General features: G+C 61.2%; 52 protein-coding genes (1 of these 52 running past the window's edge). 21 read left to right on the forward strand and 31 right to left on the reverse strand.

The window, feature by feature from the left end; genetic code table 11:
* Positions 1-377: 377 nt before the first annotated feature.
* The 3 genes from ACYQ1Z_RS01610 to pdhA are packed head-to-tail and all read right to left on the reverse strand — an operon-like array spanning position 378 to position 4,217.
* On the reverse strand, positions 378-1,874 hold the full coding sequence (locus ACYQ1Z_RS01610; protein ID WP_459790616.1) for a dihydrolipoamide acetyltransferase family protein: 1,497 nt from the start codon (positions 1,872-1,874) through the stop codon (positions 378-380).
* 4 nt (positions 1,875-1,878) lie between these two features.
* Positions 1,879-2,991 (reverse strand): alpha-ketoacid dehydrogenase subunit beta, encoded by a 1,113-nt coding sequence (locus ACYQ1Z_RS01615; RefSeq protein WP_459790617.1) that lies wholly within the window; start codon positions 2,989-2,991, stop codon positions 1,879-1,881.
* Positions 2,988-4,217 (reverse strand): pyruvate dehydrogenase (acetyl-transferring) E1 component subunit alpha, encoded by a 1,230-nt coding sequence (gene pdhA, locus ACYQ1Z_RS01620; RefSeq protein ID WP_459790618.1) that lies wholly within the window; start codon positions 4,215-4,217, stop codon positions 2,988-2,990. The genes ACYQ1Z_RS01615 and pdhA overlap by 4 nt, the downstream gene beginning before the upstream one ends.
* Positions 4,218-4,548: 331 nt before the next feature.
* On the opposite strand from pdhA, the gene ACYQ1Z_RS01625 reads away from it, so the two are divergent.
* From ACYQ1Z_RS01625 to ACYQ1Z_RS01635, 3 genes are all read left to right on the forward strand, one after another.
* Positions 4,549-4,770: a hypothetical protein gene (locus ACYQ1Z_RS01625; RefSeq protein ID WP_459790619.1), complete on the forward strand. Its 222-nt coding sequence runs from the start codon at positions 4,549-4,551 to the stop codon at positions 4,768-4,770.
* An 81-nt stretch (positions 4,771-4,851) separates the two neighbouring features.
* The gene (locus tag ACYQ1Z_RS01630) at positions 4,852-5,316 is read left to right on the forward strand and encodes an Lrp/AsnC family transcriptional regulator (RefSeq protein WP_459790620.1); all 465 of its coding nucleotides are present in this window, start codon (positions 4,852-4,854) and stop codon (positions 5,314-5,316) included.
* Positions 5,317-5,372: 56 nt separating this feature from the next.
* Complete coding sequence (locus ACYQ1Z_RS01635) at positions 5,373-5,582, forward strand: hypothetical protein (RefSeq protein ID WP_459790621.1); 210 nt, start codon at positions 5,373-5,375, stop codon at positions 5,580-5,582.
* Between the two features lie 1,129 nt (positions 5,583-6,711).
* Here ACYQ1Z_RS01635 and ACYQ1Z_RS01640 read toward each other — a convergent pair.
* Together ACYQ1Z_RS01640 and ACYQ1Z_RS01645 are read right to left on the reverse strand one after the other, a co-directional pair.
* Positions 6,712-8,886: an acyltransferase family protein gene (locus ACYQ1Z_RS01640; protein ID WP_459790622.1), complete on the reverse strand. Its 2,175-nt coding sequence runs from the start codon at positions 8,884-8,886 to the stop codon at positions 6,712-6,714.
* Between the two features lie 111 nt (positions 8,887-8,997).
* Positions 8,998-10,194, reverse strand: coding sequence for an acyltransferase family protein (locus ACYQ1Z_RS01645; RefSeq protein WP_459790623.1), 1,197 nt, complete (start codon positions 10,192-10,194; stop codon positions 8,998-9,000).
* A 120-nt stretch (positions 10,195-10,314) separates the two neighbouring features.
* On the opposite strand from ACYQ1Z_RS01645, the gene ACYQ1Z_RS01650 reads away from it, so the two are divergent.
* Positions 10,315-10,740: an Lrp/AsnC family transcriptional regulator gene (locus tag ACYQ1Z_RS01650; RefSeq protein WP_459790624.1), complete on the forward strand. Its 426-nt coding sequence runs from the start codon at positions 10,315-10,317 to the stop codon at positions 10,738-10,740.
* A gap of 53 nt (positions 10,741-10,793) precedes the next feature.
* Here ACYQ1Z_RS01650 and ACYQ1Z_RS01655 read toward each other — a convergent pair whose 3' ends face one another.
* Together ACYQ1Z_RS01655 and ACYQ1Z_RS01660 are read right to left on the reverse strand one after the other, a co-directional pair.
* Entirely contained in the window at positions 10,794-12,017 is a 1,224-nt protein-coding gene (locus ACYQ1Z_RS01655) for a MinD/ParA family ATP-binding protein (RefSeq protein WP_459790625.1), read from the reverse strand.
* Positions 12,018-12,340: 323 nt separating this feature from the next.
* Positions 12,341-12,487: a hypothetical protein gene (locus ACYQ1Z_RS01660; protein ID WP_459790626.1), complete on the reverse strand. Its 147-nt coding sequence runs from the start codon at positions 12,485-12,487 to the stop codon at positions 12,341-12,343.
* Positions 12,488-13,837: 1,350 nt separating this feature from the next.
* Here ACYQ1Z_RS01660 and ACYQ1Z_RS01665 point away from each other — a divergent pair.
* Complete coding sequence (locus ACYQ1Z_RS01665) at positions 13,838-15,142, forward strand: hypothetical protein (protein ID WP_459790627.1); 1,305 nt, start codon at positions 13,838-13,840, stop codon at positions 15,140-15,142.
* 377 nt (positions 15,143-15,519) lie between these two features.
* Here ACYQ1Z_RS01665 and ACYQ1Z_RS01670 read toward each other — a convergent pair whose 3' ends face one another.
* A complete protein-coding gene (locus tag ACYQ1Z_RS01670) occupies positions 15,520-16,740 on the reverse strand; it encodes an acyltransferase family protein (RefSeq protein WP_459790628.1) in 1,221 nt (406 codons plus the stop codon).
* 411 nt (positions 16,741-17,151) lie between these two features.
* On the opposite strand from ACYQ1Z_RS01670, the gene ACYQ1Z_RS01675 reads away from it, so the two are divergent.
* The 3 genes from ACYQ1Z_RS01675 to ACYQ1Z_RS01685 all read left to right on the forward strand — a co-directional run bounded on the left by ACYQ1Z_RS01675 (position 17,152) and on the right by ACYQ1Z_RS01685 (position 20,989).
* Positions 17,152-18,642 (forward strand): tyrosine-protein kinase domain-containing protein, encoded by a 1,491-nt coding sequence (locus tag ACYQ1Z_RS01675; RefSeq protein ID WP_459790629.1) that lies wholly within the window; start codon positions 17,152-17,154, stop codon positions 18,640-18,642.
* Positions 18,643-18,834: 192 nt separating this feature from the next.
* Positions 18,835-20,112 (forward strand): oligosaccharide flippase family protein, encoded by a 1,278-nt coding sequence (locus tag ACYQ1Z_RS01680; RefSeq protein ID WP_459790630.1) that lies wholly within the window; start codon positions 18,835-18,837, stop codon positions 20,110-20,112.
* Positions 20,113-20,284: 172 nt separating this feature from the next.
* Positions 20,285-20,989, forward strand: coding sequence for a hypothetical protein (locus tag ACYQ1Z_RS01685; RefSeq protein ID WP_459790631.1), 705 nt, complete (start codon positions 20,285-20,287; stop codon positions 20,987-20,989).
* A 76-nt stretch (positions 20,990-21,065) separates the two neighbouring features.
* On the opposite strand, the gene ACYQ1Z_RS01690 is transcribed toward ACYQ1Z_RS01685, so the two are convergent.
* From ACYQ1Z_RS01690 to ACYQ1Z_RS01705, 4 genes are all read right to left on the reverse strand, one after another.
* Complete coding sequence (locus tag ACYQ1Z_RS01690) at positions 21,066-21,905, reverse strand: glycosyltransferase (RefSeq protein WP_459790632.1); 840 nt, start codon at positions 21,903-21,905, stop codon at positions 21,066-21,068.
* A gap of 116 nt (positions 21,906-22,021) precedes the next feature.
* Positions 22,022-23,905, reverse strand: a complete 1,884-nt coding sequence (locus ACYQ1Z_RS01695) for a glycosyltransferase (protein WP_459790633.1) — start codon at positions 23,903-23,905, stop codon at positions 22,022-22,024.
* 24 nt (positions 23,906-23,929) lie between these two features.
* A complete protein-coding gene (locus ACYQ1Z_RS01700; protein ID WP_459790634.1) occupies positions 23,930-25,033 on the reverse strand; it encodes a glycosyltransferase family 4 protein in 1,104 nt (367 codons plus the stop codon).
* A 53-nt stretch (positions 25,034-25,086) separates the two neighbouring features.
* Complete coding sequence (locus tag ACYQ1Z_RS01705) at positions 25,087-26,232, reverse strand: glycosyltransferase (RefSeq protein ID WP_459790635.1); 1,146 nt, start codon at positions 26,230-26,232, stop codon at positions 25,087-25,089.
* Positions 26,233-26,559: 327 nt separating this feature from the next.
* Here ACYQ1Z_RS01705 and ACYQ1Z_RS01710 point away from each other — a divergent pair, with 327 nt between their 5' ends.
* From ACYQ1Z_RS01710 to ACYQ1Z_RS01730, 5 genes are all read left to right on the forward strand, one after another.
* Positions 26,560-27,987, forward strand: a complete 1,428-nt coding sequence (locus ACYQ1Z_RS01710) for a sugar transferase (protein WP_459790637.1) — start codon at positions 26,560-26,562, stop codon at positions 27,985-27,987.
* 44 nt (positions 27,988-28,031) lie between these two features.
* Positions 28,032-29,345: a UDP-glucose dehydrogenase family protein gene (locus tag ACYQ1Z_RS01715; RefSeq protein WP_459790639.1), complete on the forward strand. Its 1,314-nt coding sequence runs from the start codon at positions 28,032-28,034 to the stop codon at positions 29,343-29,345.
* On the forward strand, positions 29,305-31,218 hold the full coding sequence (locus ACYQ1Z_RS01720) for a DUF4012 domain-containing protein (protein ID WP_459790641.1): 1,914 nt from the start codon (positions 29,305-29,307) through the stop codon (positions 31,216-31,218). Before ACYQ1Z_RS01715 ends, ACYQ1Z_RS01720 begins: the two co-directional genes overlap by 41 nt.
* Positions 31,219-31,396: 178 nt before the next feature.
* Positions 31,397-32,023 carry an LPXTG cell wall anchor domain-containing protein gene (locus ACYQ1Z_RS01725; RefSeq protein WP_459790642.1) on the forward strand — a complete coding sequence of 209 codons (627 nt, stop codon included), beginning with the start codon at positions 31,397-31,399 and terminating at the stop codon, positions 32,021-32,023.
* 332 nt (positions 32,024-32,355) lie between these two features.
* Positions 32,356-32,766: a VanZ family protein gene (locus tag ACYQ1Z_RS01730; RefSeq protein WP_459790715.1), complete on the forward strand. Its 411-nt coding sequence runs from the start codon at positions 32,356-32,358 to the stop codon at positions 32,764-32,766.
* A 14-nt stretch (positions 32,767-32,780) separates the two neighbouring features.
* Here ACYQ1Z_RS01730 and rfbB read toward each other — a convergent pair whose 3' ends face one another.
* Complete coding sequence (gene rfbB / locus ACYQ1Z_RS01735) at positions 32,781-33,779, reverse strand: dTDP-glucose 4,6-dehydratase (protein ID WP_459790643.1); 999 nt, start codon at positions 33,777-33,779, stop codon at positions 32,781-32,783.
* A 64-nt stretch (positions 33,780-33,843) separates the two neighbouring features.
* Between rfbB and rfbA the strand changes: the two genes are divergently transcribed.
* Positions 33,844-34,749: a glucose-1-phosphate thymidylyltransferase RfbA gene (gene rfbA, locus ACYQ1Z_RS01740; protein ID WP_459790644.1), complete on the forward strand. Its 906-nt coding sequence runs from the start codon at positions 33,844-33,846 to the stop codon at positions 34,747-34,749.
* 69 nt (positions 34,750-34,818) lie between these two features.
* Here the strand turns inward: rfbA and galU are convergent, their stop codons facing one another.
* The 7 genes from galU to ACYQ1Z_RS01775 all read right to left on the reverse strand — a co-directional run bounded on the left by galU (position 34,819) and on the right by ACYQ1Z_RS01775 (position 41,337).
* Positions 34,819-35,709 carry a UTP--glucose-1-phosphate uridylyltransferase GalU gene (galU, locus tag ACYQ1Z_RS01745; protein ID WP_459790646.1) on the reverse strand — a complete coding sequence of 297 codons (891 nt, stop codon included), beginning with the start codon at positions 35,707-35,709 and terminating at the stop codon, positions 34,819-34,821.
* A gap of 57 nt (positions 35,710-35,766) precedes the next feature.
* On the reverse strand, positions 35,767-36,669 hold the full coding sequence (locus ACYQ1Z_RS01750; RefSeq protein ID WP_459790647.1) for a nucleotidyltransferase family protein: 903 nt from the start codon (positions 36,667-36,669) through the stop codon (positions 35,767-35,769).
* A 10-nt stretch (positions 36,670-36,679) separates the two neighbouring features.
* A complete protein-coding gene (locus ACYQ1Z_RS01755; RefSeq protein ID WP_459790648.1) occupies positions 36,680-38,263 on the reverse strand; it encodes a tyrosine-protein kinase domain-containing protein in 1,584 nt (527 codons plus the stop codon).
* A 22-nt stretch (positions 38,264-38,285) separates the two neighbouring features.
* The gene (locus tag ACYQ1Z_RS01760) at positions 38,286-39,458 is read right to left on the reverse strand and encodes a PqqD family protein (RefSeq protein ID WP_459790649.1); all 1,173 of its coding nucleotides are present in this window, start codon (positions 39,456-39,458) and stop codon (positions 38,286-38,288) included.
* 55 nt (positions 39,459-39,513) lie between these two features.
* Positions 39,514-39,795: a PqqD family protein gene (locus ACYQ1Z_RS01765; RefSeq protein ID WP_459790651.1), complete on the reverse strand. Its 282-nt coding sequence runs from the start codon at positions 39,793-39,795 to the stop codon at positions 39,514-39,516.
* A complete protein-coding gene (locus ACYQ1Z_RS01770) occupies positions 39,795-40,388 on the reverse strand; it encodes a hypothetical protein (protein WP_459790652.1) in 594 nt (197 codons plus the stop codon). The genes ACYQ1Z_RS01765 and ACYQ1Z_RS01770 overlap by 1 nt, the downstream gene beginning before the upstream one ends.
* Before the next feature lie 685 nt (positions 40,389-41,073).
* Positions 41,074-41,337, reverse strand: coding sequence for a hypothetical protein (locus ACYQ1Z_RS01775; RefSeq protein ID WP_459790653.1), 264 nt, complete (start codon positions 41,335-41,337; stop codon positions 41,074-41,076).
* A 361-nt stretch (positions 41,338-41,698) separates the two neighbouring features.
* Here ACYQ1Z_RS01775 and ACYQ1Z_RS01780 point away from each other — a divergent pair, with 361 nt between their 5' ends.
* Positions 41,699-41,923: a hypothetical protein gene (locus ACYQ1Z_RS01780; protein ID WP_459790655.1), complete on the forward strand. Its 225-nt coding sequence runs from the start codon at positions 41,699-41,701 to the stop codon at positions 41,921-41,923.
* Positions 41,924-41,954: 31 nt separating this feature from the next.
* Here ACYQ1Z_RS01780 and ACYQ1Z_RS01785 read toward each other — a convergent pair whose 3' ends face one another.
* The 7 genes from ACYQ1Z_RS01785 to paaA form a co-directional block, all read right to left on the reverse strand.
* Complete coding sequence (locus tag ACYQ1Z_RS01785; RefSeq protein WP_459790656.1) at positions 41,955-42,584, reverse strand: TetR/AcrR family transcriptional regulator; 630 nt, start codon at positions 42,582-42,584, stop codon at positions 41,955-41,957.
* A 69-nt stretch (positions 42,585-42,653) separates the two neighbouring features.
* Positions 42,654-43,442 (reverse strand): enoyl-CoA hydratase/isomerase family protein, encoded by a 789-nt coding sequence (locus tag ACYQ1Z_RS01790; protein WP_459790657.1) that lies wholly within the window; start codon positions 43,440-43,442, stop codon positions 42,654-42,656.
* A 24-nt stretch (positions 43,443-43,466) separates the two neighbouring features.
* A complete protein-coding gene (gene paaE, locus ACYQ1Z_RS01795; protein ID WP_459790659.1) occupies positions 43,467-44,693 on the reverse strand; it encodes a 1,2-phenylacetyl-CoA epoxidase subunit PaaE in 1,227 nt (408 codons plus the stop codon).
* A 9-nt stretch (positions 44,694-44,702) separates the two neighbouring features.
* Positions 44,703-45,239 carry a 1,2-phenylacetyl-CoA epoxidase subunit PaaD gene (paaD, locus tag ACYQ1Z_RS01800; protein ID WP_459790717.1) on the reverse strand — a complete coding sequence of 179 codons (537 nt, stop codon included), beginning with the start codon at positions 45,237-45,239 and terminating at the stop codon, positions 44,703-44,705.
* A 5-nt stretch (positions 45,240-45,244) separates the two neighbouring features.
* On the reverse strand, positions 45,245-46,171 hold the full coding sequence (paaC, locus tag ACYQ1Z_RS01805) for a 1,2-phenylacetyl-CoA epoxidase subunit PaaC (protein WP_459790661.1): 927 nt from the start codon (positions 46,169-46,171) through the stop codon (positions 45,245-45,247).
* A complete protein-coding gene (gene paaB / locus ACYQ1Z_RS01810; RefSeq protein WP_459790663.1) occupies positions 46,168-46,548 on the reverse strand; it encodes a 1,2-phenylacetyl-CoA epoxidase subunit PaaB in 381 nt (126 codons plus the stop codon). The genes paaC and paaB overlap by 4 nt, the downstream gene beginning before the upstream one ends.
* Positions 46,545-47,558, reverse strand: a complete 1,014-nt coding sequence (gene paaA / locus ACYQ1Z_RS01815; protein WP_459790665.1) for a 1,2-phenylacetyl-CoA epoxidase subunit PaaA — start codon at positions 47,556-47,558, stop codon at positions 46,545-46,547. Before paaA ends, paaB begins: the two co-directional genes overlap by 4 nt.
* Positions 47,559-48,191: 633 nt before the next feature.
* On the opposite strand from paaA, the gene ACYQ1Z_RS01820 reads away from it, so the two are divergent.
* Genes ACYQ1Z_RS01820 through ACYQ1Z_RS01835 form a run of 4 tightly spaced genes read left to right on the forward strand, consistent with a single transcriptional unit; the run spans position 48,192 to position 51,145 of the window.
* Entirely contained in the window at positions 48,192-48,923 is a 732-nt protein-coding gene (locus tag ACYQ1Z_RS01820) for an ATP-binding cassette domain-containing protein (RefSeq protein ID WP_459790667.1), read from the forward strand.
* Positions 48,910-50,331, forward strand: a complete 1,422-nt coding sequence (locus ACYQ1Z_RS01825) for a hypothetical protein (protein ID WP_459790669.1) — start codon at positions 48,910-48,912, stop codon at positions 50,329-50,331. The genes ACYQ1Z_RS01820 and ACYQ1Z_RS01825 overlap by 14 nt, the downstream gene beginning before the upstream one ends.
* 13 nt (positions 50,332-50,344) lie before the next feature.
* Positions 50,345-50,671: a hypothetical protein gene (locus ACYQ1Z_RS01830; protein ID WP_459790671.1), complete on the forward strand. Its 327-nt coding sequence runs from the start codon at positions 50,345-50,347 to the stop codon at positions 50,669-50,671.
* 3 nt (positions 50,672-50,674) lie between these two features.
* Positions 50,675-51,145, forward strand: a complete 471-nt coding sequence (locus tag ACYQ1Z_RS01835; RefSeq protein ID WP_459790672.1) for a hypothetical protein — start codon at positions 50,675-50,677, stop codon at positions 51,143-51,145.
* A 24-nt stretch (positions 51,146-51,169) separates the two neighbouring features.
* Here ACYQ1Z_RS01835 and ACYQ1Z_RS01840 read toward each other — a convergent pair whose 3' ends face one another.
* Positions 51,170-51,739, reverse strand: a complete 570-nt coding sequence (locus ACYQ1Z_RS01840; RefSeq protein WP_459790674.1) for a DoxX family protein — start codon at positions 51,737-51,739, stop codon at positions 51,170-51,172.
* Positions 51,740-52,052: 313 nt separating this feature from the next.
* Here ACYQ1Z_RS01840 and ACYQ1Z_RS01845 point away from each other — a divergent pair, with 313 nt between their 5' ends.
* Positions 52,053-53,039, forward strand: a complete 987-nt coding sequence (locus ACYQ1Z_RS01845) for a hypothetical protein (protein ID WP_459790676.1) — start codon at positions 52,053-52,055, stop codon at positions 53,037-53,039.
* 39 nt (positions 53,040-53,078) lie between these two features.
* Here ACYQ1Z_RS01845 and ACYQ1Z_RS01850 read toward each other — a convergent pair whose 3' ends face one another.
* The 3 genes from ACYQ1Z_RS01850 to ACYQ1Z_RS01860 form a co-directional block, all read right to left on the reverse strand.
* Positions 53,079-53,207, reverse strand: a complete 129-nt coding sequence (locus ACYQ1Z_RS01850; RefSeq protein ID WP_459790678.1) for a hypothetical protein — start codon at positions 53,205-53,207, stop codon at positions 53,079-53,081.
* 56 nt (positions 53,208-53,263) lie between these two features.
* Positions 53,264-54,856, reverse strand: a complete 1,593-nt coding sequence (locus ACYQ1Z_RS01855) for a serine/threonine-protein kinase (RefSeq protein WP_459790679.1) — start codon at positions 54,854-54,856, stop codon at positions 53,264-53,266.
* Between the two features lie 284 nt (positions 54,857-55,140).
* Positions 55,141-55,518, reverse strand: a complete 378-nt coding sequence (locus tag ACYQ1Z_RS01860) for an ArsR/SmtB family transcription factor (protein ID WP_459790681.1) — start codon at positions 55,516-55,518, stop codon at positions 55,141-55,143.
* A gap of 602 nt (positions 55,519-56,120) precedes the next feature.
* Here ACYQ1Z_RS01860 and ACYQ1Z_RS01865 point away from each other — a divergent pair.
* Positions 56,121-56,602: the 5' portion of a GAF and ANTAR domain-containing protein gene (locus tag ACYQ1Z_RS01865; RefSeq protein ID WP_459790682.1), read on the forward strand. 253 nt of this gene lie beyond the right edge of the window; only the first 482 of its 735 coding nucleotides appear in the window; the start codon lies at positions 56,121-56,123; its stop codon lies beyond the right edge, outside the window.

The following is a 56,602-nucleotide window of genomic DNA, read 5'->3' on the forward strand; positions in this document are numbered from 1 at the left end:
CCCCCCCCCCCCCCCCCCCCCCCCCCCTCCCCCCCCCCCCCCCCCCCCCCCCCCCCCCCCCCCCCCCCCCCCCCCCCCCCCCCCCCCTCCCCCCCCCCCACTACTTGTGTCTGGGGAGAGCCCGGGAGGATTACGACGGCGGCACGCGGCCGCCGTCGTACGCCGTCGCCCGGGCGCCGTCCCCGGCTTCGAGTGCCGGCTTCGAGTGCAAGAGCGTCCGACGCAGACCGGCATCACCTGATGGAGCGTCTGAAGAGAGGGCGCATCAAGTGATGGGGCGTTGGAATCGGTGGTTGAGCCTGTCGAAAACGGACTTCGGTGGTTGAGACTGTCGAAACCCGCGGAGGTTTCGACAGGCTCAACCACCGGTTAACCGGTTAGAGGTCGGCGAGGAGGGTGGTGGGGCTTTCGATGGCGTCCGCTACGAAGCGGAGGAAGCCGGCCGCGGTGCCGCCGTCGCAGACGCGGTGGTCGAACGTAAGGGTCAGCTCGGTGACCTTGCGGACCGCGAGCTCGCCGTTCACCACCCAGGGTTTGTCGATGATCCGGCCGACGCCGAGGATGGCCACCTCCGGGTGGTTGATGATCGCCGCCGACCCATCCACACCGAACACCCCGTAGTTGTTGAGCGTGAAGGTGCCGCTGCCCAGGTCCGTCGGGGTCGCCTTGCCTTCGCGTGCGACGTCGGTCAGCCGGCGGATCTCCGCGTCCAGTTCACGGGCGCTCAGCTTCTCCGCACCACGGACTGACGGAACCACGAGCCCGCGGTCGGTCTGCGCGGCGATGCCGAGGTTGATGCCGTCGAATCCTACGATTTCCTGGGACCCGTCTTCTGCGGTTTCGATCCGGGTGTTGAGCTCCGGGTACTTTTTTAGCCCAGCTGTGACAAAACGTGCGATGAACGCGAGCAGGCCGGGGACCTGGGCAGTGCCGGACTTGAGTCCTTCGCGCAGTTCCATCAGGGCAGTGGCGTCGACGTCCACCCAGACCGTCGCTTCCGGAATCTCGGAACGGCTGCGGGACATGTTGGCGGCCACGGCCTTGCGGACGCCGCGGACCGGGGTGCGGGTAGCGATGCCGAGACCGGTGCGGGCGTCGCGACCCTGGGTTTCGGCAGGCTTGGTTTCGGCAGGCTTGGTTTCGGCAGGCTCAGCTACTACCGGACGCGAAACCTCGGGCTCAGCCACCGGTGTATGAATTGCAGCCTCAACGTCGCGGCGCATGATCAGGCCGCTTTCGCCCGAGCCGTGAAGTTCGCCCAGGTCGACGCCGTGTTCCTTGGCCATCCGCCGGACCAGCGGCGAAATCACCGCGCCGAGCTTGCCGGGGACACGGGTACGCAGGAGTGCGAGCTCGTCCTCCTTGGACAATTCGGCGGTCCTGGTTTCGCCAGGCTCAGCCACCGCGACCGAGGACTTCCGGGCGCGGGTCCGCCGCGCCTGACCATGTCCCCCCGGCGTGCCATAACCGATCAGGACATTTCCGGAGCCGGCTTTCTCTTCCTCCCGGTAGGACTGGGCCACATGGGTCTCCGCTGGCTCGTCAGCCGGCTCGCCCAACTCGGTTTCGACAGGCTCAACCACCGGCTCGGCAGGGGCGGGGGCGGCATCATCCGCGGCGACACCAGTAGAAAACGGCCTCACCGAGATCAGCGGCTTTCCGACGTCGATCGTCTCGCCCGGCTTCCCGTGCAGCTCCGCCACAACCCCGGCATAAGGGGACGGCACCTCCACGGCGGACTTGGCCGTCTCCACCTCGGCGATCGGCTGGTCCACGGCAATAGTGTCACCAACGGCAACGTGCCAGGACACCAACTCGGCCTCGGTCAGCCCCTCCCCCAGGTCGGGCAACAAAAACACGCGGGTCTCGCTCATAAAATCAGTCCTCCCACTGAAGGTCGTCGACGGCGTCGAGGATGCGGTCCACGCCGGGCAGGTAGTACTTTTCAAGCTTGGGTGCGGGGTACGGCACGTCGAACCCGGTCACGCGGCGGATGGGTGCGGCCAGGTGGTGGAAGCAGCGCTCCTGCACCCGGGCCACGATCTCGGAGGACACGGACGCGAACCCGTGCGCCTCGGCGATCACCACCGCCCGCCCGGTCTTCCGCACCGATTCACACACGGTGTCATCGTCGAACGGCACGATGGTCCGCACATCAATGACCTCCAGCGAGCGCCCCTCCAGGGCAGCCGCCTCGGCGGCAGCCAAAGCCGTGGGAACGGACGGACCGTAGGCAATCAGTGTCGCGTCCGTGCCGGGACGCGCGACGGCGGCACGGCCCTCGGTGCCGAGTCCCGGCGTCGTGCTTTCCTCATAGGAAGCGCGCAGGGAGGCGAGGTCCAGGACGTCCTTGGACCAGTACAGCTTCTTGGGTTCCATAAAGACGACGGGGTCATCGGAGTCGATGGCCTCGCGGAGCATCCGGTACCCGTCGGCGACGGTGGCGGGGGTGTAGACCTTCAGGCCGGCGGTGTGGGCGTAGTAGGACTCGGAGGAGTCGCAGTGGTGCTCCACTCCCCCGATGCCGCCGCCGTACGGCACCCTGATCACCAGCGGCAGCTTGACGGCGCCGCGGGTCCGGTTGTGCATCTTGGCCACGTGGCTGATGATCTGCTCGAAGGCCGGATAGGCGAACGCGTCGAACTGCATCTCGATCACCGGGCGCATCCCGTTGATCGCCATGCCCACGGCCATGCCGACAATCCCGGACTCGGCCAGGGGTGTGTCGAAGCAGCGCTGCTCGCCGAACGTGGCGGTGAGCCCGTCGGTGATGCGGAAGACCCCGCCCAGGGTGCCGACGTCCTCGCCGAACACCAGGACAGTGGGGTCGGCGGACATCGCGTCAACCAGGGCGGTGTTCAGCGCCTTGGCGAGGGTGACCGGCTGGGGGCCGGCGGCCTCGGCGGTGGCGGCGGCGGACGCGGCGGCCCGGGCGGTGGCGGCGGAGACGTTGCCGTGGGCCTCGGACGAGGTGGTGATGGTGGGGCTCACTTGCCGGCCTCCTCGGTAGATGCTGCTGCGTCGCGGGCGAGTTCGTCGGCGAGCATGGCGGACTGTTCCTTCAACTGCGGCGTCTGCCGGTCAAACACAAACCGGAAGAGGTCCTGCGGGTCCACGGGCACGTCCTCGCTGAGGCCCTCGCGCAGCTGCGCGGCAACCGTCTCGGCGTGGTCGCGGATCCGCGCCTCGCCGTCGTCGTCCAAGAGCCCGCGCCCGGTGAGGTAGGTGCGCATCCGGGTGACCGGGTCCTTGGCCCGCCACTCGGCAACCTCGGCGCTTTCGCGGTAGCGGGTGTCGTCGTCGGCGTTGGTGTGGGCCTGCATCCGGTAGGTGTGCGCCTCCACCAGGAGGGGGCCGGAGCCTTCGCGGGCGAGTTTGACGGCGCGGTCCAGGACGGCGAGGAGGGCGACGACGTCGTTCCCGTCCACGCGTTCGCCCGCCATGCCGTAGCCCACGGCCTTGTGCGCGAGCGACGGCGCCACGGACTGGTGTGCCAGCGGCACCGAGATGGCGTACTTGTTGTTCTGGACGAAGAAGATGACGGGCAGGTGGAAGACGGCGGCGAAGTTGAGGGCCTCGTGGAAGTCGCCTTCGCTGGTGGCGCCGTCGCCGCACATGGCCAGCACCACGGTGTCCTCGCCGCGGAGCTTGGCGGCGTGGGCGACGCCGACGGCGTGCAGCAGCTGGGTGGTCAGCGGGGTGCACTGGATGCCGACCTTGTGCTTGAGGGGGTCGTAGCCGCCGTGCCAGTCGCCGCGGAAGATGGTCATCACCTGGACGGGGTCCACGCCACGGGCCATGACGGCGACGGCGTCGCGGTAGGTGGGGAACATCCAGTCACCGTCGGACAGGCACAGGGCGGCGGCTACCTGGCAGGCTTCCTGGCCGTGGCTGGAGGGGTAGACGGCCATGCGGCCCTGCCGGACGAGAGCGGAGTTCTGGTCGTTGACACGGCGTCCGACGACGAGCTGCTCGTACGCTGCCAGCAGTTCCTCGTCGCCGGGGACGGGGTATTCGTGGCCGGGTTCGGTGCCCTGCTCGTCTTTTGGTTTCAGGGTGCCGTCCGGGGCGACCATCTGGATCTGGTGCCGGGCGGGGAGCATGTAGTCCTCCACCGTGATGCCGAACTTCTTGACGGCTTCGGCGAGGGCGTCCTCGTGGGCTTCCTGGCCCGGCGTGGTGGTGCGGGGCGCGGTGTGGTCTGCGGAGATCGTCATTGTCCGTCCTTCTGTTGCCACTATTCCTTCCAAGTATTGACCCGGGGCCGGTTTCGTATCCAGCATCTATGGGAATCGTGGAGAAGCTGATCGTTTTTGGCGCTCGGGGAAGACAAATTGCCATTGTGACCCAGCTTACTGGCGGCGGCTGTGGACAAAACGGAATGGTTGCCGGCGGAGTCCGCTGCCAAAAGGGTCTTGACCTGCCCCATGGCAGGGACCACACTCTCTTGAGCGCGATTTCGGGGGGCAGCGGGACAGCGCGGCCGCCTTCGCCTCTGCGGGGCCAACCACCATTGAATAGGGACTGACAAGCTGGGGGTGCAGCGTCATGGACATTGACAAGTTGTGGGAGCGGATCGAGCCGGAAACGCGGCAATGGCTCGTTGATAATCCGGGGTGCAGGATCCTTCCCCGGACGGTCGCAGCGGAAATCACGAAGGCCACGGGCACGGACATCGGGCAGGACCGGCACGGCGAGAGCATCCTTGCCCCGAGTGATTGTGAGTTCATCCGCGCCAAAGCGGACCTCTACCATTCGCAGCGGCGGTAAGAGGAAAAGTCCGGGATCTGCCTACACTGGAGACGAATTGGCAGTGATCTCCAGATTTACCGGACAGGGGCAGTGGGCAGAATGGCAGCCAGAGATGCCGGGTCAGCACCCGTTCCCTTGGACGACATCGACCGGAGGATCATCGCGGAGCTGACCCGGGACGGCCGCATGTCCGTCACCCAGGTGGCGGAGAACGTGCACATTTCCAGGGCCCACGCCTATACGCGGATCGCAAGACTGACGTCCGAGGGCGTGCTGTCCCGGTTCACGGCCGTTGTGGATCCGATCAAGGCGGGCCTGAAGTCCTCCGCCTACGTGACGCTGAAGCTGAAGCAGGACTCCTGGCGGGAACTGCGCGACCAGCTGGGCGCCATCCCCGAGGTGCACCACATCGCCCTGGTGGGCGGGGACTTCGACGTGATCCTGCTGGTCCGCGCCGTGGACAACATCGACCTGCGCCGGGTCATCTTCGACCAGCTGCAGTCAATGCCGGGCGTGCTGGATACCCAGACGTTCCTGGTGTTCGAGGATGTGGATACGCGGTAATTTGCTCGCTCTAAAGGTAGGCAGCTCTGATATCAGGACCTTGATAGAACCGCCAGGTGCCGCTTTCTGCCACTTATGTCACGTCGGCCGCGCTGGTCGGCAAGGCTGATACCTCTGCCGTCGGGGCGAAAGTGGGCAAGGCAACGTCGAACGCCAACACGCTCGGCAAGATGCCGTGGATCCACACCTCCATCACCAACGGCGTGAACGGCTCCACGAGCGCGAAAATGCTGACGCGGCTGAAGGGGCAACTGGAGGCCCACTAGCCCATGTTTGTCTATCAGAACGTCGATCAATGACACCCGGACAGAGCGGACCTCACGCCGGCCCAGACTGAGACGAACGTCCGCGTCTTGGTCACGCTTGACCGGGCCTACGCCCCCCTCGTCGGCACTTCCTCCAAGATCAATTCGACGTTCTACGTAGGCGTCTATAACGCGGGGTCGGAAGCCGAGGCCATCGACACCAACGGGCTGGTGAAAACCGCGATGACGTCGCTGGGCGTCCAGGTTGTGGACCTCTACGAGCAGTACGCGGAACCGGCCTACCTCTCGGACGGGCTGCACCCAGAGGACAACGGAAACGACCACTGGGGACAGAACGTGGCCAGAGCCATCACGGCCCGCCCACTGATCGTGTTCCGCCGCCCACGGCCTACCAGGCTCGTGAAACCTTCACCCGTGCCAACTCCACAACCATGCTTGGCACGAGGACTAGGGCGCCTACACATGGGTCTACGGGTTCCCGCAGGGCAATCGGTGTTCGGGAGTCAACACCACCCTGGTATTCCCCCGTCTCCGTATCTGGCGGGGTTACGCCGTCACTAACGACACGCTTGCAAACTTCACAATGGAGGGCCGGCTGTCCGTCAAGGTGAACGGCTCATCAGGCTTTGTGTACCTATACGTGGACAAGAACAACTTCTGGCTGGTCTACGTCAACGGTGCCGGCGACTGGCAGCTGCTCCGGCGCCTACAGCACCATCGCCACTGGCCCGGCCGAAGTCAACAACGACCTTGTATCCATCGTCGCTAACGGCAACGCACGCACAGTCAGCATCAACGGCGTAAGCAAGATGACCGCCACCGGTACCCTTCCAAGCGGCCGCGTCCAAGAAGGGCCTGTGAGCCGGTAACGGTTCGAGCGCAGCGCGCTTCGACCATATCCCTGCCAGGAGCGCTCTACAAGTAGGTCACTGGTGCCAGTAGTGGCGACAGGCGCAGTAGCCAACGGTGTCGGTAGTGCGTCCTGCTCCACCGTGGCGTGCCGGCACTTCGCCAGGCGTGCCAGCGCCGTGTATCCGACTAGCTAGGCCGGGCCGCGTCGTTATCGTCGCCGCGTTCAAGCCCGATCAAGTTTCCCCATGCCCCAACGGTAACTGCGCCTCGGCACGATCTACACCGACGGGAGTTTCGACTTTAAGGCCTCAGCCAAGACTGGGCCCAATGATTTCGCAAAAACTCCTGTCAGGTGCCCGGCATCGATGCGAACCGGGTTGTTTCCGATGAAGCCCGGGCACTTGTCCATCACGCAGAACCAGCTCGTGGTATCCACGTATGCAGCGTTGGCCCTTGAGGCGGATGCGACGGCTTCTGCTGCCGCCCGATCGATCATCTTTCGGAATTCACCCACGGTGCTAACACAGTCTGAAGGTGCGCTCAGCTTCGTGGCGCACTCCGTCAGATTCTTCCCACCCTGAGGCGCGGAAAGCATGATGAACGACGAGTCAGCAGGGAGCTGATTAAGGAACTTGATTCCAGCGGCTTTCCAAGCAGCTGCGGTCTCCTGGGGAGAACGATTCTCCATCCCAGCGATGTCCTCGAAGGCATTGGCCATGACAATGAGATCTGGATTCAGTGCATCGAGCTTCTCCTGAGTCCACGTCCGGTGTGCATTGCAGTCGGCCGCATGTTCGCTTCTCATCTCGATGACGAACGCCGGGCATCCACTGAGTGTGAGCATCTGGATCCGGTAGCCCTTCGGCTCAAGGACAGCACGAATGGTGGGCATCCAGCTTGCCGCCATACTGTCGCCAACGACTGCTGCCGTCTTCGTCGTGTTCGCGGGGCCGTACACGCAACTACTAAGGTTGTCGTCGCTGACCGAGAGGCACCCGTCATCCACTATCTCGGGGGCCCATGAACTTTCACCGAGTTCATCGAGGGTCGGCGTCAAGTCCGGCCATGCGGTGGCGGCGAGTGCGGCAGACACCTCGTCGGCAAGAACTGCCTCAGGAGTCTTTCCTGTGGCTGCGAGAGAGGAGCTGGGCGTGGGTCCGCTGGCGGCAACAGCATGGGATGAACGTCCATATCCTGAAGTTTGCAGGAGCGACGCGGCAACTACACCTGCCGTGGCTAAAGCCAAGAGGCCCAGTCCTGTGTACTGTAAGCGAGCCCTTGCCGAAGCCGAGGCGGAACGATTCCGACGGCGGGCATCTGGCGTTTCCAGCCATCCAGAATCGAGCACTGGCTTCTCAATGAAGTGGTATGCCGTAGCTGCCAAAACAGCAGTCAGGAGTATTGCGGCGGCGAAATACCCAGGGGTCGTCTGATCCATCACGGCAGCCAACAGCACGATGACCGGGAAATGCCACAGGTATAGGGAATAGGAGATGGCTCCGACGTAGCCCGTCCCTTTGTTGGTCAGTGGCCACATGAAACGCTGCTGGGCCCCAGTGCCGGCCAGAATCACCAAAGCGGTGGCGAGGACGGGCACGGCGGCCCAAGGAGCAGGAAAAGCCATGTCGGCTCTGATGGTCATCATTGACCAGACAATTCCGGCTATGCCTGCCCAGCCGAGAATGGGGCGGAGACGGACCGGAATTCGGCTAAATGCGCTGGCGAAGACCGCGATCAGTGCGCCCACCCCCAGCTCCCAAGCCCTTGAGAAGGTTGAGAAATAGGCGCTGGTCGGGCTGATCAGCGTTTCCACGACAGCCCAAACAAATGAGGCCGTAACGATGATGAGCATGGCGATGGCAACCGCCCGGTGCGCCTTCGTTTGGTCCCACTTCGTGGACTTACCGCCGAGTGTAAAAATTAGCAGTATGAGCCACGGCCAGATGAAGTAGAACTGTTCCTCCACGGCTAGCGACCAAAAGTGCTGGACGGGCGAGACGGGGCCGTCAGCCTGGAAGTAATCTGTACCGACGGAGGCGAAGTGCCAGTTGGCGGAGAAGAGGAACGCCCAGAGGGCATCCCACGCTGTTTGGCTCGCACGGTTCAACGTGAATAGGGCGAAGGCGACGGCCACGGTGGCGGCTAGGACTGCTGCGGCGGCTGGCATGATGCGTCGGATCCTTCGCCGATAGAAGCCGCTGAAGGAGATCGTTCCTGTTCGGTCGTGCTCGCGCAGCAACAGTCCAGTGATGAGGAAGCCCGAGATCACGAAAAAAACATCCACACCTACGAAGCCTCCGCTGGGCCAGTGCAGGAGGTGATCAAGAATCACCGCGATTACGGCCAGCGCACGAAGGCCCTGGATGTCAGCGCGTTTCCCTGACCTACCGCCGGACGAGGGCTGCAAGGCTTTATCCGAGACATGCCGACTGGTCAGCGTCGATTGCGCCATAATTCCCCCATATAGGACCTAAAGATGCATGGTGATTCTACAGGGCCAAAAGGCGAGCTATGCCCTGCGTGTATTTGCGGAAGGATCTATGCGTTTTCGTGACGCTCGCTTTTACAAAGCAGCGTGAGTGCCACGACCAGCTACCAAGGGTGGAGTGTCTTTTTTGCCAAGCTTCGAGAGTCGATGGCTAGGGCGCTCCACGCATCGAAAGAACACTTCGGCTGCAAATAGCGAGACGACAAGGATCGCGGGCAACGCCAGCCAAAGATTGCTAGGCCCGAAAGCGACGGCCGCCGAAACAACAAGAGTTTCGTGGATCAGGTAGAGGCTGAAAGACCTAGTACCTAACCACTGCACGGCAGGCAGAGTCAGCATCTTCTTCGCGAGGGGTGACCATCCGCAAATGATCACAACCCCGACCGCGGCAATTGTTGCCGGAACGAACAGCAGCGCTTGCAAGATGTCCAGCACCCGCGATCCAACGAGTTCTTCGGACAACAATCCGCGGTAGTGCTGAGCCGGCAGGAGAACCAGGCTTACTGCTGTAACTACCGCCCACTGAGTCCGGCCCCATGCCCGTGTGACTCCTTCTACCTGATTAATGTTCTGAGCGAGCAGTATGCCGAAGCCGAAGAACGGCATGTACTTCAGGGTGTCGATGCCCAGGACGTATCCTGCAAGGCTAGCAACCGTTAGGACACAGACTTGAAGCAAAGGGTGACGACGCGTCCGCAGCATCACCCAGAAATAGAGTGGCAGCAGGAGCGAGAACACTACTTCCCACTTGAGAGACCACAACGGGGACAGCAGGAATCCAGTCTCTCCGAAAAGCAGGGTGAACGGACCAATAAACTCTCCGACCGACATGTTCCGGCTGTGATCATTGATCCACGAACTCGCGGCAGGGTTCTCCACTCGCGGGATGATCATGAATAGGGCTAGAGCGATAGCAACCGCCACCCATGTCGGCACGTAGAGCCGAAGCAGGCGGCGTGGATACCACGACTTCCAGTCCACGGTCGCGCCACCCAAGAGCGGCAATGCCAGTACCAGGCCGCTGAGAATGAAAAATATCCGGACCGCTTCAGTGCCTGACCAAAGCCCGACCAGTGGGGTCGCTGTCAGCCACCACGCCCACGAGCTCGGAGTTGCACTCCCGGGCTCCTGATAGGCCGCGGAAAAGCTGGGGAAGATCAGCAGCGCATGGTTCAGCAAGACCACAAGGGCGGCGATACCGCGCAGGCCATCAAGGGATGTGATCCGCCCCTTGTTCCGTGTTTTAGGCGCGCTTGATACGTCGCTGCTCATGCGATGGTTCCCCCAACTGGTCATACTCGGACGCCTGAGGGCGCCTTTAGGAGATTCTAGGGCAGCTCTGGAGGTGAGAGATAATCCCGGAAAAGCAACGACACCAGTAACCCTGTCGACGTGGCAGGAAAGGATGCCCGGACAGAGCCGGCGCCGCTGGCCGACATCGACCGGACCATCATCGCCGAGCTCACCCGGGACCGCCGGATGTCCGTGACGCAGGTGGCAGAGAACGTCCACATCTCCCGGGCACACGCCTACACCCGGGTCGCCCGGCTCACGTCGGAAGGGGTGCTGTCCCGGTGCACGGCGGTGGTGGACACGATCAAGGCGGGGCTGAAGTCCTCCGCCTACGTGACGCTGAAGCAGAAGCAGGACACCTCGCGGGAACTCCGCGATCTCCTTGCGGCCATCCCGGAGTTGCACCACATCGCCCTGGTGGGCAGCGACTTCGGCGTGATCCTGCTGGTCCGAGCCGTGGACAACATCGACCTCCGCCGGTTCATCTTCGACCTGCTGCAGTCCATGCCTGGGGCTGATACGTAGACGTTCCTGGTCTTTGAGGACGTCTATTCACGGTGGGTTGGTGAGGCAGCGCCTTACCGGTACCCGTCCACTATGGCCGCTGCGATCTCCTTGTAGGCACGCCGCGTTTCGGACTTGAGGACGTCGAGGGTGACGAGGTCACCGTCGGCGACGCCGCGGTCATGCGGCACTGCGATGAGCTCCCGGCAGATGCCGGAGAGGTGCTCCTCGATGGCGTCCTTGTCTACGCGTGAGGAAACCTCGTCCTTGTCAGTGATGACGACGATGGCGTTTCGTGCCAGTTCCTCGTAGCCGTGGCTAGCGAGCCAGTGCAGGGTGCTGCGTGCCCGTTTTGCACCGCTCACTGCGTAGCCGGCGGCAATGACAAGGTTGTCCGCGGACTGCAGGATCCCGCTCATGGCGTTGTGCGTGACGCCGGTGCCGCAGTCGGTCAACGCCACGGAGTAGTAGGCGCCGATCAGCTTGCGAATCCGCAGGTATTCCTCGGCCGTCAAAGAGTCGGAGACCTCGGGGTCCTGCTCCCCAGCAATGAGGTGCAGTCGGCCGGCGTGGTGCATGTAGCGGGCCAGGGTAGTGAGTGAGTCGATGGAGTCAATGTTTTTTAGAAGGTCCGTGATGCTGCGCGGGCTGGACTGCTGGTAGATACCCTCGCCCAGCGCCCGCTCCACCAAGTCGCCGGAGTCCGGGTTGGCGTCGATGGCGCAGGGCGCGTCTCCACGGAACTCGGCCAGCGTGAGGCCTACGCCAACGGTTGTTGAGGTCTTCCCGATGCCGCCTTTGAGACTGAGGATTGCCGTGTTGTAGCTGCCATGGAGCTGGCGGGAAATGCGACGGGCTAGCTCGTCTTCCTGGCACTGTTTTGGTCCGGGGCCCAGGTTCCAGGCACCGCCGGTCAGTTTGTACAGGGCACCACGGAACCCGCCGATGGGTCGTGGCTTCTGTTGTTTAACAAACAGTCCGGGCGAGCTGATGAAGTCCGGCATCACGCTGTCAGCGATGGTGTCAGCAACGGTCGGTTTGATTCGCCTAAATGATGGGGTTTCGCCCGATTCGCCTGACGGCAGCGACGCTTCTTCTGCGACACTAACCCGCGCAGTGGGCGCGCTTCCTGCCAGCTCAGGCTTCGAGGAGGCTGGCGGTCTTGTGAGGGCAGGGCCGGGAACCGCAGGTTTTGCCGCATCTGATGCGGCGGCGGCCTCAGCCCACGAAGTTCGTCTAGTGACCGGCTGCTCAGCGTTGGACTGGGCGGACGTGTCGGAGGGCGTGAAGACTGGCATGGTTCCTGTCTGGACGTTCGTCAGCTCGCCGTCGACGCGACGACGGTCGCGACGTCGGCGAGGATGAGTTGCATCCTCTGCTTGGGCGCGTGCATTCTGATCCGCCGGATCGGGCATGTCTGTCCCCCCAGGACGTTCGGCAAAAGGTTCTGCGGCACTGTTCAAACAGTTAGTCTAGGGGCTTGGATGAATGACGCCTGATCAAATGCGCGTCAGCGCGGCGGCCACAACACCTGCTGTCAGTACCAGAAGGAGGGCCAGGACGGCGTAGCCTTGCCACTTGGGGCGGCCTTTGTGGGGGTTGATGTCGACGTACGGCATGGCTAGCGGCGGTCACCTTCTGGCGCGAGGGGAGCGTGGAATCGGATCGCTCGGCGCTTACGCCGCAGCACCTGATACAGCACGAAAAAGGGAACCAGCAGGGTGCCTATCAGCGCGCAAAGCGCCAGGGCAAAGTCGAATAAAGCCACAACAGCCTCCATCGGTCACAGTGATCCCCATCGCCATGACCTAAGCACGTGACTGAGCGAAATGACAAGTCACGTAGCTCCAGAAGCCACGCCTGCGGCAGCTACCTTTGCAGAGCCATCAGCATGACAGTTCCCGTTACGACTGCCAACCCACCCAAGAGAAAATAGGAAAGCACCCTTATATTCCGCCGCTTCAGCTCCGCCCGAGAGTAACGCCCATAGTAAATGCCTACATGCCTGCCCATGCCGGGATGCTATAAAACACATCCTCAAGGTTCCATCAAGTCACACTGATTGTTACGAATTGCACCGCGCCCTCTGCTTCCCTGTGGACTGACCAGACAGAGGGCGAAGCTTTGAAGATCTGCAATGTCCTCTGGCTCCGACCCGCGTTCGATTTCGCACGCGACCTCGTAAGCGGCAGGATCCAAGCCGAGATAAGCGACAAACGATCTGCTCAGAAGAGCCCGGCCGCGTTCCGGGACAACCGGCATCTGGAGGCGCTGGCCAGATATCCGCGCTTGCTCATCGCGCTGCTCTTTTTCTACTAGCAACTGGAGCGTCAGCTCGGGAAACTGATGTCGAGGCTGCCCACGGTTTGGGCGCCCCTTGAGATTATTGACAAAAGCCCGTGGGAGGTGCGGCAGGGAGGATGATTCTTGGTCTACTCAAGTAAAAGCGAAGGCTAGCAGAAGGTCCGTTTAGCGACGACGGCAGTATCAGGCCGTCGCGGTTCGCCTCCGGGTACAGCACAGTGTTACTGCTAATCCCTCCTACTCCTGAATCACTAACTCGCTGAGTCGGGAGACCGATGGCCGCAGCGCCACCAGGAGCCCGCCCACAAAGTCCACGACACGGATGGATGAAGGGTGTTGACGACCACGGGTTCCCGTGGAAGAAGCTCAAGCTGGTGAGTGGATGAAGGGTGAAGGTAGGACCGGGGGCGATCCTGGCTATGGGCCCGGAACCATCGTGGCCACCAAGAGCGTCTCCCGCCCATAGTTCCTGCTGCCATCTGGAAGGGGATTGCAGGGGACGGCGTAGTCCGAGGAGCCTCAAACTCTGATTGAAGCCAGCGCTCCCTAGCGCTTTTTCCTTTCGGCGCCAACGCTCCCCCTGGCCCTAGGAGTTCCGCGGACATTGGCATGGCCTGCACTCGTGCGGAGCCCACGTAGCTGCAAAAAGGGGACGTCATCCGTGCATAAGGTGACTTACACCTCAACCACTCGGTTTAGCTGGGACGCGCAATTCAAACTTTGGCGCTCAAACTTCAGTCCTTAACGGCCCGCCGTACCGTTGCTGCGTGAAGTAGCCAGTAGGTTACGCATCATTAGCCGATAAGCTGTCTAGATGGGGATTCTCGAACTATTTGCCGTCATGGCCGCTCTCTTTGCTGCCGCCGTTTTCATGGCAGTGTACAAAGATAGGGACCGGGCGATGGCAGCTCTTGTCGGGGCGTCCGCCGCGCTGGTTAGCGTGCAAGTCCTGCGAGTGCATGTTTTCACCCTTCTGGTTGTCGTCTGGTGGCTCGTGCCGCCGTTTCGTGGCAACCGTGGGAGTGGTAAACGTATCACTATTATGGGGGCTTGCTCCTCGCTCCTTGCCGCCACCGCACTCTATGGAGACTTGGTCGTCAGCCCTACTTTGGCGTTGCAACTCCTAGCTTTCACAGCCTCGGCCTCCCTGATAGTGGCCAAGTCGAGTATCAGGGATCGGCAGGACATGCTTTACGGCGCTCTTGCCGTCATCACGGCCAGCAGCTTCCTCGGGATACTCCAAGTCGCAAAGGTGGCTCCTATCGAGATATGGCACGCTCACGTCAGCTCAGTGGGCCGGCCGATCGGCATCTACCCGGAACCCGACTACCTGGGGCTGTTTTCCGGACTCGGCTTGCTAGCCTCGTGGCGACTCCCCATGCGCCCTCTGGTGCGTTCCCTCTTCATAGCCGTAAACGGAGCTTCGTTAGTCTTTGCTTTTGCGAGGGCGGCTTGGATCGCTGTAGGCGTGTCCGTCGTGCTTGTAATTCTTTTCAGCTTGCTAACTGAGCGAACGAAGGATGCTCGACCAAAGGGCCGCGGCAAATGGCCCGCTTTGGCCTTGCTCGCCGCAGCTGGAGCAACCTACCTTTCCTTGAATGGGAGCTTCGCTCAAGACTTAATCAGGAGGCTTCAGGGAACGTTCAAGGTCAGCGAGACAGACATTTCAGGCCAAGCCCGCGTCCGACAGATTGATGGCCTCCTCGAAATGGCACAGACGGCACCATGGTACGGGCACGGGCTGAGTTCAAACGGCCGGGTAGGAATCTGGGGCGGCGTCAACATGGGCGATGTTGGCGACTCCGCTAACGCTGTTAGCAGCAATTGGTTGTTGATGTTTTGGGTGGATGGCAGACTTCTCGCCGTTCCGCTAATCGCTTTCCTGATCATCCTGGCAGGCGTGACCTGCCGGACCCTGCCTGGCCAACTGTTGGTAGTAATCCTGCTGAACAGCATGTTCTCTAATGCGACTTTCCAGCCGATCACGTGGCTCGTCGTCGGGCTAGCTTTGAGTACGACGTGGGACAGAACTATCACGACCAGCGCGCCACCCTCGGGTATTGCTGCTGAAGCATCCGCCACAAGACTCCGCATACCTGCGGGGCAGCAGCGACACTAGTATCGAAAAAAGCTTCCTTGTGCAGAACAAAAGAGACAATGACGCCACCGCATCGTCCTTCGGAGCGGAAGGCGTTCTACTTATCATCGACTGCTGGTTCCTCAGGAATCAGCACCCATACAAGGGCCCGGCAGGCTGAAAGCTCATACTAATAAGGGCATCGTTCAACTAATACCCGATAGGTCGCCTGGTTCCGGCTTCCAAAGCCTACTTCGGAACTGCACGTGTCGATACACATCCGCACCGTCCATTGCGACGTACTCGTGAACCGTGCGGTCCCTGCACGCCCGCACCCTGAGGAGCCTGTAGGCACTTTGCAGCCTGACCGCCGCAAGCAGGACGCCCGCGAGGACACCGAGGATGGGGTCGGCGGCAGCCTAGTCTTTGTTACCGCTCCCTTGACCTCGGCTCGACCTCGCGGTTGTGCTGTCTGGGGACATTTCCATTGGCTTATCCGCCCGCTTTTCGTACCACTTGACGATAATCGAGTGAGCTGGTTTCTCAATGCCCAGATAAAGGATGGCTCCGGCCACGACGGCGAGGACTATATAGAGGGCAACCACCGCTACGCGAAGGGGAAGTGGTGAGTCAACGAAGCGTTCCACGGGGATAACCCGAACGAGGATCATCAACGCTGGAACATGGGCCAGATACAAACTAAAAGAGATCTGTCCACCAGCATTCAGAGGTAAGGCTCCGAGGGTTCTTACAGGACGCCCGGACCCACAAGCAAGCAACAAGATGACAATCCCCGACAGTAAAACGGCAAGGGAAGCACGGACGGGCTCCTCAGGAAGTACTGCAGGTACTGCCAATAGTGCTATCAATGATCCCACCCCAAGCCATCCCTTCTTCTCACTCAGCCTGACCCTCTTGGAAACCAGATAGACAATGCACCCCAAGCTGAAGGCTAAGACGATTCGAGCAGCCGGAACCGGCATGTGGGAAGAAGGGTATGCCCAGGTCGCCAAACCCTCCAGCAGCACGATCAGTAACGCCGCAATCAACAAGAACGTCAAACGCTTGGATCCCAACCAAGTGACACCGAGAGCTATGACCGGGTACAGAACGTAGGCAAGCCACTCCGCACTAAGCGACCAAGCGGGGATGTTCCATCCTTGGGAGTCTCCAACCCAAGAGCGAATGAGGAACAAGTCAAGGAAGAACCCGGAAGTGCTGTAGTTGTCCGCATTACTCACCTCGGCACCGACAGTACGTGACGCAATAACAAGCGTGGCCAGCGCTAGCAGCACAGCAAGATGAGCAGGATAGATACGGGCTATTCGCTTCACTAGGAAGCGTGCGTAGCCTCGCTTAGTAGGGCGGGCGAAGCGTCCGAGATACTGATAGCAGATGATGAAGCCGCTGAGCACAAAGAAAAGGTCAACCGCGAGATAGCCGGCTCCCGTGATGGCTGCCAAAAATGTCGACTCCGGAAGTAGTCCGTAGATTTGGGGCTGATAATGGTACACAACTACCCATAGAGCAGCGATGATTCGGACTCCATTTAGCTGCCGAAGCACGTTTTTCCGGTGCGCAGTTGGCTGGATTTGGCGAGCTGGCGCAAGTGCGTCTGACATGTTCCCCCCAGTAGGCATCAGCTCATTCTAAGCGCTTGAAGCGAGCCAGGTGTTCGGCACCTTCGGTACATTCGTGCTCCCCACGGACAGCATCGCATCCGTCTTTCAGGAAGCTAACGCAAGGCCCCCATCCTGATTGATTTCTTCGAAGCCGCAACCTGCTGACATCCACCACCAGAGGAATGATCCCTCTGTAGTGAGGCCGTCCTAGACAGTTTTCCAAGGCGCGCGTAGCCGAACAACGGGCGCAGTGCGGACGACTCTTTATCTAATTCTGATTGCTCAACGTCTTGACACCATTGGCGAGCGACTCCGATGCAACGGTTCTATTCCCCGTTGTCCTAGCGGGTAGAATCGTCGAGGTGGCTCAGATTGCCGCCCTGTTGGCATGGTTTCAGCAGAGTCAAGCCACCGATAGGGGGACCGGCCTTGGACATTCGCGACATTCTTAGCATCCTTCGCCGCAGTTGGATCTTGATCACCGCTACAACTCTTGCGGGCTTGCTGCTAGGGGGTGGGGCCTCGATGCTAGCTAAACCCACTTACACTGCTGAAACGCAGCTTTTCGTTGCCATACAGGGTTCGGGATCAATTCAAGAACTCCAGCAGGGAAATTCGTTTGGACAAGCACGCGTGCAGTCGTACGTTCAAACCATCGATTCGCCACTTGTGCTTCAGCCGGCTATCGACTCTTTGGGTCTTGGTATCACGTCCGAGGAACTGGCTGGCCGTATCAAGGCCACCAGCGACCTTAACACAGTCTTGATCTCGATCTCTGTGAATGATAACTCTCCCGTGCAGGCTGCTGCCCTTGCACAGGCCATCGCAGACAGCCTGATAAAGACGGTTGACACGCTGGAGAAGCCGAAAACTGGGGGAGTCTCTCCGGTCAGCATGTCGATAATAAAGCCAGCCAAGGCTCCGGCCGCGCCGTCGGCCCCTAATACTCGAGTGAATTTACTTCTAGGTCTGGTCGTGGGCTTTGTTGCGGGAATCGGCTGTGCCGTCCTCCGCGCCGTTTTGGACAACAGAATCCGTAACGAGCATGACCTACGCCGTATCACGAATGCACCATTGTTGGGGGCAATTGCATTCGAGGAGGATGCAGAGAGGAAGCCACTGCTTACACAAGTTGGCCAACAAAGCCCGCGTGCCGAATCATTCCGGAGGCTGCGGACTAATTTGCAGTTTGCAAATGTGGCTGGGAAGGCAAAAACAGTTTTGGTAACGTCCTCGCTACCGGGCGAAGGAAAAACTACAACGGCTACGAATCTTGCAATTGCATTGGCCCAGGCCGGTCAATCTGTATGTCTTGTAGATGCCGACCTTCGCCGGCCAATGGTTGGGGAGTATCTTGGCCTTGATAAGAATGCAGGCCTTACTACGGCATTGGTCGGCTTGGCTGGCGTCGGAGATCTCATTCAGCACTGGGGTGACGATCACCTTTACGTTCTCACTTCAGGCCAGGTGCCCCCCAACCCAAGCGAACTTTTGGGATCGACGGAAATGAAGGTCATTATTGACGGGCTTGAAGACACCTTCGATACTGTCGTAATTGACGCACCGTCCCTCCTTCCTGTCACCGACGCTGCTGTCCTCTCACAGCATGTGGGCGGCGTAGTCGTGGTTGTAGGTACAGAGAAGCTCAAGCAGCAGGATCTCGAGAAATCGCTAACCGCTCTGGAACTTGTTGACGCAAACATCTTCGGGGTCGTGCTGAACCGCTTGCCAGCCAAGAGCCAGGAGTCCTACACCTACAGCTACCGCAGTCTTGAGAACGATGGCTCTGAGCTAGAGCAGATGTCAGACTTTGGCAGCAGGACATCGCGGCGCGACTCCGTGACAATCGATCCCTCTGAAAAAGAGCCATCCGAGCGGTCGCCGAGCATGTTTCCCTCCACGAGCTCCGACAGGACTTAGGCCAAACTTCCGCGTAGCAGCAGTCCTATGCAAAGCATGTAACCCCTTCCGGTATTCGAGATTTTGCGTTTTCCTCTAGCCCGGCACCCACACGAGTAGCTTGCGACCCAGGATGGTTGATTCTTTATGAGCGGCAGGACTCAAGAGCTCTCCCCGGGCAACCCTCCCCCTCCAAAAAGGCTTGCTCGCCAGATGGCGCTTTCTGCACTGGCGAACTTAGCTCCACCGGCTGCCGGCTTTGCAGTGGCGCCTATACTTGCACAGGCACTTGGGGCCGAACAGCGAGGTGTGGTCGCTGCGGCCACAGCCCCACTCTTACTCATGACGACATTAGCTATGTTCGGCATACCAGAGGCTGTCACCTACCTCGTTGCAAAAGATCCCGGAAACGCCAGAAATGCTTTGCGGAAAGGGTTGCTGCTTCTCACTGGCACAGGAGTTTTGGCAACTCTTTTAGTCGTCATTTCAGCAAGTGCACTGTCCGGGGGTAACGCTGCAGCGGAAGAACTCATCAAACTGGCTGCCTTGTTCGTTCTGCCCACTACGCTTGTGGCTGGCTGGCGGTCCCTCCCTAGGGGGCTGCACCAGTGGAGATTTGTCAACCTAGAGAAGTATGTCACCTCTGCCTTTCGGCTCACAGCTATAACTGCTGCCTTCCTCCTCGCTAGTCTTTCGCCAATCATGGCAGTATTGATTCTTTCAACCGCCCCGGTGGTAGCGGGTTTTGTATTCCTAAAACCACTACGTGAACTGCGAAGGGAAGAACTTGGAAAAAATAGGGTTTCCTATAAGGACCTAACTTCCTTCAGCTTGGTCGTGTGGCTCGGCTCCGTCTCTGGGATAGTTTTGGGAAAGATCGATCAAGCTATCATGATGCCGTTGTCGGACGCTCGACAATTGGGCTACTATGCTGCCGCTGCTTCGGTTGCTGACGCGGTGCTAGTAATAAATAACGCCGTTCGAGACATAACCTTCTCCGCTCAGAGCTCAGGATCAGGTCCCGACATTCTTCAAAGAAGTGCACGTATATCCTTCGTCGTAGGACTCTGCATAGCTGCTCTCCTGCTGGTTCCCGTGGCTTTTTGGTTTCCCCTGCTGTTCAGTGCTGACTTTGTCGAAGCTATACCGGCCGTGGCAATCCTTACGTTGGCTGCTGTCGTGGGCATCCCAGGTTCCGTCGCTGGAGCAGGTCTGGTTGGGAGAGGACACCCCGGTGCCGTTAGCATGTCGCTTGTCATTGCAGCGGTGGTAAACATTGCCACGGTGGTCGTCCTAGTGCCCCTTTATGGGGCAACAGGTGCCGCGATTGCAACTCTTGTAGGCAACATCCTGGCTTCAAATATCAATATTTTGGTCCTTCGCCGACGCTACGGCATGGCCTTCTTTGGCTTTTATCGCATTCAATTTGCCGACGTAAAATCGGTGTTTCGTCTAGCCCGGGGACTTCATCGTCCTTCTGGAATAACTTAGGAGCACATCAATGGTTATGCCTAAGGACATGCCTGTTCGATTGCTACGCCATGCTCAACGATGGGTAGAGCTAGCCTCACTTCAGCTACGAAATTGGACAGGGAAGACCTGCGTTACTGGCGGCGAGGACGTCGTAGTTTCTTTGACGACTTACGGGGAACGCACGAAGTTTGTGCACCTCGCGATCGAAAGCATTGGTCGTGGGGAGGTCCGTCCGAAGCGAATCATTCTCTGGCTGGACGAGGCTGAATCTCTCGTAAATATGCCGGCGCCACTCCAGCGACTGGTCAGGCGAGGGCTTGAGGTCAGAGAATGCGCTAACTATGGTCCCCACAAGAAGTATTATCCCTATGTAGCCGCGCTGGAGGGCGACAGGGAGATTGAGCCACTGGTGATTGTAGACGACGATTTTCTGTACCCTAAGACATGGTTGCAGTCGCTTTTGGAGTCATACAAGCGATATCCCGACGCGGTTAGCTGTACGCGCGCGCATGAGGTCCAGGTACAGGAACAAATCCTGTCGTATTCCACATGGCCTTCCTGTAGAACAGACCGTCCCAGCTACCGGACATTTGCTACAGGCGTTGGAGGCGTCCTCTATCCCGCCAACGTGCAGCTTACTCTACAAAAGTTAGGTACGGAATTTGCACGTCGCGCGCCTAAAGCGGATGATGTGTGGCTGCACTACGCCGCCCTTTACAGCGGGGTGAAAGTGCGCCAAGTCAGCACGGAGCCGCTTGATCTAGAGTTCCGGATTTTGCCTTTTGCCCAAGGCAATTCGCTTCAGACGGTCAACGTGGGACAGGGTGCAAATGATCGCCAAATAGCTTCAACGTACGACCAGGTCACAATGGAAGCCCTGCGAACGAATTCCTAGCCTGGGACTGTCGCCAAGGCAGGTTCTGCCTGAGGACAGAGACCTTCGAAGCACAGCCACAGCTAGTGGGTAGCCGTTACTCTGAAAGAACGGAGGATACTCGCTTCGTATAAGCTTCCAGACTGAACTTTTCCTCCCACAAGCGTCTTAGTTCAGTCTCGCTGTTTCGTGCGTCTGCGGCCAGCGCTTGTAATTGCGGAAGTAGAGGTTTCCTAACGTCCACGGCCGAAACCGCCGAACCCTGTAGGTATTCACGAACCCCCTCAGTGGGAGAAATCATTACCGGAACGCCGCATTCAAGCGCACCTACGAGCACCATATGCCCCGCTGCTCTAATGCCACTACGGAGAGGAAGAAAAACAACCGAGGCTGAGCTGAGCAATGCACCGAATCTGTCTTGGTCTATGTACCCAGGACGGTAGACGATGTTTCCCAGTGCCTGCTTAATTCCATCTTCGCCGCCAACAGCAAGCGTAAGGCGCACGGCATCAGCGCTTGCCAACACCTCTCCTTCAAGCGCGTCGATAAGAGCTTGGTCTCTGTCAGAGCTGCCACCAACGAAAATATGGAACATCTCGGACGCGGCTTTCGGCGGATAACCAAAGGTGTTGCCATAGAGGACCGCTTGCGCGTGTCCGCCGTCCGCGTTCCATGCATCCGCTTCAGATTCCGAAAGCGTTATCACCGACGCTTTGCCGATAAGTTTCTGCAGAACTTTCCAGCTCCTGCTGTCAGGCTCGGCATAAATACCAGTGACCGCGAAGTTTTTCCGGCCAGTAACCCGAAGAGCGGCTGCTATCCATGGGTTATTCGCTAGATACGGTCCCCGAATCTTGGGGTGAAGTGTTCGAAGGGCCAATAGCAGCGAGTCGAGCCCTATTCCAAGCATGCGGTTGTTTAATCTCTTGCCCGTCACCGCGCGTGAAGGCTGCCGCACAACTCTGGCTACGGACGGAGAACTTAGCCATGCCGTCTCTGCGCGTTCATTCCTCGGACCGATGGCAAGTAGAGTATAGGCCACGAAAGTTTTTCCTACCTTGCGGACCGCGCAGTATCGAAGAGCCAGCGCTTCCAGTCGTCGAGTACCGAGACGAATCTAGTATCAGCAGCGGCCCTGGCTTCGCAGGCGCCGTGCTTGATCGCGTACTTTACTGCCAAAGACCAGGCCCGTGGGTCAGTCCCCTCGTGATCCTTGACCAATAATCGCGAATTCACACCGTATAGGTCCGAAAGACTAGTCCCGGCCCGCCCCACGATCGGTGTGCCAAGTTCGAGAGCCCTCACGGCAATTCCGCTTTGATAAAACCGCTTATAAGGTATGACGACGGCGTCGCTGCTGCGAATCAACTCGTTCAACTCAGCCTCAGGAACGAACCTTGCGTCAACCTTCCAGCCGGCTATTGAGGGCCACCCCCGCCCTACAACCTCGAGTTCACAACTCTGCGCCAGGTCCTTGCCAAGAGCACAAAGCACCTCAATGTCACGATCTTGTTTGTACTGACCCAAGACACGCACAATAGGCCGGGGATGCCGGGGCGCCCCTTCAGCACAAGGATCAGCCGCAGGCGGCAGCATAGGGTGTTCGAGGACAATTTGACCATCGCCGAGCCCTGCATCGTCCATGGCATTCGCTGCCATCCGACTATGAACGATTACAGCCGCCTTGCGCGGCCATCGCGCTACGAATTTAGCGGTTAGGCCACCAGTCCCTACGGAGCGGACCAATGGCTTTGGGTCGTGATAAACAACAGACACTGCTTTGTCGCCGCACAGAAGCCGCGTCAAGACTATATCCAAGAAACCCAACACCGGCCAAACAACCAGAACTTTTCGCTTGTTCTTGCTCCGACCTGCGAGGAAAAGCAGCGTGAGATACTTCGCGAGCCAAGCAAAACGCCCTTCTCCAGAGACAGACGGCTCTACTGCGGCTGAAACTTTTACCGAGGCTCCGGCGTCTTGGAGCAGGGCCTCCAAGGCCTTGGTGTAATGTGACAGCGCTCCCCCGAGAGGGTTGACAATTTCAACAGCAAGCTCAGCTTCAAATTGCTCGGATTCAAACCGCAACCCATCACGGAATCCGGCAAAAAGGAGACTCCAATTGTCACTACCCTCTTTCTTAATCAAGTCCCGAGCGATTGATCGGATTATAATATAGGCCGCAGAAGCGTATCGCTGTAAAACGTTTCCGTTTTTGGCGTGAAAGAGCTGGATATTTCGAGTCTGATAATACGGCGGCACTCCGTTTGAGCTTTGCCATACGACGGCCCGCGGCTCGACTAAAATTTTCCAACCAAGCCGGCCGAGTAGCCTGTGATGGTCCGTTTCCTCCATGTACAGAAAAAACTTTTCGTCAATAGGATGCTGCTGAATGACAGTCTTTCGGTACAGAAGGAACGCCCCATCAAGCCAGGCAACTGGCTCAGGCCCTGCTTCGTGTAGCGCAGCACGATCTGCTCTGTGGGACAGATGTCTAGGAAGCCCGAGTATGCGTGTGAACGTACCGCCCAAAGACCAGAGAGTGGCGGAGTCCGCCCCTGTCACCAAAGCTGGTCCAGCAACCGCCGCCTGGGGGTTTGCTTCGAGTGCCCCAGCCAACTTGCAAAGTGCCCCAGCCTCGGGCAAGGACTCATGCGTTGAAACGAGCAAATATGCGGCGTCTGTCTGGTTTTCAGCGTGCCAGCGCACGCCGTAGTTGACAGCTGCACCGTACCCGTCATTCGGTGTCGATATCAGCGTCACATACTCAGGTAGGGCAGCTTCCACACGAGAAGTTCCGGCTGGGTCCTCGCTGTTGTCCACCACAACAAGCTTGTGGGGGGAGACCCCCTCGGAGAGGATCTTCGAGATAGTCACCAACAGCGTGTCCTCACTGCGGTGGTGCACTACAACCGCGGCTATCTCAGGTCGATCTTGCATACTAATTCCTCGGGGCGTTGAATTTTAGTTACTTGAATGGAGCCATGCGTCGGAAGCAATCCTGCCCGCCACGCTCGGGAGTGTATCCAGCACTTCCGTCTTATTCAGAGGATTATTCAGCGTGGTCAAAAGCGCCTGCGGCAGCTGAGAAGCAACGTCCTTTTCTGCAATAACTGTATGTCCGTGACTACGAAGCCATTGAGCCAGCCCCGTTTCATCGGTGGTGACCACTGTTAGTCCTGCGGCAAGCGCTTCCACGATGGGCAGGCCTATCTGCTCGCGCCAACGCCCCTCGCGAAGGGAAGGAGCAACTAGAACAGCCTTCGAATCCAACAGCGCCGGGACTTGGTGGTGCTGAACAAAACCTGCATATCCTCGTGAGTCTGGTTTAGCCGCACACCAACTTTCCACGACGGATGCAAGCCGTCCGTTACCGGCTATCGTGATGTGGGCATCCGGTCTAGCTTCCTCAACAACGGACCATGCTGCCATGACATGTTCAATGCCCTTTCTGTTGTCCAGTTCGCCCAAAAATACTGCATGAGCAGAACTTCCGGGCGACGCCGGATTGCCCCTGCCATCCTTGGCCGCAGGTAGTTCCTCTATAAGTTTCGTGCTGATCGACCCCACACCCGGGAGGGACTGATAAAGCCGCTCGGCAGCAGAGCTTCCGAATGCTATACGGTCTACCGTTACTCGCAACAAAGTTCCTAGACATAAGGCGATGAGTCTTAGGACAAAGCGAGAAAGGGGCCGGCGAGGGGAGATCAAGCTTGCCAAATCGTTGTTTTCAATCGAATAGGTGACCACTACCCGTTCCTGTCTAAGAACGATACCCACAGTTTTCCATACCAAGGCCAGCAGTACAGTCTTAGGAAGCCAGCGCAGCCATAGCGGTTCTGGAACTTCAAGTACGCGGCCACTTCTCCTGACAAGAACTTTCAGCGCTTGCACAAGATTGACTTTTATGAAGTTTGACGACAGCGGCGATTCGCCGAGGTCGTATTTCTCATCAAAGTACAACGTTAGCGCTGGCGTCATGTAGGCCGCACGTTCAACTTGAGCGGCGCGCAGTTCGGGACGGATGCGGATACTGTCATACCCGCGACGGCTTTCAGGTACCCCCATGTACTTACCTCAGTTCTTGCATTTTTCTGACTTGAGTCACTAGTGATGACGTTTTAGCTACGGCGCCTGGCTTGACTGACGAGGCTTTTTGTCCCCCAAAGTGACTGTTCATAGGCGGCACTTACGCCAGCCCAACTGTAGAACTCTCGAGCTCTTTCCTTGTTAGAAAGACTTGAAGCGCTTCTTGCCTCGGGGTTATCCAGCATTCTCCGAATACCAAGCTCAATGTCGCCTGGCAGGGGCTCGACAAGGTGCTCCTCCGAACCCAACACTTCAATATTGTAGGAAGTGCGGCGCGCAACAACTGGGGCGCCGCAAGCCATGGCTTGAACCAGAGCAGGGTTGGTTCCACCTACACTGTGGCCGTGAAAATAAGCGCCGGCGTGCTGCCACAGCGACAGCAGTTTGCTGTCGTCGCTGACATGGCCCAACCAAGTTACATTCGGGTGCTGACTCAGATGACGAGCTCTTTCATCTAATTCTCCGCCATATCCTGAGGAGCCGACGATTACCACAGGGTGGTCTGCCGCGAGGCTAGCAGCAGCTTCAAAAAATTCAAGAATAGTATTCTCGGGAACGAATCGCGCGACTACGAGGACGTAGGTACCGCTTTCAAGACCATCTATAGCCTGCACACGACCAGGCTCGTCACCGCCATAGGGTATAAAAATGCTGTCCCGCCCAAATTCTTCCTTCCAGCGGCGCTGTATTTCTACCGAGTCGCTCACAAGCTTATTAGCAAATTTAGCAGTGAACTTCGCACCAAGCTTGAAGACGAATTTCGCTGCGCGGCCCCACTTGGCGCGTTCCCACTCAATACCGTCGACATTGACAATGACTGGAATTCCACGTAGACGCAAAAAAGGAAGCCAAAAGCCGTTCGCTACATTCATCACCAAGGCAACATCTGGCTTGTGCAACACAGCGTGTGCAACCGCAGTAAAGCCGAAACTGAGGGTGCTCAAAGATTTGCTATCAAGACCTGGCGTTAGCGTCGAACGGACACGGGGATCTCGTTCAGGGTCATCCTCCTTGATGGCCCCGGCTCGACCGTAAACATTAACATCCCAACCAGCGTCCACAAGGTATGGAGAGATCTTTCTCACCGCAGTCTCAAAGCCCCCGTAGTAACTCGGGTACCCTCTAGTGCCAATAATCGCTACAGACTTCGGTTTCTGCTTCATATCCTGGGCCTTCATTCTTGGTCACTTTATTTCTACTGGTCAGTTCACTCTCTGCGCTGAACACAGATGCAGAATCATGGCTCCTCGCGCCGGCGGGATCCAGAAGGGGGCACACAAATAACAGCGAGAGCATCTAAGGAGACGCATCCTCGGGAGTACCAGCGCGCCTACCGTAGCATGAGGCGGAGGGCAGGCTTGTCGCCCTGCCCCCAACGTTGGTTGGTGATCAGACAGCCCGCGGCTATGCTGCAACATTAATGGCGATCTCGGCCAACATGTATCCTTTCCCGGGGGGGAAAGTTCCCAACTGAAAACTTGGCGATTGGGATCTAATTGGGGACCTTGCTTGACTGGCGGGCACGGACATCAAGACGACTGCGGGTTGTTGATGCGTTTGTCATTGTTTGGGCCGTCACCGGGGCTTACATACTGCGCTTCGGATTCGAGTCGCACCTTGTACTTCCTGGGCAGGAGTTGTCCTACGGGTGGCTTTCCGTCGCGTTGGCTATCTCATGGTGGCTGATGCTTGGAGCTTGGAATACGAGACAGAGCCGGGTACTGGGGTCTGGCGCCGACGAATATAAGCGTGTTGCTGCAGCTTCGCTGTGGCTTTTTGGGTTAGTAGCCATCTTCTCCTATGTCTTCCGCATCGAAACAGCTCGTGGTTATGTGGGGATCGCGCTGCCAGCCGGCTTGTTCGGGCTTCTCCTTGCCCGCTGGCTCTTACGCCAGCACCTAAATGTGGATAGGCAAGCAGGCGACAGCATGTCGCGGTTGATGATTTTGGGTGGTCCCGGCGCCGTAGCGCACCTCAATAAGTCGCTCTCTGCCGCCAAACACGCGGGGTATCAGCCGATCGCTGCCTATACACCGGGAGCCACGCACTCCTCACATGAGGAAGGCGTTGACGGACTTCCTGTTCTGGGGGCGGGCCAGGACGTAAGTTCAATATTGAAGGCCATCGACTCTTGTGGGGCTGACGCTGTCGCCGTTTCAGCGGGTGTGCAGCTTCACCCCCAGACACTTCGCCATCTTGGTTGGGAGCTTGCCGCCCGAAACGTCGGACTAATCATGGCGCCAGCGTTGACAGATATAGCGGGTCCTCGTATTCATACCCAGCAAGTGGCGGGCCTCCCGTTGATTCACGTGACTACGCCCAGCCTAGAAGGCGGGCAGCGCGTAGCTAAGCGCTTATTTGATGTGATTGTGTCAGGAGCGCTTATCGTCATCGCGGCACCGGTAATGGCCCTGGTCGCCGTCCTTGTGAAACTCGACAGTCCTGGTCCTGTGTTGTTCAAACAGGAACGAGTGGGAATGGGCGGTGATGCTTTCCACATGCTCAAGTTCCGCTCCATGGTCACCAACGCCGAACAACAACTCTCTGCTTTGGTGGGGCGGAACGAGGGTAACGGGCTACTTTTCAAAATGAAAAGTGATCCCCGTGTAACCCGAGTCGGCAAATTCCTGCGGAAGTACAGTCTGGATGAGCTGCCACAGCTGTTCAACATCGTCACAGGTTCGATGAGCCTCGTTGGTCCTCGACCGCCACTGCCAACAGAGGTAAAGGCCTACGAGAACGACGTCCGCCGCCGGCTGTTAGTCAAACCTGGTCTTACAGGCCTTTGGCAAGTCAGCGGAAGGTCCAATTTATCGTGGCAGGACTCCGTTCGCCTGGACCTATATTACGTAGAGAACTGGTCACTTACGGGTGACCTGGTGATCTTGCTACGAACCTTTCGTGCGGTCTTTCACAGCACTGGAGCCTACTAGACACTCGCTATTCGCTTGTGCCCTCAGGGGGAAAGAAGAAGTTGATGCGTATTTCAGTTATAGGATGCGGCTATCTTGGCGCAGTCCACGCAGCGTGCATGGCAAAACTGGGCCACGATGTGGTCGGTGTAGATGTGGATGAAAGGAAGATTTCCGACCTAGCCGTAGCTACAGCACCCTTCTTCGAACCCGGTCTAGACGACCTCTTAGAGGAGGTGCAGAGCACTGGTCGCTTACGCTTCAGCACGAACAGTGCGGACGCTTACGGAAGTGCCGTACATTTCATTTGCGTGGGCACTCCACAAAAGAAGGGCGAGAACGCCGCCGACCTCACGTACGTGGACGCAGCTGTTGAAACCCTGTTGCCTTATCTTTCCCCGGGTGACCTAGTGGTTGGCAAATCGACCGTGCCTGTGGGTACAGCATCACGGCTGGCGCGCCGGATTGCGGAGGTCCAACCAGAGGCAAGTTTGATCTGGAATCCCGAATTCCTCAGGGAGGGACATGCTGTTGCTGACACGCTCCAGCCGGACCGATTTGTCTATGGGACGCACGACGGACGCGAAGATGGTCCAACCGTCGCGATCCTTGATGAAGTTTATGCCTCCCCGTTAAGCACGGGAACGCCGCGGCTAGTCACGGATCATCCGACCGCCGAGCTGGTGAAAACTGCTGCGAACTCTTTCCTTGCTACCAAGATCTCATTTATAAACGCAATGGCCGAACTATGCGAGGCAGCGGGTGCAGACGTTACGCAATTAGCCGATGCCATCGGCATGGACGACAGAATCGGCAGGAAATTCCTCAACGCCGGCATAGGATTCGGCGGGGGTTGCCTTCCGAAGGACATTCGGGCATTTATGGCACGGGCTGGCGAACTCGGCGCCGACCAGGCGCTCACCTTCCTGCGTGAGGTAGACGCCATCAATATGAGGAGACGCAGCCGGGTAGTGGAACTTACCCGAGAGCTATGCGACGGCTCCCTGATGGGTAAGCGAATCACGGTACTCGGAGCAGCTTTCAAGCCTGAAAGCGATGATGTCCGAGATTCTCCTGCCCTAAGCATTGCTGCTCAGCTTCAACTTCAAGGAGCGGTGGTGACGGTCACTGACCCGAAAGCCTTAGAGAATGCTGCGCGGCGCTTTCCCGAACTTCACTATGAAGGTCGAACAGCTACAGCTCTTCGAGGTGCGGATGCTCTGCTGCTTCTGACGGAGTGGGTTGAATACCGCGATCTAGATCCGTATGACTTGCTTGAGCACGTCTCCGCACCGAAGGTTCTTGACGGTCGGAATGTCTTAGACCCAGAAAAATGGCGTGCAGCAGGATGGCAATTCCGAGGTCTTGGGCGGCCTTAAGACCATGGGGAGAAGGGATGAGGCACCAGCGGCAAGTGAAAATTCAACTCTCAAGGGAGGCAAAGGTACTTCTTTCCTGACAAGACGGCAGCGGAACGGCGTGCTGCTAACAACTGGCGCCCTGGTTCTGCTGATCGTCGTTGGTGTTATCTGGGTGGGCCTGAGAGCAGTATCGGTTAAGAGCGATCTGTCAGCCGCTATGCAAGCCGTACCGGTGGTAAAAACACATCTTGCAAGGAATGAGTCCGTTGAGGCTGCAGCCGCCGTAGAATCGATAACGGCCCGCACTGCGGCGGCGCGAGCGTCAGTTGAAGATCCAGTATGGACCTTGGCCTCGGTAGTTCCATTCGTGGGTTCTAATCTGGCCGCAGTGGCAGAGGTCGCCAGGTCGGCAGATGACGTTTCCCGACTTGGGCTCGCTCCGCTTGTCGGCGTATTTGAAACGTTGGATTGGAACGCTCTTCTTCCGTCGGAGAACGGGTCCAATTTGCAGCCACTTAAGGCAGCAGCGCCAAAAGTTTCTAGCGCCGCGGAGGCTGTCCGGCTCTCCGCGGACAGGTTGAGGGAGATAGACGAAACACGACTACTGCCCCAAGTTGCCCAACCGCTCGTCGAAGCCAGAGAGCAGTTGCAATCCGTAGAAGGCACCCTGTCCGCAGCTTCCGATGCGGCAGCGGTCCTGCCGGGAATGCTTGGTTCGGATTCACCCCGCAGTTTCTTACTCATGATTCAAAACAATGCGGAAGCGCGCGCATCGGGCGGCATACCCGGGGCACTGGCGATCCTGGAGTTTGACGGAGGAAAGCTCTCTTTGGAAACCCAAAGCAGTGCGAGTGACTTTGGGACCATGAACCCGGCTCTTCCAGTTGACGGAGAGCAGCAGCAAATCTACACGTCGCGCCTGGGCAAATACATGCAGGATGTCAATCTGACGCCTGACTTCCCAACAGCGGCAAGTACCGCCCAAGCCATGTGGGAAAGAAGGACGGGACAGCGAGTTGATGGGGTCATATCGATTGACCCAGTGGCTTTGAGCTACTTATTGGACGCCACCGGTCCCGTCAATCTCAACCTAGGTGAGATCCGCGTTAACGAATCCGCTGGTCTTCCAGCCCGCTTGAGCAGCGAAAACGTTGTGCAGACCTTACTTTCAGACGTCTACTCCAAGATCGAATCACCTCACCTGCAGGACCTTTACTTTGCCAGCGTTGCTCAACAAGTCTTTGCAGCCTTGTCTAACGAAAAAACCAACGCAACGGGCCTCATCGAGGGCATCATAAGGAGCGCCAATGAGGGCCGAGCTTTGGTGTGGTCAGCGACGCCCCAGGAGCAATTGGTCATCTCCAGTTACAAGTTGAGCGGTTCCATATCCGGTCCTAGCACCGAGCCTGGCGAGTTCGGCGTCTACTTCAATGACGGAACGGGTGCCAAAATGGACTACTACATGAAGCGTTCCGTGCAACTGATTAAGGAATGCGCCGAGGACGGCTACGAGCAGGTGACCGTTCGTGTAATCAGTACGAACCTTGCGCCAAAGGACGCAGGGGCAGTCTTGCCGAACTACGTAACTGCGGGCGGGGCTTATGGTGTTCCCCCAGGATCAGTGCAGACAAACATAGTGGCCTACGGACCGATACAGTCCATGGTCGAGACCGTGCGACTCGAAGGACAAAGGTCTGCTTTTGCCCCCTATATGCATTCAAATAGGCCTGTTGGGGTTATAGCGCTGCAAGTCGCCCCAGGGGAGACCAAGACCGTGGACTTTGCCTTCAGCAAGATTGTTCAGCATACGGAACCTAACCTAGTTGTCACTCCAACCGTCCAAGATGTAAAGGATGTGACTTTGCCCATGCATAGGATGTCGTGCAACTAGAATCTGGACGCAGCGTTAATACTATGTAAACCGACTGGATCGAGATTGCCTGCCTCGAGTAGCAGATGGTAGCGTCTTTATGGGATATTTATCCGCAGTTCTGCACAGGGTCTCGTGCGGAGGGGACCATTCCCCAGAATCGGGTATAACAAAAACTTTTACGTCTCCGGGGGGACACATGAAGAAAGCACTCGCAGCACTCGCACTTGCCGGCTCTATCGCCCTTGTTGGCGCGGCCCCTTCAATCGCAGCCACCTACCCGGCCCTTCCGCCGCAGGCCAACGTTTCCGATGGGACCGTCGGGCCGGGAGAGCGGTTCGTCTTCCGCGGTCAGGGATTCCTCGCCGGCGAATCCCTGACCATCCAGGTAAGCCCGGGCAACCCGCCGGCGGCTTCCGGCGCCAACGTACCTGGCAGCCGCGCGGTAGCTTCACGGATCGGCGTTGTGGCAGAGGCACAAACACTTAAGGCCGCTGCTGACGGGCAGGGCGTAGTTGAGGTACCGATCGCCATCAACGAGGCCGGCACCTACTCAATTACCGCTACCGGCGACACGTCCGGCATCACTGTTGGACCCGTGACGGTAACGGTTGCTGCGCTGGTAGCCAACCCCAACGGTGCTGCAAACGCTAACGGCAACTCCGCTCTGGCCAACACCGGTGGTCGCCCGGGTGCTGCACTTGCAAACACCGGCGCTGATTCGGGCCTCGTTCTCTGGAGTCTGGTTGGCGCTGGCGCACTCGCTGCCGGTGCAACTTCTGTAGTGGTTGTTCGTCGCCGCGCCAAGGCAGAAGCCGCTGCATAAAGGCACCACCTGGCTGACACCAAAGAGGGTGGGTGATCTCCGAATGGAGATCACCCACCCTCTTCTTTAATCCTTCGACATGCGGCGTCTCGACAGCCTCGGCCATTCCAGTGCTGTCATATCCGTGGGGTTATGGGGAGACGTTGGCACAGATTCAGCGGGAACTCGACTTCTCCGCTCTCCTCCCCTGCCCTCAGATGCTCGCGTACATCTTTCTTGCCACCCGCTGTCGCCCGGGAAACTTCGGTTACAGCCCTTCTACGGATATACCGAGCGAGCGTCCCATGAGACTTCTAGACTGTTATATGATTTGGCGGCTCGTCCTCGTCGCCATGCTTTGCTTTCTGGCTTTGGTCGCCTTTTGGCCCAGCCCTGTCGATGAGCCAGTGCGGGGACAGCTCGCGGACTTGTTGAATTCCCTCCACGAACGAGGAGTACCGCGATGGTTCAACTACAAATTTATCGAAGCATCCTGCAACGTCGCCCTGTTCGTGCCGTTTGGCTTTGTCTGCGAACTTGCCTTTCCGGAAAAGTGCTGGTGGCAGGTTGGGGCTTTCGGATTGCTTATTTCCGGTTGCATGGAGCTGGGCCAGCTGCTGTTTCTTCACAACAGGTTTGCGAGCCCACTCGACTTGATGACAAACACGTTAGGAACTGTGATCGGCGGGTTGCTGGCAGCAATAGCCATTCGACACATGAAGGCCTGCAGCCCTTACGCGACAGACCTTCAAACTAACCGCTAAGCCCTTCAGCGGCGTTACTGGCCCTGTTCCTTGTACTTGGCCTCGGTGGCGGCCTTTTGGGGGCGCCACCAGTCTTCGTTGTCGCGGTACCAGGCGATGGTGTCTTCGATGCCTTCGTCGAAGTTGGAGAACTGCGGTTCCCAGCCGAGCTCGTTGCGGAGCTTGGTGGAGTCGATGGCGTAGCGGAGGTCGTGCCCGGGCCGGTCCACCACATGGTCGTAGGCGTCAGGCGACTGTCCCATGTGCTTGAGGATCAGTTCGACGACGTCCTTGTTGTTCTTCTCGCCGTCGGCGCCGATCAGGTAGGTCTCGCCGATTTTGCCCTTGGCGATGATGGCCAGGACCGCGGAGGAGTGATCGTTGGCGTGGATCCAGTCCCGGACGTTCTCGCCCTTGCCATAGAGCTTGGGGCGGACGCCGTCGATCACGTTGGTGATCTGGCGCGGGATGAACTTCTCCACGTGCTGGTACGGGCCGTAGTTGTTGGAGCAGTTGCTGATGGTGGCCTGCAGCCCGAAGGAGCGGACCCAGGCGCGGACCAGCAGGTCGGAGCCGGCCTTGGTGGAGGAGTAGGGGCTGGAGGGGTTGTACGGGGTCTGCTCGGTGAACCGCTCAGGGTCATCGAGCTCCAGGTCGCCGTAGACCTCGTCAGTGGAGATGTGGTGGAACCGCTTGTTGTGCTTCCGGGCCGCCTCGATCAGCGTGTAGGTGCCGATGATGTTCGTGTCCAGGAACGGGCGGGGGTCGTGCAGGGAGTTGTCGTTGTGCGATTCAGCAGCGTAGTGCACCACGACATCGGTGTCCGCCACCAGCCCGTCCACGAGTGCCGCGTCAGCGATATCGCCCTGGACAAAGGTGAAGCGGTCCTCCGGCAGCCCTTTCAGCGACTCGAGGTTGCCTGCGTAGGTCAGCTTGTCCAGGACGGTCACATGGTCATCGGTGTTATCAAGTACGTAATGGACAAAGTTGGAGCCGATGAACCCGGCACCGCCGGTAACAAGAAGTCGCTGCATCAAAACATGATTTCACGCCGGCATTGATTTGGCGCAATTACAATACGTAACGGAAAATGTTTTCATGCGCGGAATAATCCTCGCCGGGGGAACCGGCTCACGTCTTCATCCAATTACTCTCGGGATTAGTAAACAGTTGGTCCCGGTCTACGACAAGCCGATGATTTACTACCCCCTCTCAACCCTCATGCTCGCGGGTATCCGGGACATCCTGATCATCACCACACCGCACGACGCTGACCAGTTTCAGCGTCTGCTTGGTGATGGTAGCCGGTTCGGTATCAATCTCAGTTACACCCAGCAACCTTCTCCGGACGGCTTGGCCCAGGCATTCGTGCTTGGAGCGGAACACATCGGCAGCGGACCGGTGGCGCTGGTCTTGGGAGACAACATCTTCTATGGCCCCGGAATGGGCACGCAATTGTGCAGATTCGAGAATATCGACGGTGGTGCAGTTTTCGGCTATCGCGTCGCTGATCCCTCGGCCTATGGCGTCGTTGAATTCGACGCAAGCGGACGCGTTATTTCTCTCGAAGAGAAGCCCGCCCACCCCAAAAGCCACTTCGCTGTCCCTGGCCTCTATTTCTACGATAACGACGTGGTGCAGATTGCCCGCGAGCTGAAGCCTTCTGCACGTGGTGAACTGGAAATCACTGACGTCAACCGGGCGTATCTAGAGCGCGGCAAACTCCAGGTAGAGATTCTCCCGCGGGGAACGGCTTGGCTCGACACTGGCACGTTCAATGACCTGAACGACGCGTCTGAGTTCGTCCGTACCATCCAGAATCGGCAAGGACTGTCGATCGGCTGCCCCGAAGAAATCGCTTGGCGACAGGGGTTCCTAAGCGACGACGAACTGCGGGAACTTGCCCAGCCCCTGGTCAAGAGCGGCTACGGCAGATACCTAATCGAACTACTTACGGAAGATGCCGAAGCCGCGTCACGGCGACTTCAACTCGCCTCGACATAACCAAAGATCGAACTAAACCTATGGGCCCACCGCATCAAGCAGTGGGCCCATAGTTCGCGAGGATCCGGTCTAATTTACGAAGCCCTTCATCCAGGTCTTCAGGTCCTCGCCGAACTCCACGCGCTCGGAAGCCAAGGTGATGACGGCCTTCAGGTAACTAAGCTTGTCACCGGTGTCGAAACGGCGGCCCTTGAACACCACACCGTACACGCCGGAGCCTTCGCCTTCACCGGCGGCCAGAGTCTGCAGTGCATCCGTCAGCTGGATCTCGTTGCCGCGGCCCGGAGCCGTGTTCTCCAGGACACCAAACACCGACGGGTGCAGCACGTACCGGCCAATGACGGCCAGGTTGGACGGTGCTTCGCCTACTGCCGGCTTCTCCACCAGGCTGTTGACGCGGACGAAATCCTCGCCCTCGACAGCGGTGATATCCGCGCAGCCGTAGGCACTGATCTGCGACGGGTCCACCTCGATAAGTGCGATCACGGAACCGCCGGTCTTCTGCTGCACCTCCATCATGGTGGACAGGAGGGACTCGGCCTCATCAATCAAGTCATCGCCCAGCAGGACAGCAAACGGCTCATTGCCCACGTGCTGCTTGGCGCACAGGACCGCATGGCCCAGGCCCTTGGCCTCACCCTGGCGGACGTAGTGGATGGGACCCAGCTCAGACGCGTACTGAATAGCCTCCAGCCGGTCCTTATCGCCCTTCTCCTCCAGCACCCGTTCCAGGCCAGGAGCGCGGTCGAAATGGTCCTCCAGCGCGCGCTTGCTGCGTCCCGTGATCATCAGGACGTCGCTGAGGCCGGACTTGACCGCTTCCTCTACCACGTACTGGATGGCCGGACGGTCCACGACGGGCAACATTTCCTTCGGCATTGCCTTGGTGGCGGGCAGGAAGCGAGTTCCCAATCCGGCAGCAGGAATGACGGCTTTGGTAATTGCTCTCCCCATAGTCATAGGTGAACCATATAAATTTCGCGCCCCGAAAGACAATTGAGAAGGTATTCTGCCGCCTTAGCCAGCGGACCTCACATCACGAATAATGCGGGGAACGGCGCGGAGGAAGCGGCTCCATCTGGCCCGATGCAGCAAGAGACGCCCGCGCACGGACAGGTCGGCGTAGATGTTCCCGCCCAGGAAAGTCTCGGCCGACGGAAACACGGCCCGCCACAGCATCATCGGCTTCTCCCACCAGGGAGCCTGGGCGAGGGCAAGAAGCCTGGCACTTCCCGGTTCCCGGGCGATCAGGCGGTTGCGCCACTCCAGTGAGGGCTGCGGCCAGTCCGGCATAGCGCTGTTGGGCAGGAGGTCTTCCAGGAAGGGACGCACTGCCGCCAACGAGCCGGTTGCCGAGGCGGTCTTCAGGACGGCCACCGCGAGCCCGTCCCGCTCCGAGAGGCGGGCAAGGTAGTCCAACTCCCGGCGGCAGGCCGGCAGGTGCGGAGACCGCAGCGCGTGCAGAGCCATAACCAGGATCCCCAATGGCTTGGTCGGAACTCTCAACACCTGCCCCGCTAGCGCAAGTTCTTCAGTCAGTCCGCACATGGTCTCAAAGCATTCAACAGCTGGCTTCTCCATCCCCGGGAAGCGGGTATGGACGTCGATGCAGCAGGGCCAGTCCGGATGGTCCACCGTCACTGAGTGCTTGGGAAACGTCCTGCCGTCCGGATCCACCGGACGTTCCCGCCAACCCCGCTCCCGCAAACCCTGCAGCAGGGCCTCCAGCTCTGCGGGGCCAACGAAGACGTCCACGTCGGTTGATGTCTTGGGCTTTCTCAATCCCATCTGGACGCTGGCCGGCCCCTTAATAAAGAACACCCGGACGCCAAGGCTGTCTGCCAGCCGGGACACCATGGCATGGGCAAGGAGCACGCCCTCTGAAAGGCTCAGGTGCGTTGCCGTCGTAAGAGGAGCCATGGCTGGGTGCCTACACCTTTGCCCGGCGACCGCTGAGGACAGCCTCCACGGTGCCCTCGGCAGCACTCATCGACGATACGTCGGCAGCCGTGACCTCTTCGTCGGCCACAGGCACCGACGACGCCGCGGACGTGTACGTCCCGTAGTACGAATAGGAGTCGGTCCCCCGGGTTGGCACGTAGTTGAGCACAGCCCCAAGGACCCGGCCCTTGACCTTCTCCAGGTTCCCCAGCGACTGCCCCAGCTGCTCCCGCGTGGTCCTGCCCGTCCGGACCACCACAATGGCGCCGTCCGCCGCGCGGGAGAGCACCGCCGCGTCCGTGACGGGAAGCAGCGGCGGCGCATCAACCAGGACCACGGCGTCTTCGGCCAGGGCAGCGAGCATGTTCTTCATGGCCTGGGACCCCAGCAGCTCGCTGGGGTTCGGCGGTATGCGGCCCGATCCTAGGACCGACAAGTTCGGCAGGGCACCCCACGGCTGCAGGACGTCCGACAGCTCCGCCTTGCCCGTCAGCACATCGGTGACGCCGGCGCCGGGGACCAGGTTGAACACGTCCACCAGCGTGGGCCGGCGGAGGTCGCCGTCCACCACCACAACGTTCTCGCCGGCTGCGGCCATGGTCACCGCGAGGTTGGCCGTGACAGTGGACTTGCCTTCCGACTGCACCGAACTGGTTACCACGATGATCCGCGGCGGCTGGTCCACATCCAGGAAGCTGAGGTTGGTCCGCAGTTCCCGGAGGGCCTCGGCCATCGCTCCCCCGGCATCCTGGAGCTGCGCTGCGGTGCCCGCGTCCAGCACCGTGCTCCTCTCATCCAGCCGGTGGTCCACGGGAAGGGTGCCGATCACCGGGACGCCGAAGAGCTGCTCGATCTCGGCGGCCTTGCTGATGCGCCGGTCGAGATACCGCCGGACTACTGCGTAGGCCACGCCGAGGGCCAGGCCAACGAGTGCGCCCAGGGCCAGGTTCAGTTTCAGGTTGGGCGACGTCGGGCTGGTGGGGAGGACCGCTTTGCCCAGCGGGAGCACCCGGACGGCAGTCGCCGTCGCCCCCGCCGGTGCGCCCGCATCCGCCGAAGCGGAGGCGCCGGACGCAGCGCTTGCGTCGCCTGCAGGCGCCGTCTCAATCGCCTCCACCTGCGCGGCAAGGCCGTTCACCCAGGCGTCGGCCACCCGCTGCGCCGTGGCGGGGTCCCTGGACTCGGCCGTCACCCGGATCTCCGCAGTGTCGAGCGGCACCTTCACGCTGATGCTGCCGAGCAGGGCATCCGCCGTCGTGTCCAGGCCGAGGGAGGCGATGACCCGGTCCGCCACCAGCCGGGACTTAGCCACGGACTCGTAGTTCTTCACCTTCGCCTTGGCCAGGCTGTCCCCCGCCAGCGACAGGCTCACGTTGTCCGAGCCCGGGGTGACCACAATGCCGCTGGAGTCCGACGAGTAGATCCTGGGCTGCAGGACCGTCCAGCCGGCCGCCGCCAGCGTGCAGAGCAGCGTAAAGGCCACAATGGCCTTCCAGTACACCCGCAGCACGCGCAGGTAGTCCGCCAGGTCCATGCCGGGGGCCGCTTCGGCGGGCGCAACGGTTGCGCTCATGGTTGTTCCTTCCAACTTCCGTCTACTTTTCGTTTGTTTCCAGTACGAACTTTGCGAGGAGCTGCTCAACAGCGCGTACGACGGCGGCGCGGTAACCTTCCGGCGCGCCGTGCACCTTTGTCACTTCTTCAGCAAGCCGCTCCGGCGGGACCGGACCGGCGCAGGCCTCCCAAATGGCCGGGCCGATGCCGGTGAGCCGGACGATCTCGTTGTCCAGCATGATCAGCAGGTCGCTGCCGACGGCCACCGCATCCTTGGCTGCTACCCGCCGGATCCAGCCCTCCACGACGGGTTCGGCGTTGTTCCCTGCTGCGCGGGCCTCCCAGGCGGAGTCTTGCCCGGGCGTCGTCGCCTGCCTTTGAAATAGAGGCTCCAGGGCGGTTGGGAGGTCTGCGGCTTCCGAGTAGGTCACCTGCCAGACTCCCCCGACGCTCTCGATCAGGTGGCACAGCGACTGCAGCGGTGCCTCCAGCTCGCCCTGAGAGGAGGAATCCGGGATCAGGGCGAGCACCGCGTCGGCAAGCGGCACCCGTTCCAGCACCGGGCGTAGGTGGCCAGGTCCGTGGACGCGGTTCAGCAGCACGATGGACTGGATGAAGGGTTTGGCCGGTGCCGGCTGGAGGCCCAGCTCGTCAGGTCCCAGCTGGCGCTTGGGCAGGCCGGGACCCTGCTTCACCGAAAGCGGCTTGGGGTACGGAACCACCGAACCGTCCCAGTCGATGGCGACCGTCTCGTCCGTGACGTAGCCGTACTCCTGGGCGAGCACGGCTGAGGCTGTGGTCTTTCCCGTTCCCGACCTAGCGACCAGCGCCACGACAGCCCCGGTGTCCGGATCAGCCACGCCGCAGGCATGCAGCATGGTCAGTTCCCCGGCGTTCGCCAGGATGGCCGCCACCGTGAGCCGTGACGTGAGGTTCTCAGCCAGCTCCTCAAAGGAGGCAGCGTCCAGGTGGAAAGTGCCGCCGTCGTGCTTTATGGAGGGGGAGGTGACCGACGCCGTGAACGGGAGGCCGTCCGCAGGTTCCAAAGGGACCGGCGGCAGAAGCGGCTCGGGGCTGCTGATACACCGGGCCCACGCCGAACTCATGGAAACCCGCTGCTGCCAGGTGACCGCACGGCCCCAGCGGACCACAAACTGCTTTCCCAGGATTTCAAGGGACAGCAGATCACCACCGCGTGCCAGTTCCTCGAACATGCGTTGTTTCCACGACGAGCGTGTGTCCTCTGCGGTCCCCGCTGTCATCGTGCCGCTACCGCGAAGCGCCGCGGGCGGCCTCGATCAGGCGCTGGGCTTCGAGGCCGGCCAGGAAGGCTTCCACCTGGGCCTGCATCTGCCCGGACTGGTCCTCAAAGGTGGCCTCAAGCTCAGCGAGGATGGACTGCTCGGTCCGCCGTCCGTCGATCAAGTCCCAGATGGTTGCCGCGGTCCCTTCCAGGACCACGGGCTGGGACGCGTCGAGGTGGAGCAGGGCAACCCGGTCCTGGCCCTCGGTGCGCACCTCGGCGACCAGGCCGCCACGTTTCCAGACCATCAGTAGGTGACCGTGACGGTGCCCGTGAGGAGCCGGTCCGTGTTGTCGGGCAGCCGCAGGGTGATGGTCAGCGTGTAGGTGTAAGTGACCTTGCTGGGACCGGAGCCGGTGAGGCGCTGGTACTGGAACGTCATGGGGAAGCTCAGCGTCTGGCCCGCAGTCATGCCGCCCGCGTAGACGAACGTGGCGTTGTACTCGTGAGCGGCCGTGTACGGGGGCGATGCCGGGGTCATCGTTGCCGTGGACAGGGTCTGGAGCCCGGCTCCCGCCAGTACTGTGCCCACAGGCTTGATATTGACGGTGCCGCTGATGGCGCCGGTGAAGGCATTGCCCGCATTGGTGATCTGGAAGCCCGTGGGGCCGGTGCCGTTTTGGTTGGTGCCGGATCCGGTGCCTGTTGAGCTCACAAGCGAGATTGCCGAGCCGCTGCCGGCCAGGGCTGCGGTGGCACTGATGCCGGACGCAGCTGCGGCCGGGGCGGCGATGGCTGTAGCGATAACGGGCAGTGACCAGGCCACGCCTGCGACTACCCTGCGGCGGCTGAAACCGCTCTCGGCGCCAGTTGTGTCGTTCTCTTTCAAAACCTCAGACAATTGCGCCCCCTGTAGGTGTGAACTACGCCCGGCTCCACGACCGGCAGCGTGTTTCTGGCCGGGGTGTCCCGACGTCACCTACTTTTGCGAACGCGCCTAAAGATTCCTCCAGCCAAAGCTGCAAGGTTGGGTCAAGATCGCATCTGCAACCTCAAGCCCGTTCAGGCCCCACCGTGTAGGTGGTCCCGCCTTCATCCGTCACCAGCTGGTCCGATTCCCTGAGATCTGCCGAGGCGGAACAGTCATCGCACCGGCCAACGAACTGGTGGGGGCACGCAGAAAGATTGATTCCGTCCCCAGTGGATAATCGGGCTCGCATCGATCCCCCGTTCCTGGGTTCTCCCGTCTCCCCGGAAGACCCGTTTCAGCCGCCACGATGATGGTGCCGGCGAACTGCAGGAACGGGAGCCGTGATCGCGAAAGCTCCCTCCTCGCCGGCACTCCCAGTGAACAACGAGCCGAAGCGGGAAACACGAGTAGGCAATACCCGTTTCCGGCGGGCCTACCCTACCTTCCTAATACTCGGGATGCCGGACCTACCTAAGCCCCTACCCGGTTTTTTGGGCAGTCCCCGGGGCGACCGCGGGCCGGTCCCCCAATCGACTGGCACCGGCCCACGGCGGCGGCCCTGCCCAGCCTGGGCCGCCTTCACCTGTTCCCTCAGCACGGCCGGGAACAGGTGGTCTTATCCCGCTTGCACGGGCACCGGCGGGGACTGGAACGCCGACCGGCGGGACAACTCGGAGTCAACGAGGCGCAGCAAAGCGGCGCCTGAAGCGTCATTGGCGGCAGTGCCGGCCGAAGAAGAATTGTTCAGCGCCCACCGCAACTGGAGGAGGTCCGACGCCGGCACAAGGTGCCATTCCTCGAAGACATGAAAAACCCGGCCTGCAGGCGCATGGCGGAACGGCGTCTTATCGACGACGGGGTTAGCAGTAGTGCGCAGCATGGATGAGTCTCTCGTGGGGATCCCAAGAGGCTGGCTGCTCAACCAAAAGTAAGCACACAATATCGAACGGGGCGCGAAAGCGCATTAGTTTTCCGTTTTTTATGGAAGCGTGACAACGCTGCCGCCACCGGCGCCCACTGCCCCGCGCCGGGGATACCGCAACCGGCTATTCCTGCTAAGAAAGGCGAAGGAGGCGGCCCACCCCTGACCGGATCTTCGAAACTTTTACGCCGCTTCTGGACAGACTTGTCTGTCCTCAGATAAATCTTTGTCTACGCATCACGGTCCGGGCTCGGCGGCTCGACCGGGATAACCGCTGGTATTGGTAGCGAAACATTTGATGGGACAGGGGACCGCTCGAATGAATGACGATGACGACATTTTGGCAGTGGCAGAGGCAGCGGCGGGACGTCAGCCCTGCGTCGACCCGGACGGCCCGCCGGTCGAGCTGCAGATAGCCATCGCGACGGCGGTGTTGCACGGCAAACCGGTTCGGGAGGTTGCCGCCGTGGCGCAGATGACAGCACTGGAGGTCGTGGACGCGGCTGAGGCTGTCACCTATCAGGCCAACCCATCGTCGCCCTGATCGCCGAAGCGACTACGTCCGTCCTCAACCGTCACGGAGCTGGTATGGCTTCACCGACCCGTGACGGAACGCTTTGCGCCCTGTGGTCGGCAATCAGCGCGCGCGCCATGCGCTGGGCCCGTCTGGCTGCCAACTTGTCGCCTTCGGCGGCAGCGATGATCGAGCCCTTCATCAGGATGTGCCATGAAAGCGCGAATGTTTCCGGATCCTGCAGGCCCGCTTCCCTGGCCAGGACCTGGACCTGGTCGCGGATCCTGCCCAAATACCCAATGCTCGCGCGTCCCAGAGGGTGGTGAGCGCCCATCTCAAGCAGGACCTTCACAAATGAACACGCTTCGAAATCATCATCATGGAACCACTGGTGGTACACATCGAAGATGGCCAGCAGCTGATCTTCGGGATTCTGGGCCCTGCTTTTGGCTTCAGGGACAACGGACCCCATCATCCACAGCTCGTCGCGCCGCTTCAGAAACGCCAGCGCCAAGTCGTTCTTGGACGGAAAATGCCGATAAAACGTCGCCTTAGCCACGCCCGATGTCCTGATCAGTTCATTAACCCCAACATCGCGGATCCCGCGCTGGGAGAACAACGCGTAGGCAGCCACGACAATACGGGTTCGGACATCATCAGGAGCTTCCAGTTCGTCTGCGATGGTCCTCATGCTCGGAAATTCTACATATGGGATGCAAGATTCATGCCGGTCGCGTTTCCGGCCGCATGTCGCCAGCAGTTACGCAGTGCGGCCCGTGAACTTCGGCTCGCGTTTCTCCTGGAAGGCCCGGAAACCCTCGGCGTAGTCTTCGGTCTTGCAGAGCCGCGCCTGTTCGGTGTTCTCCTCCTGCATGGATTCCCACAGGCCCAGGCGCTGGTCCCGGATATGCGCCACCAGCTCCTTGGAGGCCACAAACGCCCCGGTTGCACCCGAAGCCACCCGGCCCACGATCTCCCGCGTCGACTCCAACAATGAATCCGCCGGCATCGCCCGGCTGAACATCCCCTGCGCCACCGCCTCAGCGCCCGAGATCAGGTCCGCCGTGTAAATCAGGTCCAGCGTCCGGTGCATGCCCAGCCGCTCGGTGAAGTACCAGTGCCCTCCAGAGTCCAGCGTGGCCCCGAGCTTGGCGAACGGAGACCCGAACTTCGCGTTCTCCGCCACGTACACCACGTCCGTGGCCAGCAGCAGCCCCAGCCCCACCCCCAGGCACGCACCCTGCGCGGCCGCGAACGTCGGCGCCGGGAAGGCCGCCATCTTCTTCAGCAAAGGCTCCACCAGCCCGCCGAGGTACGCCGCGGCGTCGTCGCTCTCCGGCGTCACCCCCGCGATGTCCCGGCCCGCGCAAAAGGCGCGGCCCTCTCCCCGCAGGAGCAGCGCCCGCACCTCACCGCGCTCGGCGGCGGCAGCAGCGTCGTCGTACGCCTGCCTCAGCTCGTTGAGCGCGTGCTCGTCCAGCGAGTTCAGCTTTTGCGGGGCGTCCAGCACAACCTCGGCGACGCCGTTGCTGATGGAGAGGGAAATCATGGGGCTCCTTTATTGGGACAGAACTTAGACGTCGAAGTCGACGGTGACTTCCTTGCTGGTGGGGTGGCTCTGGCAGGTCAGCACGTACCCCTTGTCCAGCTCATCCTGCTCCAGCGCGTAGTTTTCGTCCATGGTCACGCTGCCGGTGACCACCTTGGCCCGGCACGTGCCGCACACTCCCCCGGCACACGCGAACGGCACATCCGGCCGGACCCGCAGCGCGGCGTTGAGGATGGACTCGCGGGCGTGCGTGGGGCTGGCCACCTCGCCCTGCAGCCCGTCCAGCTTGAACGTGATCTTGTACGTCTCCTGGGACTCGTCCACGATGACGGGACGGCCGGCGTGCCCCTCCGGCCGGTCCGGCTTGCCGGACGTGAACAGCTCGAACCGGACGTTCTCCGGCTTCACCCCGCGCTCGGCCAGCGTGTCCCGGCACAGCTGCACCAGTTCGAACGGCCCGCACAGGAACCACTCGTCCACGTCGTCCGCGTGGATGGCGGTGCCCAGCAACTGCTGGAGCTTCTCGGCGTCGATCCGGCCGGACAGCAGCGGCGCGATCCGCTGCTCACGGCTCAGCACGTGGTGGATGGCCAGCCGCTGCGGGTACTTGTCCTTCAGGTCCGCCAGCTCCTCCAGGAACATCACGTCCATGGCGGCCTTGTTGGCGTAGATCAGGTCGAACCTGGTCTCCGGGTTCGCGGCCAGCAGCGTCCGGGCGATCGCGATCACCGGGGTGATGCCGCTCCCCGCCGCGATGGCCACAAAGCTGCCCGGCTCTCCGGCGAGCTCCTCCGGGTGGTTCATGGAGTTCATCACGTTCTGCTCCACGGCCTTGCCGTCCCGGCCGTGCTTGGAAACGAACGCACCCATCGGGCTCATCACGTCCAGGGTGTCCCCGGCCTTCAGCTCGGCGTTGGCCCAGGTGGAGAACAGCCCGCCCAGGTCCTTCTTGATGGCCACCCGGATCTCGCTGCTGCCGTCCTCGAAGCTGCGCGGCTCGGCGCAGATGGAGTAGCTGCGCCGGATTTCCTTGGGCACCCCGGTCTCGTCCGGCAGCTTGGTGCGCAGGGCCACGTACTGGCCGGGCAGGTAGTCGAACTTGCCGGCGAGCTCGGCGGGCACGTGGAAGGACACCTCGATGGCGTCCTCGGTCAGCCGGCGCACCTCCTTCACCTCGAGCGTATGGAAGGACGGTCGACGGCGGCCGGTCAGCTCAGCCTCTTCGGCGGCGGTCTGGCGGACAACAGGCATGGGGATTCCTTACAGGACTTTGAAGTAGTCGAACGGTTCCTTGCAGTCCTGGCACACATACAGGGCCTTGCAGGACGTGGAACCGAAGCGGGTGAGTTCCTTGGTGTTCAGGCTGGAGCACTGCGGGCACTTGACGGCCATCTTCAGCTTGATGGGGCCCTGGTGGCCGGCCTTGCCGGTGGGGGGCGCGATGCCGTACTCCTCCAGCTTCGCTTTGCCCTCGGCCGTCATCCAGTCCGTGGTCCAGGCCGGCGAGAGGACCAGGTCCACCTGCACGTCCCCGTAGCCTTCCTTGGCGAAGGCGGTCTTGAGGTCGTCGCGGATGGCGTCCATGGCCGGGCAGCCCGAGTACGTGGGGGTGATGGTGACCGTGATCCGGCCCTCGTCACCCACCTGGACGTCCCTTAGGATTCCGAGGTCGGCGATGGTGAGCACGGGGATCTCGGGATCGCACACCGTGGCAGCGATCTCCCAGGCTTTTTGCACCCCAGCCCGCGCCGGCGTCGTGCCTGTTTTTGTCTCGAAGTCCTGCACGCGGAAGTCCATGACTGTCACCAGGTCGCTCCGGGGTGCTCTCGGGCCAGCACCTGCATCTCGGCGAGGATGTAGCCCAGGTGTTCCGAGTGCTTGCCCTGCCGTCCGCCTCCGGGAGCGGCCGGAACGTCCGGGACCTCCAGCCCGGCCTCGGCGAGGACCTCGCCGGTCAGGCGGTCAAAGTCCTCCTTCAGCGAGGAAGGTACGACGGCGGCGCCCGCCTCCGCGAGGCGCGTCACCAGGTCGTCGTCGCGGAAGAGCTCCTCGACGTACGGCCACATCAGGCGCAGTCCGTGGATCATCCTTTGCCGCGACTCGTCCGTGCCACCGGCGAGGCGCAGGATCCACTGGGCGCTGTGGTCCCGGTGGTAGTCGACTTCCTTGACGGCCTTGGCGGCGATGGCTGCCAGGGTGGCGTCCGTGGATTCGGTGAGGCGGCGGTACAGCTCGAACTGGTAGTAGCTCACGATGAACTGCCGCGCGATCGTGGCCGCGAAGTCGCCGTTGGGCTGCTCGAACAGCTGGACGCTGCGGAACTCGTGCTCGCGGCGGAAGTAGGCCAGGTCGTCCTCGGATTTGGGAGTGCCGTCCTCATTGGGCATTCCGGCGCCGGCGTAAGTGAGGAAGCTGCGGGCGTGGCCCAGCTGGTCCAGGGCGATGTTGCCCAGGGCGATGTCCTCCTCCAGTTCGGGCGCACGGGAGATCCAGTGGCCCAGGCGCTGGGCGAGGATCAGGGAGTCGTCACCGAGGCGGAGGGCGTACTCTGCTGCTTCTGGGCTGGGCTTGGCCAGGCCGGTTTTGACCTCGAGGGCGATGTCCTCCGGGCGGAGCGCGTTGCCGGGGGTGATGCGGGTGGCGGAGGCGTTGGAGTCGCCGCCGGCGACCCCGGTGGAGATGTCGCCGTGGCCCGTTGTTGGAGGTGTGCTGCCTGACTGGGGGCTCATAGGTGTTTTACCCCTTCGCTCTTGGTGTAGTACGTGGCGTGCCGGTAGTCCTTGCCCTGCGGCGACTCAAAGAAGGATCCCTTGGAGTCGGGGTCGCTGGCGGCGATGGCCTCTGCCGGGACAACCCAGATGGAGACTCCCTCGTTGCGGCGGGTGTAGAGGTCGCGCGCGTTGCGGAGGGCCATGGCGGCGTCCGGTGCGTGCAGGCTGCCGGCGTGGACGTGGCTCAGGCCGCGGCTGGACCGGACGAAGACCTCCCACAGGCCCCAGGCGCTCCTATCGTGATGCTGCTCAGGCGCAGGGGACGCCTTGGGCGCCTCGCGCTTGATCTCTGCTGCCGAGCTGGCCGGTTCTTCCGGGTTGCCGTGGGGACTCATGCTGCGTATTCCTTCTGCATCTTTGCTGACTGTTTTGCCGCATAGGCGGCGGCTGCTTCCCTAACCCACGCGCCGTCGTCGTGCGCTGCTCTCCGCCGCTCGAGGCGCTGGGCGTTGCAGGGGCCGCGGCCGGCGAGGACTTCGTGGAACTCGTTCCAGTCGAGCGGACCGTGCTCCCACTTTTTGGTGTCCTCGTTGTAGCGGATCTGGCTGTCCGGGAGGGTGAGGCCCAGGACCCTGACCTGCTCGACCATCATGCCCACGAACCGGCTGCGCAGTTCATCATTGCTGAAGCGCTTGATGTTCCAGGCCATGGACTGCTTGGAGTTGGGCGAATCGTCGTCCGGCGGGCCGAACATCATCAGGGCCGGGGCGTACCACCGGTTCACGGCGTCCTGGGCCAACTGCTTCTGCGCGGGGGTGCCGTTGGAGAGTTCGAGGAGGATCTCGAATCCCTGGCGCTGATGGAAGGACTCCTCCTTGCAGATGCGGACCATGGCGCGGCCGTAGGGACCGTAGGAGGCGCGGCACAGCGGGACCTGGTTGCAGATGGCTGCGCCATCCACCAGCCAGCCGATGGCGCCCATGTCCGCCCAGGTAAGGGCCGGGTAGTTGAAGATGCTCGAGTAGCGGGCCTTGCCGGCGATGAGGGCGTCCATCATCTCGTCCCGGGTCTGGCCCAGGGTTTCGGCGGCGGAGTAGAGGTAGAGCCCGTGGCCGGCCTCGTCCTGGACCTTGGCCATGAGGATGGCCTTGCGCTTGAGGCTGGGGGCGCGGGAGATCCAGTTGGCCTCGGGCTGCATGCCGATGATCTCCGAGTGGGCGTGCTGGCTGATCTGGCGGAGCAGGGTCTTGCGGTAGGCCGCCGGCATCCAGTCCTTGGGCTCAATGCGCGAATCCTCGGCCATGATGCGGTCGAAGTGGGCCTGGGCTTCTTGGTCCGCCTGTGCCTGCTCCTGCTCGCGCGGGGCTGGCTCGGCGGGCACTGACTGCAGGTTCTGCGCTGCCATGGTTGCTCCTATGCAAAGACCGTCTGGGACGTGCGGAATTATTTACCGACCGTTCGTTCAGGATATGCAAAAGCCCGCGGCACCGTCAAGCGCCACTCCCGCCCCGACGCCCTATCACCTCCCACCCCCTTCCTGCGGACGCCCTATCACTTCCTGCTTCTTTCCCCCACACGCCCCATCACCTCCCGCCCCCTTTTTTTGCGCACGCCCCCCGCCGCGGGCTTGAGACTCAATTGCGCACCGCATTATTCCGCGGGCATTCGAATTGACTTGACAGCGACCGACAATCGCGCCCAAGAAACCCCGGCCGCGAGGAGGGCAAGGCTCGGAATGGCACTGCAAGCCTCGACGCCACTTGGTTTACAGAGCCCTTTGACCGCAATTAATAAGGGTGCTGACTGCTATATGCGCCGCCGCACAGCAAAAGGAGCGTAACCATTGAATCCGGTTCATAAAGTTGTTTGACTAACCCTATGGATGTGGCTACGCTCATGCAGGGGTTTCGGTCAAAGGAAGGAATAACCTTCCGCTGAATCCTCAATGAGGGGGACAATAAATGGGAACAGCACTTCAGCTCATGATTCCGGGACTGACGGGCAGGCTCCCTTTACTAAAAACATTAAGGCGAAATGAATGACGGCTTTACTCGACGTGAACAACGTGTCCTTCTCTTATGGGAACGGCCCGATAGTTCTGTTCGAAACAGACCTCGCCGTTGAAGAAGGGCAAATTGTTGGCCTTGTCGGACCCAATGGCTCGGGAAAGTCGACCTTAATTAACCTCATCTTCGATAACTACCAGCTCAAGCAGGGGCATATCCGTTTATCCGGATATAAGCACCATGAGCTGGATGGGAAGAAAACCGCGATTTACCTGCCCAGCGAGGACTTTCTTCCGGATTTCCTGACCGGGCTGGAGTACTACCGCGCCGTCGAACGCATGTACGGAACACCCGCGGCAAGCGCCGGCGACGTGAGCTCTGCCTTCCAGGCACTCGGCATGGCCGGGCGCGAGGAGCACCTGATCGAAGACTACTCACATGGCATGAAGAAGAAGGTCCAGTTCCTGACGGCATTCCTGCTGGACCGGCCGCTGACCGTGATCGACGAGACGTTTAACGGCATCGACCTGGACGCGCAGCGCTACTGCATGCGCCGGCTCGGCGAGATGCGTGACCGTGGAAGGGGTGTCCTGCTGTGCACGCATGACTTCCCGCTGCTTGAGGAAGTCGCAGACGAGGTTGTGGTCATGAAGAATGCCCTGGTGCTGGACCGGGTGTCTATCAAAGAGCTGCGGACTGAGGGGACAACGCTCAAGTCGCGAGTCGATGAAATGCTGTTTGGAAGTGAGCATGAAAGCGTCTAATACAGTCCTGCTTGTGAGGCTGCTGGCGACCTACATGCGCAGGCGTGTGCTGTCGCAGGGCCCCTTGCGGGACTCCTTCTTCAGGGTGGGGGTCGCTGCAGCTGCGGTGTTCTCCCTGGCAGCCCTGACCTTCTTTGCTTACCTGTTCCTGAAGCCGGCATTGGGTGGGGCCGGAAACCTGGAGTTTCTTGCCCGCGTCGCCAGTATCTCCACCGTGTACTGGACCATTCTCGCCTTCCTGTTTGTCCGCGTCCTCTTCGGCCGGTCCTCGGACATGATGACGTTCACGTGGCAACTGCCGATGACCAACCAGCAGCGGTCTGCGGCTTTGGCCGTCTTCGAAGCCCTGATCATCCTCGGGGTCATTGGGCTCGTATTCATCCCGGTCAGCCTGGCGGTGGCGATCCTGGCAGGCTTCCCGGGACTGGTCCTCATCATGGAGGGCGTTGTATTTCCCGCCGTGTGCGCCTTTACGGCACTCCTGATTTTCAACAACCTGCTGATGCGGACCATTAACGCCGTGAAATTGCCCCGGATAGCCACTCTTGTCAGCTTCATTGCCTGCGCGGCGATATTGGCGGCATTTTCGACGATAGCCCAGCCGCTTGCCACCGCCATGTCGCAGGATTTCCTGAACCGGCAGGACCATTATCACGCGACTGACAGCTTCATCACCCTGGGAAGCCAATACGGCCACCTGGCTGCCGCCGCGGCATTCCTGGTTATTGCCGCAGGGGCTGCATGTGCCGCGTGGCTGACGGTCCCACATACCTACACGGCTGCCCGGAAGTTTTTCAGGATCAACTTCCGCTCGTCCTGGACTGCCCGCGAACTCGGATGGTACGTAGCGGCATGGGCCAGACGTGCGGATACGTGGCTCGCGATTTTGGCAACGTATGCCCTTGCGTCCGTGCTGCTGGTGCAGGCGCCGGGGAATCTTGCCTACACCGTTGGGATCCTGACAACGCAGGCCCTCTATCACTTCTCCGCGACACGGCCCATCAGGCAGCTTCCCGGCCACGCCACCACCGCCGGACGCACGCTGGTCCTCCTGCTTGCGTCGCAGGTGATCGGGCTGATGGTTGCCTCCTTGCCGGTCCTGGTGGCCGCATTGCTGACCGGAACATCCATCACCCAGGTCATGCTGACCCTGGGCGGATGCGTCAGCGGTGTGATCCTGCTGAATCTCCTGGGCATTCTCTTCCCCCAGGACCGCGACAACCCCTTCTCCGCAATCGTGAGCTACCTCGTGTGCCTGCTCATCATTGCGACGCTGGTTGTTGTCTTCGGGGTCGTCGAATTGCCCCTGGCAGTCACTGCCGCACTTCTCGCCGCGTTCCACGCGGCGGGCCTCTACTACTCCCACCTGGGTATCCAGGTTTCAATACGAAAGGCGCGGTATGCGTAAGGTTTTGTTGGGCGTGAACTCACTATTCGGCGGAGCGGTCCTCACCCTCGTTTTCGGGGTGGGCGCCCTCTTGCTGCTGATGGCAACCACCCCGGAAGCTGACGTGCGGAAGGAGGGGCTGTTTGGTGCGGTATTTTTCAGTTCCACCAGTTCCCCCGACGGCAGCATCGGCATGTCCCTGGGAATAGGCTCGTGGACCAGCCTGGTCGCTTTCTGGCTCGTCTGCAGTGCCTTCGTGGCAGCCCTCATCATTGTGGTCACAAGGCTCCGCCGGTACCGCGCCTCCCTCATCACCGAGGCCAACAGTGCCCAGGCCAGCGCCCAGCGCACCGGCCTCTGACGGTTGACGCACCCGGTCAAAACCCTGGCCCTGCATGTGGGCGGCTGGGCGGCCGCCGCAGCATTCTTTCCAGTCCTGGGCGTCATACTGGGGCTCACAATCAATGATGCTGCCCTGGCCGGCTTCTTCGGGACGTTCGCGTTCCATGCGGTGGCGGGCCTGGGTGGTTCGTACTTCCTGCACGAGGCAGCCCACCTCGTGCTGCTGTCGAGGTATCCAAGCGTCGGGAAGGTGGAAGTCTCGGCCACCTGGGCACGGTTTTCGGTGCATCCCACCGGCACCATCACGCCTCTTCAGGCGATCGGGGTCGGCCTTAGCGGGCCTATCGCCTGCCTGATCGTCGGCGCCGTCCTGTGGCAGCTGGGCTCCCCCGTGGCAGCCTGGTATCTCGGCCACTTGGTTTTCCTGCTTCCCGTTTTCGGCGACGGAAAGGCCATCCTGCTGTCCCTCAGGAGACTGCGCACCGTGCCGTAGCTGAAGTGCCGGGACTGGCCGAACTCAGACGGATGCTTCTTCCGTCGGGGTCGCGTCGGATGCCGCGGTGTTGTCTGCGGCCAGGGCCTTTCGACGGCGGTAGACCTGTATGCCGATGGCCACCGGAATGGCCGTGACGGCGACAGCCCGCATCCACGGCCTGTCCAGGACATGGCCGGTCAGGGCATCCAGGGAAACCCGTCCGGGCCCACCGATCGCGAACGAAGTCGCCGCAAGGCCAAGCACAGCCGGGTATTCGAGGCCGCCCTCCATCGCGAAGAAGCCGTTGGGTGCGTGCACGCTGGCGGCGACCCCCATGGTGGTGGCCGCGGCTGCTCCGGCTACCGGTGTCGCAAAGCCGAGGGCAAGGGCCAGGCCGGCACCCGCTTCACCCAGTCCGGCGAGCATGGCACTGGTTTTGGCCGGCCGGAAGCCCATGGCGTGCATGCCCTTGCTGGTCTCTTCGATGCCGCCGCCTCCAAACCAGCCGAAGAGTTTCTGCGATCCGTGGGCGACCAGAACCCCGCCAAGCGCGGCACGGAACAGCGTGCGGGCGGCGGTGGTCGCAGCAGGAGTGACGTTTTCTTGGCTCATGACGATCCTTCCGGGTGACACTTGCGGGATCAGGCTGTGGCGCCATTTTACGGCGGAACGTGCACCCGCCAATGGGGAAGTTTCAAGGTCGGGACCCCTGGTTTTGGCTACCAGCAAGGCAGGTGTCTGGCCAGTCTGGTTTGCCGTAAGGCTTGGGCATATACTTTCCCCGCCTTCGGGCCTATTTGCATCACAACAGTCAGTTGGCGCTGGGGCCTTATCAACGTTCGCCTATACCCTGCGGTGCAGGGTATAGCGGCCTGGAGGATGAATGGTTATGCAGCGTTCCCTGGCACTTTTACTTGCTTTCGCAATGACTATAGCCCTGGCACCGTCACTGGGTGTGGGACCTGCCCGCGCCGAACCGGGCCTGTGCGTGGGGGCACCCTCAGCTGACGACACCGCCTACGCGGAGACGCGGCAGTTCGTGGACACGCAGGCGTGGTGGATGCCGGAGGCCGACCAGCCTAACAACGCCAGCACCAATACAGGCCACCTCCACATGGGCGCGTGCATCCCTGAGCGCGAAACCATTACTTCCGGCAACCTCACCGTGAACGTGCGGGTGATCCTCCACGACAATCCGGGCACAGCGAATTACGTCTCCATGGTGTTCAAGACCTCGGACCGGGAAACGGTGGTGCTGAAGTGCTACCTGCGGGCAGAAGCACCGGACTTCAGCTGCCCCGGTCCTGCTGACACGGGTGAGGGTGATTTTGTATGCAGCGGGACCTGCGAGCGCTGGCTGACGTTCTCGCACCCGGTTTCCGCGTTCAACCATTCAGGCTTGCAGGACGTCCGCTTCCGCGGGTTTGTCGAGGAGCCGGACGGCAGGGAAATGCGCACCAACTTCAACTGGCAGATCTACATCCAGAACGGCATGTCCCAGGAGGACATATCGCACGGGGCGTTCCTGCGCGGCAAGGGCTGGTACACGCACGCGAACTACTGCGAAGCCTCGTTCCGCAGCGTTCCGATTCCCGACACCCCTGTTTCGGGCGTTTGGACTCCTGAGGTGGGGCTGACCACCCACTCCGGCGGTGACTCGCGTCCGGCGTCACGGTCCTTTATCGCGGTCGATCCGGATTTCCACGCCGTTCCGCCCAGCCCCGGCATTGTGCTGTGGGATGCGGCCGGACCGTTCGGGCCCGAGCCCGCCGGATCGGCCCCTATCGCCATCGACACCAGGGCACTGCCCAACGGCGTCCACAAGCTGCACCTGCGGACGTCCTGCCGGGACGACACCCTGGAATCCACAAACTCCGGGGTAACGGTGGTCCCCTTTATTGTGGCGAACTGAGAGCGAGGGGCCAGCGTGGACCCCGTCCCAACTGCAGCCTCAAAAGCGGCGCCGGGGCGGGCGCGCCTGCATGTTCCGGGCTTGCATGTTCCGGGCCTGCTTGGCCTTCCGGGCCTGCAGCACCCGGCTGATGATGGTGGGAAGGAATGCAATGAGCAGTTTCTTCATGACTGTTCCTTTTCGTTGTCCGGCCTCGGTGTTAGCGATGCGTCAAGAGGTCTGCCTCAGCCCTTGCCCTTGCCGCTGGGGTCCTCGGGTTTGCCTCTTGTCTTGGCGTTCTCGTTGGGAGCCGTCCTGGGTTCCTGCTCAGCGGCGGCAGGGTCCTCCTGCTCCGGGGCCGGTTCCTGGCTTGCCGGCTCGGGTCCCGGCTCCACGACGATGACGGGCAGCGGGTCGGACACCGGGACGGCGTCCGGGGTGGTGGCGTTGACCGCTTCAACGGTGGGACCCTGGGACGCTGTGATCAGGGTCTGGAGGTCGTTGCGGACCATGCGGATGGCGGTGGTGATGGCCCGGAACTGGTCGAATGTCAGCTGCTGCGCCGCGGCTTCGTCCGCAACGCCCTTTTCCAGCCGGTCCAGGTGGTCCAGGGCTGCCTGCAGCTCACCAGCCAGCACCGCCTGGCGTACCTGATCCAGGATGGCCCGTGACACGGATGAGGGCTCGAGGGCACCTTCGAGCTGGTCCAGGTGGAAGTCCACCGGGTTGTTCTGCGCCGGCACCACGGGTCCGGCAGGGTTGGCTGACTCGGCATACCGCTCCGGGCTGGCGCCGCCAAAGGTCGCGGTGGCGGCCCCAGCGAGGAGCACCATGGCGACGCCGGCCCCCACGGCTGTCCGGGCCCGCTTGCCCAGCTTCCGGTTATGCCGCCGTTGCGGACGGAACTGCTGCGGGGCCTGAGGCAGCCGCATCGGAAGCGGCGGCGTCAGGGGTGCCGGGACCTCCTGCACAGGCGCCGTGTCAGGGGATGCCACAGCCATCACCGGCGCGGGAGGATGCAGGGCCAACTGGTGCAGGGCGGTTGCCGCCTCTGCCGCGGTCGGCCGGTCGGCGGGCTGCCTGGCGGTCATCGCGGCCAGCAGGGCCTGCCACTCGGGACCGACGCTGTCCGGAACCACCGGGTTCCGGTGCAGCCGGGCCACCCCGGACTCGATCTGGCCCCCGGGGAACTCAACCTGGCGGGTGAAGCATTCCAGCAGCACCAGGCCCAGGGAGTAGACGTCGCTGGCGCCGTCCAAGTGTTCCCCCAGCGCCTGCTCCGGGCTCAAGTACGCGGCGGTGCCCACGGTGCGGCCCGTCCCGGTCAGATGCTCTTCCTCCATCACGCGGGCGATGCCGAAATCGGCGAGCTTAGCCCGCCACTGGCACTCCGGCTCCCAGGGGCGGGGCTTGTACAGCAGCACGTTCCCCGGCTTGATGTCCCGGTGGATGACGCCGCGGCCGTGGACGTAGTCAAGCGCTTCGGCCACGTCGGCTCCCATGGAAGCGATGCTGGCCGAATCCAGCGGCCCTTCGCGCAGAAGCCGGCGGAGATCGGGGCCGGGAACATACTCCATCACCACAAAGCTGCGCTCCATGGCGGGGTCATTGCCGGCGTCGAACAATGTCACCAGGCAGGGGTGGACCAGGGACGCGAGGATCCTGATTTCAGCTTCCTGCCGCGCGAGCAGCTCCGGCTCCCCGCCTTCCCTGGTGAAAACCTTGAGCGCCACTTCGCGGCCGAGCGATTCGTCGGAGGCCCGGTACACGCCCGCCGCGGCGCCACGGCCAATCAGTTCCTGGAGCCGGTAGCGCTCCGCCAGGAGCTGGCCGGTCATGCTTCCAGCCCCGGGAGCCGGCAAAACCGCGCAAGGGAACAGTCGACGGCGGCTGTGGGCAAATGGGGCATCACGCGATTTCCCTTCAAATCTCACATTCGTGGACGATCACATGCACCCGGAGCAGGGACGTAAAACGGCGAGCCCCGACCTTCAGCATGGAGCACCTTTGAAGTAGTAAGGCTGCTTAGCATTAGATCACACCGGCGCCGAAGAAACTACTTCTCAGTATGCGGAGGCCCCATCACTGCAGCCGCGGCCCCGTTCCACCGCGCACCCCACATTCAGGAGTGCACGGGTTCGCCCGTGAGGCGGTGGTCCGTGTGGTTGATGGTTTCCCGGATCAGCCGGACCAGGTGCCCGTCATGCAGCGAGTAGATGATGTGGCGGCCGCTCTTTCGGGTGTCCACCAGTCCGCTCAGCCGGAGTTTGGCCAGGTGCTGGCTGACCACGGTCCGCGGCACGGTGGCGGCAGTGGTGAGCTCCGTGACGGTCCTGGGCCCGTGGGCGAGCTGCCACAGCAGATGCAGCCGCGTGGGCTCCGCCAGCATGCGAAGGGTCCCGGCCGCCGCCTCCAATAGCTGCTGCGTCACGGCCACATCGTGGACGAGCGAAGGCTGCCCCGTTTCGCTGGCTGCGTGCTCCGGCTTTTTCCTGTCCATTCAGTCCCCAAACTGATTCATTCCCGACGGCTGGGCGGGCACCCGCAGGGCGGAATAGCTCCTGCGCCCCCTATCATCGCAAGAATCACCAGCACCGGCGAAGCGCCTCTGCGCCGCGTGCCGCCCGCTGACCTGCGGCGATTCCGCCCTCCCGCAGGTTGAGTACACATGTGCATCTCCATGCACTACTGTGGAACGGGTGTCCGGGCGGCATCCCCCAAAGCCGTCCGGACACCTTTTCCCGCCTGCCGCCTGCACGCGCTTCCGTCCATGAGGAAGCGGCCCATTGAAGATGCGGCGCGGCGCCCCTTCGCTTTCGCACCACCGGCGCCCGCCGCCGTCGTGCCTTCCTGCCGGCCCCATCGCCCAGCGCTCCGGGTCTAACAGGCACGACGGTGCGTCCCGGCCCCGGTCCCCGGCACGCCCAGGAAAAGCGGCCCGCCACGTCCGATGTATCTGGAGCCGGGGAGCGGCCTCAAGACTAGTATTTTGAAGAGAGGCAAAATGGCGGCCTGGGATGTGCGGGCCGGGACGGCAACATGAACGGCGGCGGCAGGACTGGACGCCACCTTGGCAGTCAGGAGCACAGGGCGAACAGCGAAATGACGGACGCGCGGAGCGACGAGTTGATCGACGTCCTTCTCGACACACCGGATATGGCAGTTTTCCTGCAACAGCTGGTGGAACTCTCAAGCCGCGAACTTGGGCAACCGCACTGCAGCATCACTGTGTGGCGGAAACGCAGGCCCGTCACCGTCAACAGCACCGATCCCCAGACGGCTGCCCTGGACGAGATCCAGTACGGGTTCAAAAAGGGGCCCTGCCTGGAGGCCCTCCACAGTCAGCAGGTCGTAGAGGTTGTGGATTTCCGTTCCGAGACGCGCTGGCCGGAATACGTCCGGGCCATGGCCGACAACCCAATCCGCTCCGTCCTGGCCGTTCCCATCGCCCTGAAGTCGGAGGGAGCCGCCGCGCTCAACTGCTACAGCGAATCTCCCGGCCCCATACCCGACGAGGCGAGGGCAGCACTCCTGGCATTCACATCAACGGCTGCACGTGCGGTAAGCCTCAGCGTGAAAATGCA

It is taken from the genome of Arthrobacter sp. AD-310, assembly GCF_054656615.1.

Coding starts and splice junctions, on each gene's coding strand:
- rfbB (WP_459790643.1), bottom strand. CDS start 33,779: ATGCAGCGACTTCTTGTTACCGGCGGTGCCGGGTTCATCGGCTCCAAC.
- paaB (WP_459790663.1), bottom strand. CDS start 46,548: ATGAGTCCCCACGGCAACCCGGAAGAACCGGCCAGCTCGGCAGCAGAG.
- ACYQ1Z_RS01765 (WP_459790651.1), bottom strand. CDS start 39,795: ATGGTCTGGAAACGTGGCGGCCTGGTCGCCGAGGTGCGCACCGAGGGC.
- ACYQ1Z_RS01790 (WP_459790657.1), bottom strand. CDS start 43,442: ATGATTTCCCTCTCCATCAGCAACGGCGTCGCCGAGGTTGTGCTGGAC.
- ACYQ1Z_RS01825 (WP_459790669.1), top strand. CDS start 48,910: ATGAAAGCGTCTAATACAGTCCTGCTTGTGAGGCTGCTGGCGACCTAC.
- paaC (WP_459790661.1), bottom strand. CDS start 46,171: ATGAGCCCCCAGTCAGGCAGCACACCTCCAACAACGGGCCACGGCGAC.
- ACYQ1Z_RS01715 (WP_459790639.1), top strand. CDS start 28,032: ATGCGTATTTCAGTTATAGGATGCGGCTATCTTGGCGCAGTCCACGCA.
- paaE (WP_459790659.1), bottom strand. CDS start 44,693: ATGCCTGTTGTCCGCCAGACCGCCGCCGAAGAGGCTGAGCTGACCGGC.
- ACYQ1Z_RS01860 (WP_459790681.1), bottom strand. CDS start 55,518: ATGGACAGGAAAAAGCCGGAGCACGCAGCCAGCGAAACGGGGCAGCCT.
- ACYQ1Z_RS01775 (WP_459790653.1), bottom strand. CDS start 41,337: ATGCTGCGCACTACTGCTAACCCCGTCGTCGATAAGACGCCGTTCCGC.
- ACYQ1Z_RS01750 (WP_459790647.1), bottom strand. CDS start 36,669: ATGGCTCCTCTTACGACGGCAACGCACCTGAGCCTTTCAGAGGGCGTG.
- ACYQ1Z_RS01640 (WP_459790622.1), bottom strand. CDS start 8,886: ATGGCGCAATCGACGCTGACCAGTCGGCATGTCTCGGATAAAGCCTTG.
- pdhA (WP_459790618.1), bottom strand. CDS start 4,217: ATGACGATCTCCGCAGACCACACCGCGCCCCGCACCACCACGCCGGGC.
- ACYQ1Z_RS01630 (WP_459790620.1), top strand. CDS start 4,852: ATGGCAGCCAGAGATGCCGGGTCAGCACCCGTTCCCTTGGACGACATC.
- galU (WP_459790646.1), bottom strand. CDS start 35,709: ATGACTATGGGGAGAGCAATTACCAAAGCCGTCATTCCTGCTGCCGGA.
- ACYQ1Z_RS01820 (WP_459790667.1), top strand. CDS start 48,192: ATGACGGCTTTACTCGACGTGAACAACGTGTCCTTCTCTTATGGGAAC.
- ACYQ1Z_RS01780 (WP_459790655.1), top strand. CDS start 41,699: ATGAATGACGATGACGACATTTTGGCAGTGGCAGAGGCAGCGGCGGGA.
- ACYQ1Z_RS01700 (WP_459790634.1), bottom strand. CDS start 25,033: ATGGGGGTACCTGAAAGCCGTCGCGGGTATGACAGTATCCGCATCCGT.
- ACYQ1Z_RS01610 (WP_459790616.1), bottom strand. CDS start 1,874: ATGAGCGAGACCCGCGTGTTTTTGTTGCCCGACCTGGGGGAGGGGCTG.
- ACYQ1Z_RS01845 (WP_459790676.1), top strand. CDS start 52,053: ATGACTATAGCCCTGGCACCGTCACTGGGTGTGGGACCTGCCCGCGCC.
- ACYQ1Z_RS01730 (WP_459790715.1), top strand. CDS start 32,356: ATGCTTTGCTTTCTGGCTTTGGTCGCCTTTTGGCCCAGCCCTGTCGAT.
- ACYQ1Z_RS01655 (WP_459790625.1), bottom strand. CDS start 12,017: ATGCCAGTCTTCACGCCCTCCGACACGTCCGCCCAGTCCAACGCTGAG.
- ACYQ1Z_RS01625 (WP_459790619.1), top strand. CDS start 4,549: ATGGACATTGACAAGTTGTGGGAGCGGATCGAGCCGGAAACGCGGCAA.
- ACYQ1Z_RS01695 (WP_459790633.1), bottom strand. CDS start 23,905: ATGCAAGATCGACCTGAGATAGCCGCGGTTGTAGTGCACCACCGCAGT.
- ACYQ1Z_RS01760 (WP_459790649.1), bottom strand. CDS start 39,458: ATGTTCGAGGAACTGGCACGCGGTGGTGATCTGCTGTCCCTTGAAATC.
- ACYQ1Z_RS01665 (WP_459790627.1), top strand. CDS start 13,838: ATGGGGATTCTCGAACTATTTGCCGTCATGGCCGCTCTCTTTGCTGCC.
- rfbA (WP_459790644.1), top strand. CDS start 33,844: ATGCGCGGAATAATCCTCGCCGGGGGAACCGGCTCACGTCTTCATCCA.
- ACYQ1Z_RS01705 (WP_459790635.1), bottom strand. CDS start 26,232: ATGAAGGCCCAGGATATGAAGCAGAAACCGAAGTCTGTAGCGATTATT.
- ACYQ1Z_RS01680 (WP_459790630.1), top strand. CDS start 18,835: ATGGCGCTTTCTGCACTGGCGAACTTAGCTCCACCGGCTGCCGGCTTT.
- ACYQ1Z_RS01850 (WP_459790678.1), bottom strand. CDS start 53,207: ATGAAGAAACTGCTCATTGCATTCCTTCCCACCATCATCAGCCGGGTG.
- ACYQ1Z_RS01785 (WP_459790656.1), bottom strand. CDS start 42,584: ATGAGGACCATCGCAGACGAACTGGAAGCTCCTGATGATGTCCGAACC.
- ACYQ1Z_RS01670 (WP_459790628.1), bottom strand. CDS start 16,740: ATGCCTACTGGGGGGAACATGTCAGACGCACTTGCGCCAGCTCGCCAA.
- ACYQ1Z_RS01725 (WP_459790642.1), top strand. CDS start 31,397: ATGAAGAAAGCACTCGCAGCACTCGCACTTGCCGGCTCTATCGCCCTT.
- ACYQ1Z_RS01755 (WP_459790648.1), bottom strand. CDS start 38,263: ATGAGCGCAACCGTTGCGCCCGCCGAAGCGGCCCCCGGCATGGACCTG.
- paaA (WP_459790665.1), bottom strand. CDS start 47,558: ATGGCAGCGCAGAACCTGCAGTCAGTGCCCGCCGAGCCAGCCCCGCGC.
- paaD (WP_459790717.1), bottom strand. CDS start 45,239: ATGGACTTCCGCGTGCAGGACTTCGAGACAAAAACAGGCACGACGCCG.
- ACYQ1Z_RS01645 (WP_459790623.1), bottom strand. CDS start 10,194: ATGAGCAGCGACGTATCAAGCGCGCCTAAAACACGGAACAAGGGGCGG.
- ACYQ1Z_RS01855 (WP_459790679.1), bottom strand. CDS start 54,856: ATGACCGGCCAGCTCCTGGCGGAGCGCTACCGGCTCCAGGAACTGATT.
- ACYQ1Z_RS01840 (WP_459790674.1), bottom strand. CDS start 51,739: ATGAGCCAAGAAAACGTCACTCCTGCTGCGACCACCGCCGCCCGCACG.